Below are 57,671 nucleotides of genomic sequence, written 5' to 3'. Positions count from 1 at the left end.
TTTGCCAGCCACGGTTTTAATGATAGCCGCGGCTTTTTTGATAGATTTTTTACAGGAAAATACTCCAGGAGCTTTGAGTTTTGCGAAATTTATACAGCCCATGGCGATAGGTTTTATTATATACGCAGCCCAAAAAACCATTTTTAAAATGGTCAAAACATCCGAGGCTACTGTATTGATGATGATGGCTGCCTTTATCTCTTTCTTTTATCATTCGCCCTATGTGTTTCCTATTTTGCTTTTAGTAGGAGGGCTTACGACTTCATTGAATTATAAAAGTCATCCAAAACAAAAAGGGGATAGGGAGTTGGTGATTTCCTGGGCCAACTTTTACCTCTGGGGAGGGATTTTAGTATTGGCTGCGGTTTTGGGAGCCTTGACAAAGAACCAGTCGATTTTGCTTTTTGAAAATTTCTACAGAAACGGAAGTTTGATCTTTGGAGGTGGTCAAGTTTTGGTACCCTATCTTTTTACTGAGTTTGTAGAGTTCAAAAAATTTCTTACCTCTGAAGAGTTTCTTACTGGCTATGCCATATCTCAAGGGATGCCAGGGCCTACTTTCAGTATTAGTTCTTATGTTGGAGCCCTTTCTATGCGGGAATATGGTGTAGTGGGGTTATTGACGGGAGGTTTTATAGCTGCTGCGGGGATCTTTTTGCCCGGTACTTTTCTGATATTCTTTGTGATTAGATTTTGGGATCAATTGAAAAAATACAGGCCTGTTCGTGCTGCTTTGGAAGGGGTGAATGCGGTGAGTTGCGGGATGTTGATTGCTGCAGCATATTTGCTTTTTGAACCTTTGGATTCTAATTTGTTCAATGTGCTTGCGATTTTTGGGACTTATATTCTGCTCCAATTTACAAAGCTTTCATCTCCTTTGATTATTGTTATTGGAGTATTGGCAGGGATTGGGTATAATTGGATTTTTTGAAATTATGGATTTTGTAAGGGGTTTGTAGTAGCCTAGATATCGATTTTTCTAAGTAGGAGAGATGGTTTTTTGATTTGTGAATCATTAAATGCCAGTGATAATTGTTCTGTATGTATAAAGATTGTTCTTTAGGGATACTGAACAAGGGGCATGGGAGTTCTAGGTGGACATTTATAGCTCACCTAGAATTTCCAAGAAATTTAAAAGCGGAATGGCCGTGGAATCATTGCTGATGGGGTAACTTTCGCTTCCACTGTAAACAATGTATCTGTCAGTTGCTTTGATATCCTCGCAAGAAATTACAAATCCCTTAGAAACCTTTGGACTCATGGTCCTTTTGATTTCAATAGCGATTACCTTGGTTTTATAAGTGATGACAAGGTCGATTTCTGCTCCAGAAAATGTCCTGTAGTGCCAATACTCAGCTCCTTTTGGTAAAACGGATAGGATGTTTTCAATGATAAATCCTTCCCAGCTTAATCCCAAGATAGGATGGCTAAGGAGTTCGTCCATTTCGCCTATATTCAATAAAGCATGAACCAAGCCTGAATCTCTGATATATACTTTGGGACTTTTCACCAAGCGTTTGCCGACATTACTATACCAAGGTCTGATACTTCTCAAGAGAAGCAAGTCTTCCAGCAATTCAATGTAGCTTTTGATAGTAGGAGAGCTTAGATCCATGCTGCCACCAAGTTGACTCATGTTGAGTTGGGTTCCTTGTAGATGTGCAAGCATTGTCCAAAGTCTCCGAAGTCTATTTGCCGGGATAAATTGTGCTATTTGTGGAATATCTCTTTCCAGATAGGTAGTAATGAAATTATTCCTCCATCTCAAGCTTGCTGAATTTGATCTTGCCAAGAAGCTATCGGGGAATCCACCTCTTAGCCACAATCTTTCCAATGAATTGTCATCTTTTTGGACTTCCAAAAGATTGAGGGCGAAGAGTTCTTCATAGGCAATCCTTCCCGCCAATGATTCAGATGATTGCTTGATCAATTCAAGAGAAGCTGATCCCAAAATCAGGAATTGGCCATATCGGTATCCTTCTTTTCTCCTTTTGTCTATGACTCCTCGAAGTATTGGATAGAGCTCAGGCACTCTCTGGATTTCATCCAAAATGATCAATTTGCCTTTGTGAATGTCGAAATATTGCTCAGGTTCTGCTAGCTTACTCCTGTCACTTGGACTTTCTAAGTCTAAATAAATAGCTTCTTTGTCCAGCTTGATAGCGATTTCCTGAGCGAGCGTAGTTTTTCCTACCTGCCGTGGTCCAAGGATAGACACGGCTGGAAAGTCTTGAAGTAATTCTTCTAGTTCTAACGCTATTCTTCTATAAATCATCCTTGCAAATTTAAATATTAATTTTAAAAAATCAATGCTTACTATCCTATCCAACATTGAAAAATTAAAATACAATTTTAAATTTTCAATGTTGGATAGCTCTATAATCTATTCATTTGACTTTTAAAGGCTGTTTTTGTCTTTATCAGATTTTTCTAAGTCGATTTTCAAAATTGAGCCAATTAGCGAGGCGATTGCTGAGATCAAAAAGAAGATTAAGCTGAAGGCTACAGCGGCATTTTTGTCAATTCCGATGTATTCATGGCTATAAATAAAAACCAATTCTCTAGCACCAACACCACCAATAGTGAGTGGAAGCACGGCGACGATGGAAGAAAGAAGAAAAATAAATTGATACTCCAAGATTTTCTCGTCAATTCCCAAAGCCAATAAAATAAAATAGGCAGCTATCATTTGTGAGATTTGTCCAAGTAGGGAAAAACCATTTGCTTGAAGGAAGGAGGGAAGGAATTTTCTAAATAGATATTTTGTGATCAAATAAAATAAGGGAAGAGTAAGCAGAATCAAAATGATGGCAATCAAGGACACAGGGATCTCCTGAATAATGGTAAGATCAATATCTACTACCAACAAAAGTCCAAGTAGGAGTAGGATGATTGAAACCAATCCGCCCAATCTGTCCAATAATACTGCTTGAAGGAGTGATTTTATTGGGGTTTTGAAATGCTTGTTGAGTAAATATACCTTGTAGCCATCACCGCCAATGCCACCTGGCAGGAATAGGTTGTAAAACATTCCGATAGCATACAAGATCAGATTCTTTTTTTCGCTAATGTACAAGTCAATGTTTCTGAAATAAAGATTGAGCCTGAGTGCTGTGAATACTTTGCTTAGGACAAAAAGTAAAAATGCAGGGAATAGCCAGAGCCAACTCGCAGACTGAAGGACAAGTAAGAGCTGATCGGTATCTATTTTTCTGAAAACCAAAAAAACAGCTAACCCTGTAAGGATTAGCTTGAGTACTAATTTCAGTGTTTTCTTATTCACCCTGATAGACCGATTTGATTTTGTAAGTTTTTTTGTCCTGAGACTCAAAATAAGTCCTTATGATTATCTCAGCAATAATCCCTGTTGTGATCAATTGGATTCCAGCCAAAAGGAAAATGAATCCCAACAAAAGAATTGGTCTTCCCCAGATGTCTCCACCCATTATTTTTTCTACCAACAAATAGAAGTTGATCACAAATCCAATCAAAAGTGACAGCAAACCCAAGGTGCCGAATATATGTATTGGTCTTTGGAAATACTTTTGGAAAAATAGCATCAGGATCAAATCAGCCATTACTTTGAAAGTCCTGCTCAATCCATATTTTGATGTGCCATGAATCCTCGGGTGATGCTTCACATCTATTTCGGTCATGCTAGCACCTTCTTGCTTTGCAAGCACAGGTATGAACCTGTGCAATTCTCCGTACAGACCCATGTTTTGAGCGATATTTGCCCTATAGACTCTCAAGCTACATCCGTAGTCATTTAAATACACTTTTGTACTTTGGCGAATGATATAATTGGCGATTTTGCTAGGGAATTTTCGTAGAACGAAGCCATCTTTTCGGTTGGCTCTTCTTCCAGCTACCACGTCCCAACCTTCATCGATAGCTTTCCTTAGCATCCCGGGAATATCAGTTGGGTCGTTTTGTAGATCACCATCCATGGTTGCAATATACTCGCCTTCTGCCATGTCAATTCCGGCAGCAAGAGCAGTGGTTTGGCCATAGTTTTTATTGAAAATGATCAGCTTTGTACGATTATTCGCGTATTTTTTTACTTCAGATACTGTTTGGTCAGTAGATCCATCCTCTATCAAAATCACTTCGTAATCGATTTCTTTGAGTGCATCATAAGTTGCATCAAGGAGAGGCTTGATATTCTCTTCTTCGTTGTAAACTGTGATTACAACAGAAATTAATGGCTTGGTCATGGAAAATTAATTTCGTCAAAAATACGGTTTTAATTTAGAGACAGCAAATAATGCTTTGAATTGACGCATTTCTTTAGTTTTATTTTGACTCTTAAAGCTCAGGAAAGTCTCGCAAGCAAATTGAAAATATTATCTTTGTCGCTAAATATTGAAACTACAGGCTTTGAAAAATTTATCCATTTGGTTTGTCATGTTGGCTTTCGCCTTGTTGGTGGGGCCTTTTGCATTGAGTTTTCACATGCATTATCCGGATGAAATGTACTATTCTGATGCAGCGGTAAGGATGGTGCAGACTGGTGATATCCATACGACTTATTTGGGTAGCGAAGAGCTTAGGTTCAAAAAGCCTATTCTTACCTATTGGTTTGTGCTAGCGGGTTTTGAATTGTTTGGTGTAACACCTTTTGCTTCAAGGTTTTTCTTTTTGATAGCAGGCGCTTTGACAGTCGGTTTGGTATATTATGGCGCGAAATTGATGTTTGACGATCAAAAAATTACCAAGCTTTCCGCCTTGATTATGGCTTCTCATCCAGTTTTGATTTTGAGTTCTACTCGGTCAATTCCAGATGTATTACTAGGAATGTTTATGGCGATGAGTGCAATTGGTTTTATTGGATTTTTAAGATTTGGAAATGATGCTCCCAAGCGATTCAGTTGGTTTTTGTTTCTTGGGTTGGCTTTTGCGTTTGAAGTAAAGGGCCTTCCTGCAGCAGCTTTGGGCAGTTTAGGCTTGATGTTTTTGGTTTTGAATCCTTGGAAAAAAGTAAGGGTTCAAAAAGCATTCTACTTACCAGCAGTGTTAGTAAGTTTGTTTGTTGCATTTTATTGGTTTGTGGCAATGTATTGGATTCATGGAGCTGAATATTTGGATTCTTTTGTCGAAGATCAAGTAGGCATGAGGGTAGCATCCCGATATTTGTTGGTTTTGAAGAACCTCTTTTTGGCGATCCTTTTGATGATAGTTTTATTTGTTCCTTGGTTTCTGTTTGGGCTTAGAGGATTCAAAGAAAATTTCAAAAAATTATTTCATGAAGAGAAGGCTTTCACTGGATTTGTGGTTCTATGGGTCATTGGAATCATTTTGATGTCTGCTTTGGTTACCAAGTTTTATGAAAGATATTTACTTCCAGTTGTTCCCTTGACGACTATCTGGGTAGCTTGGCTTTTGGTGAAAAATGGCCTGTTGGAAAAAATAAAAACAATGAAGTTTGCTTTGTTTTTTTTCGTGTTTCTCAATGTAATTGTACTGTTAGTAGGATTGTTTTTCAATGCTCTCTTGCCTTCAAATATTTGGATTTGGCTTCAGGTAATCATCTTTGCTGGCTTGATAGTTTATTTGATTACTCAAAGGAAAGTTGAAGATAAATTGCCTTTTTTAATTTCCATGAGTGTGCTGCTTTTGTTTTTTGGTGCGAGTATTTCTACTTTCCAAATTTCGCTACCTGACGCAGGGCAATTGATTAAAGTGTATGCAAATGATCAGGATATAGAAAAAGGGAGTTCAATAGCATATTTGGGTCATTTGCATACTGGGAGTAAAATCAGGATTGGCCTTGGTCCAAATTACAGAATGGTGGATATTGAAGAATCTGAATTTAACACAAAGGTTGTAGATTTTGACTATGCTATAGTAGAAGAAAAATACTTGGATAAATTATCGCAAAATGACTTTGACATCCAATTGGCAGCGCTCAATTGGGACGCAAAATATATTTCAGAAATGTTTGCTGCCTTATGGAATGGAAACGCTGAGGAAGTAAAGATGAAATACGGCAAGAAGTTTTATTTTGCTAGACCTATTTAGAAAGCAAAAGTTCTTGAATACAAAGGGATTCAATTAATATTCGCTCGTTTCTATTTCTTTGATTTTATTGAGGTTTTGAAAAACAGCTATGATGTAAGTTTTGACAGTGTCTTTTCGGTAGATGGTATAGAATTTCTCTTCCAAGATAAAGCTTTCAAATCCCGATTTGACAGCATTTTGAACTTCGGATTCCCTTGTGATATAGATTCCTGCAAATCCATATTTCTCAAACTGACTGATTCCTGGCCAAAGGTCAAATTGGTTTTTTCTTCTTCCCAGATTTATATTGAACGTTTGAGGGTTTCCTTGAGAATAAAATGCCATCTCGGAAGACGTGTGGTAACTGTCACTGAATATAAATGATTTCTCTAAATTCAGGCTGTCTTTAAGGAAGTCTATTCGTTCGCCCATTTGTCTATATCCAGCAAGCCTATTCATTGGGTCCTTTGAGGGTTTTAGGATTTTCTTAAATCCGACAGCATCAAACGGCGCAGGGAAAAATAATATCATCAACACAAAGCCAGTCAAAATACTCGAACCTAAAGCGTACTTCCTCCATGTTTGCGAAGCGCTATCCAAGTAATGCGCCATGATGATTGGAAGTGTCAGCATACCAAAGGCAGGCCAGTTAACATTCACATTTTTGAAAATTGACATCACGAGAAACAAGAGCCAAACTGCCAAAGTCGGTAGAACCAGGTACAATGCTCGTGGGTCTTTTTTGAATTCTATTTTCTTTAAACTTACCCAGAGGATAGGGATGAAAAACGGTGAGAGGAAACCTAACTGACCGCCGACATATTCCCCAATGTATTTGAATGATTGGGTAATGTTGAAGCTGCTTTTTTCACCTTCTACCCCTCCCAATGTCCCTACATGTTTGAAGGTCACAAAGTCATTTTGGAAGTTCCAAATGACAATCGGAATCAAAGAAAGGAACGAAACCAACACATATACCCAAGGGCCTTTGGTGAAGAATCTTTTGCGATCTGTCAATAGAATGTAGAGTGCCAAAATCGGTAATGTCAAAACCATGATGTTTTTGGAAAGAATACCAAAAACAGTTGCAAAACCAGCGAGAATCCACCAAGATAACTTATCTGATTGCCATGCTTTCCAAACCCAAAATAAAGCTAAGATCCAGAAAAAATACAAAGATGAATCCGTCGTGTGGAAAATAGAGCCAAGGTGGAAAAAAGGCATCACAGACAACATCATACTCGCCCAAAATGCAATTTTACCTTTTCGGTACATTGTCAATGCAAATTCAAAAACCACCCAAGCTGTAAGAAAGCTAAATAATACAGCATTGAATTTGATCGCAAATTCAGTATCTCCAAAAACAGATGTGCTCATAAAGTTGTAGACAGCGATCATTAGAGGTTTGGAGTAATAATTCCAATCTAGGTGTTTTGACCAAAGCCAATACTGTGCTTCTTCGGTAAATATGCTGTGATTTGAAAAATGAAAATAGACAAGTTTGAAAATAGCGATGATCGTCAATAGACTAAGCGTCAGCTTTCGATAGAAGGAGGGATTTTTCATTTGGTCAGCTTTGGACTGCAAATATGCTAAAAAATGAAGGCCTTTCCATGTTGGAAAGGCCTTTTATGTGTTTTTGGGGGATTATTGATTTGCTAAGACGACTTTCTCTTTGAATTTCTTAATCTGTCTTCTCAATCCTTCGACAGCTTCGTCCGCGGCGGCTTCGAAGGAGTCACTTTGGTTTTTTGCAAAAAGTTGTTTTCCCGGGACATTCAGTTTTATTTCGATGATCTTATTTGCGTTTTTTTCATTCTTGTCGAGTCTCATAAAAACTTCTCCGTCAATAATGCGATCGTAGAAGGTGTCTAGCTTATCTGCTTTTCTTTGAATGAAGTCTGTCAGCTTTTGATCGGCATCGAAATGGATAGAATGCATTTGAAGTTTCATAACGGTATTTGTTTATAGTTAAACTTATATTACGCTTTCGGATGTGCTTGTTCAAACACAGCCTTGAGTTTTTCCATGGAATTGTGGGTGTAAACCTGCGTCGCAGCCAAGTTGGCATGACCTAGAAGGTCTTTGACGGCGTTTAGATCAGCCCCTTTGTTCAGCAAATGAGTTGCAAAGGTATGTCTAAGTATATGTGGGCTTCTCTTCGAAGTCTGCGCAAAAAGATCTAAATAATGTCTTACGATGCGGTATATCTTCATAGGATATGCAGGTTCTTTTGTATTTGTAACGATAAAATAATCACTCTCGTCTAGAAAAGGAAATGTTTCTTCAAATACTTTTCTGTACGAAATTATATTCTTTTTTAGGTTCAAAGTGATTGGTATAATTCTTTCCTTTTTCCTTTTCCCAATCACCTTCACATAGTCTTCATGAAGGTTGATATCTTTCCATCTGAGTTCCAAAAGTTCAGATAATCGTACTCCTGTCAAGTATAAAAATTCCATGACCATCCGGTCTCTTTGCCCGTCAAAATCAAAATCATACATGTCCTGATCCATGATTTTTTCAATGGATTCTTCCTGTACAAATTCAGGAAGTCTTTTTGGGGTTTTTAGTGCTTTGAGCTTGTATGTAGGGTCTTTTTTGATTTCTCCAGATCTTAGTAGGAATTTGTAAAATGACCTTAGTGTGGCTATTTTTCTATTGATAGAAGTTGCGCTGAGGTTTTGTTCGACAAGATCGATTACCCATGCCCTCAATTCGGCATGCTCAGCGAAGCTTATGTCATCCTTTTCGAATGAAAGACTACAGAATTCCTGAAACTGCCCCAGATCCTTTTCATAGGCGATGACAGTGTGTTTGCTTGCCCTTTTTTCGTACTCTAAGAAATTGATGAAGGATTCTATCATGTATGATGTTTCTGATATTTCAAGTTAATTATTTTAAATGAAATATGGTAGAAATAGGCTTAATAAAATATGGTATAAATAGGGTTGAAATAGATACTCTGCTAGGGGCAAGATAATTGTGGATATTGGATATTAGTTGATATTGTAATGAATCTGAATTTATTGCTTAGCCACTTGCTTTCAAGGAGTAGTTTGCAACTACACCTTAGGTATTCTGATTTAGAAGATAGGATTTCTGTGAAAGTGGAATTTTAAATTTCTGGGATAAAAAAGCTTAGATTCAATCTAAGCTTAGTTAATTTCCGACTGAGTGTAGTTTGCAACTACACCTTAGGTGTTTTTATTTAGAGATAGGATTTCTGTGCAAGTGGAATTTTGAATTTCTGGGATAAAAAAACTTAGATTCAATCTAAGCTTAGTCAGTCTCCGACTGGGAGTAGTTTGCAACTACACTTTAGGTATTCTGATTTAGAAGATAGGATTACTGTGAAAGTGGAATTATAAATTCCTAGGATAAAAAAGCTTAGATGCAATCTAAGCTTAGTCCAGATCAGGAATTATCCTTATTTTTGGAGTGCTTCTATTGAGTTGTGGATCGCGTCCATTGATACTGCAAAAAAAAAAGCGCATCCACTTTCGGTAGATGCGCCAATTGAGTGTATCTCAAAAAGATAGCAAACAATAAATAATATTATTTAGCTTCTTCAGTTTGTAACATTTGCTTGTATGCAGCTTTGATTCTCTGCTCTCTGTTTTTTACAGAAGGTTTTACAAAATGTTGTCTTGCTCTAAGTTCTCTTACAGCACCTGTTCTATCAAATTTCTTTTTGAAACGCTTAAGCGCTTTCTCGATAGATTCATTTTCTTTTACGTTGACTATGATCATATGTTTACACCTCCTTTCAGGGTTGCAAAGGTAGGGAATTTATTTTGGTTTAAAAACTATTGGTTGGATATATATGCTTTGAGTGAATTTATATTTCTTATAGACCAAAAAGCCCGGCTATTGCCAGGCTTTTTGTAATTAGAATATAATTTTTATATGCTTAAAGTACTTTTTCAGCAAGGAGAACGATATTGTTGTCTTTTACTTCTACAACGCCACCATCTACTATCATGCTTTGCTTGCTATCATTTGTGGTAAAGGAAACAGTTCCTTTTGCCAAAGCAGAGACAAGCGGTGCGTGGTTTTTCAATACCTGAAAAGCACCATTTGCTCCTGGAAAGCTTGCCTCAGAGACTTCTCCCTGAAATACTTTTTTATCTGGTGTTACTATCTCTAGTTGCATCTTTGTTTTAGTTATTGAGTGAATAGTTATTGGGTTATTAGTAATGTTTTTTGCAAAGACTGATAACTAATAACTGATTTCTAGTCACTTATTTTACTTCAGCAAGCATTTTTTCACCTTTTGCGATGGCATCATCAATGCTACCTACCAAGTTGAATGCTGCTTCTGGCAAATGATCCAATTCACCATCCATGATCATATTGAATCCTTTGATGGTATCTTTGATATCAACCAACACACCTTTTAGACCAGTAAACTGCTCTGCTACGTGGAAAGGCTGAGACAAGAATCTCTGAACTCTTCTTGCTCTGTGTACGACCAACTTATCTTCTTCAGAAAGTTCTTCCATACCCAAGATTGCGATGATATCCTGAAGTTCTTTATATCTCTGTAAAATCTCTTTTACTCTCTGAGTACATCCGTAATGCTCTTCACCCAAGATCTCTGGAGAAAGGATTCTAGAAGTAGAATCCAAAGGATCCACAGCAGGATAAATACCCAATTCTGCAATCTTTCTAGAAAGTACAGTGGTAGCATCCAAGTGAGCGAAGGTCGTCGCTGGGGCTGGATCGGTCAAATCATCCGCAGGTACATATACTGCTTGTACAGATGTAATCGAACCATTCTTAGTAGAAGTAATACGCTCCTGCATGGTACCCATTTCAGTTGCCAATGTTGGCTGGTAACCTACCGCCGATGGCATACGTCCAAGAAGTGCAGACACTTCAGAACCTGCCTGTGTAAATCTAAAGATGTTATCAATGAAGAATAGGATGTCTTTACCTGCTCCATCACCTTCGCCATCTCTATAATATTCAGCCAAAGTCAATCCTGTCAAGGCTACTCTAGCACGGGCCCCAGGAGGCTCGTTCATTTGGCCAAAGACGAATGTTGCTTTAGACTCTTCCAATTTCTTCAAATCTACTTTGGATAGATCCCATCCACCTTCAGTTTCCAAAGAGTGAACGAAGTCCTCTCCATAAGTAACGATTCCTGATTCGATCATTTCCCTCAAAAGGTCATTACCTTCACGAGTTCTTTCACCTACACCAGCAAATACAGAAAGACCTGAATAAGCTTTTGCGATGTTGTTGATCAATTCTTGGATCAATACAGTTTTACCTACACCGGCACCACCAAAAAGACCAATTTTACCACCTTTTGCATAAGGCTCGATCAAGTCAATAACTTTGATCCCTGTATAAAGGACCTCTGTCGCAGTAGAAAGATCTTCAAACTTAGGAGCAGATCTGTGAATAGGAAGTCTTTTTCCTGCAGGAAGTTGTGGAAGACCATCGATAGCTTCTCCAACTACGTTGAAAAGACGACCTTTGATACCTTCACCTGTAGGAACAGAGATAGGTGCACCTAGATCGGTTGCTACCATGCCTCTTACCATTCCTTCTGAGGAATCCATTGCAATAGTTCTTACTCTGTCTTCACCCAAGTGCTGTTGAACTTCCAAGATTACTTTTTGACCGTTTTCTTTGGTTATTTCAAGTGCATCAAGGATATTAGGTAATTTACCTCCTTCAAAAGAGATATCCACTACTGGACCAATTACCTGAGTTATTTTACCAAGATTTGCCATTTTTATGTGTTGATGTAAAAAGGGAATGACGCTTTATTAATTCGAGTGCAAAATTAATTATAAAAGCTTAATACCAAAGGATGTTTGGAAATTAAATCGGGTTTTATTACCCTTTTTATTATAAACCTTATTTTTTCATACGAATACCACCTTTTTTGAAGGTGATCTTTTAAACAACGAGTAAAATTAAGTGCTTGAACTACTTTTAGCTGTCACTTTTCGTTGATTTGTGAAATTCATTTAAAAAACCCTTCTACCGAATAGATAAGCTTTTGACCAATATTTATTATTTAGATTATCCTCTGTCACCCCCAGTGAAGTGGAAGAGTGAATAAATAAAATCTGCCCCCTGTTGTTGCCAGTGACTATCCCTGCGTGGGTGACTTGTCTTTTTCTTTTTCCAGTGGCAAAAAATACAACATCACCTTTCTCCAATTTATTTCCAGAGATTTTCTTACCAATCTTGCTTTGATCAGCGGAGGTCCTGGGCATTGTAACCCCTACACTTGCAAATGAATGGAAAATCAAGGCAGAACAATCAATGCCAGAACGGGTCGTTCCACCATACCTGTATGGTGTTCCTCTGTACGATTTTGCTGTTTCGACTACTTGATTGATATTTTGTCTTCGGATTTTTTTGGTAGAAGAGCAAGAAGTTAATTGGATAGTTGATAAAATCAGTATAAAAATGAATAGATTTTTCGTTTGGTAAAATTTTCTTGTTTTTGTATTCATTTCTGCTGAAAACTATTTAAATTCAATTATACGTACCAATCTTAATGTTTCAAAGTCTTAACGTCAAGAAAACCTATAATTATGAAATGGAATGGAAGTTTTTTTCTGGTGATGATTGCTTTTTTATTCGCTTGCGAAGGTACTACGACAATTAAGAAAAAGTCGAAGAACAATTTTATTATTCATAATGAAAGTGTTTTTCAAGCTAGAAGTCTGAAAGGAGACTCCTTGTTTACAAAAATAGATTCGGGAGCTCAGAAAAAGCAAATAAATGATCTTTTAGAGGCTGAACGAGCATATCTGAATGAATCTACCCTCGATAATCTGATATGGATAGGAAGAAGAGAGGCTTACTTGGGAAGGTATGATTTGGCGATAAGGACTTTTACCAAAGCTGTATCAGAATATCCTGAGGCTTTCGAGCCATTGAGGCATCGAGGTCATAGATATCTCTCGATCAGAATGTTTGATGAAGCGATCCGGGATTTTGAAAAAGCTGCTATACTTATGAATGGTTCTGAGATTCAAATCGAACAAGATGGAATGCCTAACAAACTCAATATTCCACTGTCGAATGTACAGTTTAATGTTTGGTATCATTTAGGACTTGCTCATTATCTCAAAGGTAATTGGAATGATGCTTTGGAAGCTTATAAGAACTGTTTGGAAGTATCTATAAATGATGATCTCAGAATAGCTACGATGGACTGGTATTACATGACTTTGAGGAAAATGGGTAGGGAAAAGGAGGCAAAAGAGCTGATAAAACCAGTAAAAAATGATATGGATATTATCGAGAATGATGCCTATTTCAAAAGGATATTGATGTATAAAGGTGAAATCAATCCTGAGAAATTGCTGAATGTAGATGAAAATGCTTCCGATCAAAAACTTCAATATGTAACCCAAGGCTATGGTTTGGGGAATTATTATCTTACAAAAGGAGATACTGCAATGGCAAAATCAATATTTCAAAATGTAATAAATACTGGATATTGGTCTGCTTTTGGGTATATTGCATCAGAAATGGAACTGGCGAAATTGTAGTATGAGTAGAGAAGATTTCAAGACACTTACTTTGCAAAAGAAAATACAGAAACTGTATCTCGATGGAACGTTTGTCGTGGCCATTAGATACTATACACACAAGGTGAACCTGTATCTTTTAGGCAATGAATATGTGGAGGTTTTCTATAACCACAAGCAAGACAAGATAGACAAAATCGATTTTTTGAATAGAGAACATACCAGAATGAAGTTTTATCTTGATCAGATCAATCTTAAAATCGAACGTTAAGTACACTTGTCAAACTCTGGTATTTTAAGTTTGGCTGAACTAAAACTCCGCACCATCTACACCTCGGTTGTAAAAATTCTATCAAAAGAATTGAGTTACAAAAAGTTGTCAGAGCTTACTTTTTACCCAATAAAAGTAGCTTGTCGTGAATCTTTAGAACCTGCGGGATCAGAAGTTTATTGTCTATGTTTTTGATAACATAATCACTCAAATGAATTTTTTCCTCTTCGGGCATCTGTTGGTCGATGATAGTATTCAATTGTTCCTCGTTTCTATGAGGATCTCTCAAAAGCACTCTGTTGACTCTAACCCGAAGTGGAGAACTTACAGTAATTATCTTGTCTAAATCTTTGTATGATCCAGTTTCAAATAGTAAAGCCGCTTCTTTTAATACATATGGGCTTTCTTGAGATTTAGCCCATAGTTCGAAATCTGATTTGACAGCAGGATGTACAAGGCTGTTGATAGTTTTTGTGTTTTCCTTATTTCCAAAAACATTAGAAGCGATAAATTCCCTGTTCAAACTGCCGTCTTCATTGTATGAATTGATTCCAAAGGCATTTTGAATTTGGTTTTTGAGAGCAGTGTCTTTAGACATAAGCCATTTTGCACGGTCATCAGCATAGTAAATTGGAATTCCAAGAATAGAAAAAATCTTGGCAACTGTTGTTTTTCCAGAACCAATTCCTCCTGTTATACCTATCAAAAACGGTTTACTATTCATATCTCAACCTGAATATTGAAGGCTCCAATCGGACATTTTCTAAGATTGAAGGTCTAGGACTAACGACAACATTGATTGTAGAGTCTTCTCTGTTTCTATTATTGTAATTCAATACCGCCTCAAATTCAAACTTTTTGAGTTCCTCGACTTTTCTTTCGTCAATCAAATAATACATCATTATATTATTTGGTTCTTGAAGTAAGCTGACATTTTCGGGAAAGTTCGATTTATTGAGTTTAAGGCGCTTATTACCTTCCAAAAATTGGACAATATCGAACTTTACATGGACGCTCTCGTCTTGTAGCTGCAGGAAGCTCTCCAATTCACTTGGTATAGAGATTGGAATGATCTTGTTGAAATTCTTATTGATTTTGTCTTCGTTCAGCTTGATCTTCAGAGAACCATCTAGTTTTTCTAGTGCAGAAGTAGGTCCTTTCAAGTCAATTGTAGAAGGATCGATACTTATATCGCCGTCGATTCTGAAGTTGTTTGCCAATGCAAATGAAGATGAGTCTATTTCAACTTTGATTTTTCTCGTGACGATTTTATCAATTTTAAAATGTATTGTATCAGAAACCATGGATACGAGTGTCGTAGGGCTGATGTTTTCAGCGAGACTTCTCCTAACTTCAGAGGTTAAGATGTAGTTTTTTGTTGAGGGATTATTGATCTCAATCAAAAATGGATTTTCGTTGATGTTGAAATATTTCCTCAGCAAATCCCATCCATTTCCATTTATTTCGATTTTTACTTTTTTCGGAAGCTGTTCGACAGCCATGAATTCTTCCGTATCAAAAATAATATCTATAGGATAATCCACAACGGTGTTGTAATTGTCCTTGTTGAGGGCATTTAAAAACCAGAAAGTGGCAGCTGCAAGAAAACACAGGGCTACCACTTTCATGTTTGCAACTTTTCTAGGGTTGGCAGAAGAAAAGTATTTTTTCAGTTTTGTCAAGGGACAATTTATTTTGTTCCGTTTGCTCTTTTGGTGAAGTCCAATGAGATTGCGGACTTTTCAACTTTTATTTTGAAACCTTTGTCAAGGTCAAGGGTGATCGTGTCGCCATCAATGGAATATATTTTTCCATGTATGCCTCCTATAGTTACTACATTATCACCTTTTTTGATTTCTTCCAAGAAATTTTTAGCGTCTTTTTGTTTTTTCTGTTGTGGTCTGATCATGAAGAAATACATGATCAAAATAATGGATCCGAATAGAAAAACCTGACCCATGATGCCACTACCAGCACCTTCTGCTTGCAATAAAATAAAATTGTTCATAATTACTTTTTGACAGGACCTAATTGTCCCGCAGCACTTGCTGTTGTTTTTGGTGTTACATTTCCTTTAAGTCTCAATCTATTTACGCTTGGGCTAGTATTAGCCTGAATAGATACTGTCGGTGCTTGTGTACCTGGTTTGCCAGTTGAATTGAACGATACTTTGATGAATCCAGATTCACCTGGTTTTACAGGTGTTTTTGAATAATCAGGAGTGGTACATCCACAAGAGGCAGTTACATTTGAAATCACCAATGGTGCTTGACCTTCGTTGACAAAGTTGAATACATGATCCACAGTCTTTCCTTCTGCTATCGTGCCGAAATCAAATTCAACATCTTCAAACTTAAATTGACCTAAAGTGGAAGGATCGGCTGCTGTCGAAGTCTGTACATTGGTTGGTACTGCAGGAGCTTTCGTCTCTATTTGAGCGATTTTTTGCTCAAGCTCAGCAATTTTCTCTGATTGATCATTATTATCACAGCTAGAAACCGTAATGGCTCCTATAATCAACAATGCTGATAAATTTAAATACTTCATGGGTAATCGATTAATTTGCTTCTTGATTAATTTGTTCAATAAGTTTATTGACATCACTAAGAAGGTTTTCTGCTTTGTTTTTTGCATCAGTGATAACTCTATTGCCCTCTGACTTTGCTTCGTTGTGAGGCATGTTCTTACCTTCTTTCAGATCTCTTACAAGTTCTTCAAGTTCCTCTTTGTATCTAGATAATTTGTAAGACAATTTATCCCTGGTGTTTTTTCCTGAATCTGGGGCAAAAAGAACCCCCAAAGCTGCGCCCATTCCGGCTCCAACTATGAATGTGATCCAATTGTTAGTATTTTTGCTCATTGCTTTATTGTTATTTGTTATCCAAAAGACCTCGTCCACTTTTCTTGATTTCACCATTCTCCATCATCTCTTTTGAGAGTACATCCAATAAGCCGTTTACGAATTGCTTGCTTTTTGGTGTGCTGTAAGTCTTGGAAATATCGATGTATTCATTGATACTTACTTTGACAGGAATGCTTGGAAATTCTTTCATCTCTGTGATTGCCATAGACATGATGATTTTGTCTGTGAATGCAATCCTTTCGATATCCCAATTTTGTGTTTTTTTGGCGATCAACTCTTTGTTGATATCCTCATTTTCGATTGTCAAGTTAAAGATATTTTGGAAGAATTCCTTGTCGTCCTCCCAGTTCATGGCAATTTCGGGAAGTAATTCCGCACCTTCTTCAAGTTGTTCAAACACATTTTTGATCACTTTACCTGCAAGACTTCTTACGACAGATTTGTTTTCTGTCCAATTCATGTCTTTTTCTGAGAAGAAATTCAAGATCACTTCATTCTTGAAGATGATTTTCTTCAATATTGACTCCAAGATATTAAAATCATCCGCTCGACTTGGTTGATCGATCTTAATGTATTCTTGATATTGCTCAGAAGGCTTGATGTATTGTCTAAACCAATCTTTGATTTCCAATTCCAAATCATCCAACAATGCGTCATGGCGAATGATGGCGGTCTCGAATTCAGGTAAAGTCTTTAACTTTTCTAGAATAACGTTCTTTGCAAAGTTAAGTTCACCACTTGTAGAGACTACTTGATCTGCAGATAATTTTCTTTTTCTTTCAGCTTCATTTTTTACATGATCACCAAATGCAATCAGCAATTGGATGGAGTTAAGATAGAGCTGGGGAATAAGTTCAGCAGAACTGATCATGTTTTTCAGCAGAAAATCATAATCCTTTTCATTTGCTTTGTGGAAAGCATTGATCGCTTTGATGGCTTCTGATTTGATTTTGACGCTGACTTCTTGCTGGGATACAAGGGCTTTGCTATTTAGGTTTTTTGAAAAAAGTGAAACACAGATTTCAGCATCTTTTTTGAGCTGTACTTTATCCTGCGTCTCCATACTGTTTAAATCAGGAAGAAATGCTTCTTTTATTTGATCTTTGGCAAGATTGAAATTAGAGGCTTTGCACAACTCATATGCATAGAGATTTTGGAAAGCCTTAACTCTGAGTATTCTTCTGTTTAACATACCTAATTTTAAAGAACGTAAATATAAATAATTTAGACTAAGGTTTTGCGATGGACTCGTCTATTGCCATCAGATATTGTATAAATCCACCTGATAGAGGCTTTATCTCTCTGATCAGGTGGAATTTTTTTATTAAATTTTTAATAAGGAAGCTTAACTTTTCCTATTGCTTCGATTCTGCTCCAAGCCATTTCTATGGCAGCTTGCTGAGAAGGGATATTCTCTACTGCTGATTTGTCCAAGATAGCGGTTGTGATATCATAAATTTTCTCAGCATGCAAATACGTAGATTCTCTGTTGTATCCTCCCATAAATTCGGCACAAACATTTATCAAACCACCAGAATTGATCAAGAAATCAGGAGCGTAAATCACACCTCTTTCCAATAGGATCTTTCCATGCCTTTCTTCATCTTTCAATTGGTTGTTGGCTCCACCGGCTACGACTTTGCATTTCAACCTATCGATGGTATCGTCATTGATCGTCGCACCTAGCGCACAAGGCGAATAGATATCCATATCAAAATCATACACCATATTTGGATCAATTGGAGTTGCTCCAGTGGCTTTGGCTACTTCGATCAATTTGTCCTCGTAGATATCAGTAATAAAAACTTCAGCATTTTCTTTTGTCAAATGTGAAACCAAATACTTTCCTACTTGACCAATTCCTTGAACAAGAATTCTTTTTCCTGTCAATGAATCCGATCCATAAGCTTTTTTGGCTGCAGCTTTCATGCCCAAGTATGTTCCGTATGCAGTTACTGGAGAAGGGTCTCCACCGCCACCACGAACTTCAGGAAGTCCAGTAACATATTTTGTTTCCATTGCGATATATTCCATATCGCTGGTTTTCATGTTTACATCTTCAGCAGTTATGTATCTTCCACCAAGACTGTTTACAAATCTCCCGAATCTTCGAAGATAAGCTTCATTTTTTAGCTTTGGGTCACCAATGATTACCGCTTTTCCTCCGCCTAAGTTCAATCCTGAGATCGCAGCTTTGAAAGTCATGCCTCTAGAAAGTCTCAAGACATCCGTAATCGCTTCTGCCTCTGATGCATAATTCCACATCCTAGTTCCTCCCAGTGCAGGGCCAAGGACAGTGTTGTGAATACCAATTATTGCCTTTAGGCCTGTTGGCTCATCATAGCAGATGACCAATTGCTCATGACCTAAGGAAGTGATCTGTCCGTAGATTGATCCTTCTCTTACTTTTTCCCCAGTATTAATCTCTACCATTTGAACTTGGAAATTTATATTGTGTTATATTTGGGATTGATGTGACGTAAAACTCCGGTGCAAAATTATATATTTTTCTCGGGCTTTACCAATGCAATTAAAAGAGTTAAATAAAACTAATCAAGAGATTTAAAAGTTTTTATTTCGTGAAACCACTTTGGCGCTTAAATAAATATTTGTTAAAATATAAGGGTTACCTCTTGTTGGGAATCTTATTTACTATCATTTCCAACATATTTGTAATTATTCCTGCCCAACTAGTCAGAATTGCAATAGATTATGTTGTTGAGAGTTTTGCTTATTATCAGGTATTTAGTGAAGGAGACTTGAGTGTTTTTGCCCGATCATCCTTCCTAAAATTCATTTTTATTTTTGGAGTGCTGATACTTGTCATGGCACTTCTTAGAGGTTTTTTCCTTTTTCTTATTCGTCAGACCATTATAATCTTTTCCAGATTGGTGGAATTTGATATGAAAAATGAAATTTTTGACCATTATCAAAAACTACCCCTCAGCTTTTACAGGAAAAATAGTACAGGTGACCTTATGGCTAGAATCACCGAGGATGTCAGTAGAGTGAGAATGTATCTTGGTCCTGCTATTATGTATGGATTGAATTTAATAGTGCTTTTCCCATTGGTGATAGGTTATATGCTTAGTGTCAATGTAGAACTTACTATATATTCTCTTTTACCACTTCCGGTGCTATCCATCAGTATTTATTTTGTCAATAATCTTATAAACGAGCGCTCCGAAAAAATACAAAGGAGTTTGTCTGGATTGAGCACTTTTGTACAAGAGTCTTTTTCAGGAATTCGGGTATTAAAGGCATTCGTGAGAGAAGATGATAGTGCGAATGATTTTAGGAAAGCAAGTGAAGATTATAAAGATAAGTCGATCCGTCTTACATTGGTGCAATCGCTTTTTTATCCATTGATTCTTGCTTTGATTGGAATTAGCACAATCCTGACTGTTTATATAGGAGGTATGCAAGTGATCGACGGGACTATAGGTTATGGTGTGATTGCTGAATTTATCCTTTATGTCAACATGCTTACTTGGCCTGTGACATCATTAGGTTGGGTGACAAGTATCATCCAGCGAGCAGCAGCTTCGCAGACCAGGATCAATGAATTCATGGACGAAAAGAATGAAATATTAAGTACCGAAAGACTGGATACTTTCATAAAAGGAGACATCAAGGTAGAAAATGTATCTTTTATCTATCCAGATTCAGGTATCAAAGCCTTGCAAAATGTTTCTTTCAGCATACAGTCAGGAGAGAGTTTAGCCATCATTGGGACAACCGGCTCAGGAAAATCAACGATCGCAAATCTTCTAATGCGCATGTATGATGTGTCTGAAGGGCAGATTAGCATCGATGATCGTAAAATCGAAACGTACGATATCGCTTCCTTAAGGAAACAAATTGGGTTTGTTCCACAGGATGTTTTTCTTTTCAGTGACACCATAGCAAACAATATTGGTTTTGGATTAGATGAAATCCCAGAAGGTATCGTAGAGAAAGCGGCGAAAGATGCAGATGTGTATGCAAACATCATTGATTTCCCCAAAGGATTTGATACCAAATTAGGCGAGCGTGGAATTACGCTGTCAGGTGGTCAAAAGCAAAGAGTGTCAATCGCAAGGGCTATTGCCAAGGAGCCAAGTATTTTGCTTTTGGATGATTGTCTATCTGCTGTGGACACCAAAACAGAGAACTCAATCCTCAATGCACTCAAGAAAATAATGGTGGATAGAACTTCCATTATTATTTCCCATAGGGTGTCCTCAGCCAAGCTTGCTGATAAAATCATCGTTCTTGATGATGGTAAGCTGGTCGAACAAGGAACCCATGATTTCTTAATGGAAAAGAAAGGTGTCTATGCAGAACTGTATGAAAAACAGACCCAAAATAATGAAATTGTTGAAGAATAAGCTTTTATAAGTTTATGGATTTACTTCAAATTCTATTATTTTTAGATATCATTTGTAAATTGGGATGAAAAATAAACAGACAAACTTATGACTGCCAAAAAGAATAGCTTTGAAGAGGTGGAAAATATTCTACAGGATATTGGTTCCAAAATAGAACAGTTGATAGAAAAAGCTGCAGAAGTAAGTGGTGATGCAAAAGTCGAAATAGAGAAAAAAATAAAAGAGCTGAAGGACAAGGAAACCACTATTTCGCAGGAATTCCAAAAGGGTAGGGAAAAAGCAGAAAAGCTGTACCAAGAAAAGAAATCTGAAATGGAGCCTAATTTGAAAAAGTCTAAGAGACACTTTATAAATGCTTTTAAACAGCTAGGAGAGGCTTTCAATACATTGTTTAGAAAGGATTGAATAAATAATTTTTAACAATCGTACTGTTTTGTGGATAATCAGAGAAAATTATTCCTACAATATTTAATTCCCCTATCTTTGCGGCATGAATTACCTATCTGTAGAAAATCTCAGCAAGTCATTTGGCGAGCGTAAACTTTTTCAAAACATATCATTTGGCCTTGATCAAGGACAAAAAGTAGCATTAGTCGGTATCAATGGTGCAGGAAAGTCCACTTTGATGAAAATCATCATGGGGATAGAAGTCCCTGATTCTGGCCAAGTCGCCATCAATCAACAAGTAAAAGTAGCTTATGTGCATCAAAACCCTGTTTTTTCGGGTGAATTGAGTATTTATCAAACTATTTTTGATGGAAGCAGCAATGAGACACTCAAAGTGATTGAGGATTATCATAAAGCGATGCTGGATTCTGAAAATGGAATGGATAATTCAGATCTGTTGCAGACTATTTTTGAAAAGATGGATCAGCTTGAAGCTTGGGACTTTGAGTATCAGGTAAAGGAAGTGTTGGGGAAATTGGGACTGCATGACACGGATATTTCTGTAGGGAATCTCAGTGGTGGACAGAGAAAACGTGTTGCATTGGCAAAAGCCATTTTGGAGAAACCAGATTTACTTCTACTTGATGAACCGACCAACCATTTGGATTTAGAGACCATTGAGTGGTTGGAAGAATATCTTTCCAAAGCCAATCTTGCTTTGTTCATGGTGACTCACGATAGGTACTTTTTGGAAAAAGTGACGAATCAGATCCTTGAATTGGACAATGGCAGTATCCATCGATATATGGGTAATTATGGCTATTTCTTAGAGAAAAAAGCAGAAAGAAGAGAAATCGAAGCTACAGAATTGGACAAAGCAAAAAGCTTGTACAAAAAAGAGTTGGACTGGATCAGAAGACAGCCAAAAGCCAGAAGTACAAAAGCAAAATATAGAGTGGATGCCTTCGAAGAAACCAAAGAGAAAGCATTCAACAAAAGAGAGGAAAGAGAGATCGAGCTTTCTGTCACTTCACAAAGATTGGGGAACAAGATCATAGAGATCGAGAAACTGAACAAATCTTATGATGACAAAAAGATTGTAGAGAATTTCAGTTACACATTTAAGAAAGGGGATAAAATCGGGATTGTAGGTCCAAATGGAGCTGGGAAGACCACATTTTTGAACATGATTACAGGTGCTTTGGAGCCTGACAGTGGAAAAGTAGGCATTGGTCAGACGACAGCTTTTGGATACTATAGGCAAGAAGAAGGCTCTTTTGATGAAGAAAAGAGAATTCTTGATATCGTAAAGGAAGTAGCAGAAGTAGTAACAGTAGCTGGTGGAGCAACGATCACAGTTGCTCAATTTTTGAATAAATTCGGTTTTCCACCAAAGCAACAGCATACCCCTGTTTCCAAACTAAGTGGTGGGGAAAGAAGGAGATTGCAGCTATTGATGATCTTGATCAAGAGTCCTAATTTCCTGATCCTCGATGAACCAACCAATGATTTGGATATCGTGACTTTGAACACACTAGAAGAATTCTTGGATAATTTCCCGGGCTGTTTGATCATCGTATCACACGATAGGTATTTTATGGACAGGTTGGTTGATCACCTTTTCGTTTTTGAAGGAGAAGGTCAGATCAAAGATTTCCCTGGGAACTATACCGATTTCAGAGAGTGGGAAAAAGAAACCAAGCTCTTGCAAAAAGACGAAAAGCCAGTAAAAGAAGAGAAAAAGGAACAGGTTTCCAGTACTTCAAATGAATCAAAGCCGAAAGCTAGTTTCAAAGAAAAGAAGGAATTTGAGGAATTGACAAAGAAAATAGAAACATTGAATTCTGAGAAAGCCAAGATCGTGGACTTGATAACTATTGGTACTGAAGATCACCAAAAATTAATGGATTGGTCCAATAGAATTCAGGAGATTGATAATGAAGTTGAATCTTTGGAGTTGAGATGGTTGGAATTGAGCGAGTTGGAGGGGATTGAATAAATTAGGGAATTGTACGTTCGGTTTTGTTTTCTAAATCATTCGGCAAGATTTCTTTTGGTCTTCTAAAGGCAATTTGAAAGGTTTTAAAGTTGAAATGTTAAATAGTTAGTTGTTTAGCAAATATAAATTTAGGCTAATTATTTCAGCTAAATAATGCATGAATAATGTAGAGCGCTGTGATATAATTAGTAAAGTGTGTCTATTCGCTTTGCGTTCTTTGCGCCTTTGCGGTAAAAATTGACCGTGGAGGTGCAGTGGGCGCAGAGATTTAGGGGTTTTCGAATTTCGATTTCTGGTAAAATCACAGTTTGAGATTTCTCCCTTTGGTCGAAATGACTAGAGCGAGAGAATCATTTTCCTGTCATCTTCTTCATACTTTTCAATAGCATAGCGAAGCATTGTACGAGGCATTTTGTCAATATATTTTAAGACAAAATCTCTTGCAGTTTCAAGATCCCTGTTGCCGATTTCCCTCAGCATCCAACCTACGGCTTTATGGATAAGGTCATGAGGATGGTTGAGAAGTATTTCTGCCAGTTGAAGAGTCGTCTGAAAATCATTCCTTTTGATAAAATAAAAAGTACTCATTATTGAAATCCTCTGATCCCAGAGATTGTTGGCATGAGCGAGCTCGAACAGTAAATCTCTGTTTTTGTCAAAAAGCCATGCACCTAAAATTTGAAAAGCAGAACTATCCACGAGATCCCAATTATTCACACCTGCTTTGTTTTTTAGGTAAAAACCGACCCACTTTTCTTTTTCAATAATGGACTTTGATTTTTCATATTTCAGCACAAGCATAAAAATACTCGTCAGTCTCACTTCGTGAAAAGGAGAATGAATCAGTTCCTGAAGTTCTGATGCATTGATATCTTTCCAATAGGTCTTGGCAATTTTTCGTTGAAAAGGGACTGTTACGCCCAAAAATAAATCACCTTCAGCATATTGTCCTTTTCCTGTTTTGAAAAAGTTAGGGAAGAATTCAGCCTTTTCAGGTAAAGCAACTTCTTTTAAGTCCGATACAATTTGTGCTGTGAGTTTCATCGAGATTTTTAAAGGTATTGTAGGTTTAGTATCACGCAGGGCCGCAAAGCCAACTCTTTTTGTCTCTTTGCTCCGAAAGTAATCAAGAAGGAATATTAACTCGTAGGTGGATATTTGACTTGATACTAGTAGCTATACATAATTCAATGTTGTTTAGTTAAGAAACCAAACCTAGCACTAGCCACTAATGTGTAAACCAAATTCAGGCAAGATCACTAGTGTAACCGTTGACTATCTTTCATTGACCATCGTCTATATCATTTCCCCTGAAAACAACGCGGATTTAAATATTTTAATAGCAATGGATAAGAGTATAATCCCAAAGATCCTTCTCAATACATCCAAACCGGTTTTTCCAAGTTTGCGCTCTAGCCATGTTGTGCTTTTCAGGACTACATAGACAATGATTAAGTTTATGACGATTCCAATTCCGATGTTGATTTGAGCAAACTCAGCTTTCAATGTCAAAATAGTCGTAAGTGTACCCGCACCCGCGATCAAAGGGAAAGCGATTGGTACAATAGACGCACCACCACTTGCGTCTGGATCAGGTTTGAAGAGTTCGATTCCAAGGATCATCTCAGCACCCAAGGCAAAAATGATCAAAGCTCCCGCTATCGCAAAGTCCTCTACCCCAATCCCGAAAAGGTTGAGGATGGATTTACCGAGAAACAGGAATAGGATCATCAATAATCCCGCGGCTAGCGTAGCTTTTTCGGACTCGATATGTCCAACCTTTTTTCTCAGATTGATCACTATGGGAATAGAACCCAAGATATCAATGACCGAAAATAGGATCAAGGTGACCGAAAGTATTTCTTTGAAATCGAACATTGCTGATTTAATATTGCTTTATAAATGAAATCAATTTTTCAAATTCCGCTTCAGTGATCGCTGGGAAGTTTGCGATTCTGAAACTGGTTGGTTTCAAAGGACCATAACCACCTCCCATTTGCATACCTTCTTTTTCAGCAGCTTTTTTGACAGAAGTGATGAACTCCTCTGATCCTGATATCGCCAAAACCGTCGAGCTTCTGCTTTCTTCATTCTCTACCAAAAGCTTCATTTTGCTCGTCATGGCAACAGTATATTCCAACTTCTGCATACGCTCTTTGGTGATTTGATCTATGTGCTGGATTTCTGGCATGTCTTTCAAAACCCTGTTCAACAAATAAATCCCCAAAACATTGGGCGTATAGTGGGTTTGGTAATTGTCCGCATTTTCCAACATAAAATTCAGGCTGTTGTATCTGCCTCTTTCACCTTTGTCTTTTGCTTTCTCAATAGCCTTCGGTGATACGATCAATACACCAAGTCCTGCTGGCAAGCCAAAGCATTTCTGAACAGATGCATACCATATATCAGCCAAGCTAAAATCCAGTTCGATTCCACCCATGGAAGAAGTTGTATCGACAGCAATCATCTTTTCGGGAAACTTCTCCACGATTGCAGCTATCGTTTCATTCTTTACTTGGGTAGCATTTGATGTTTCATTTTGGGTAATTGCAATTACATCAAAATCATTATCTATTTGCAGATTTTCCACATCGATGGTGTCATTTGCGCTGATCTTTAATGATTCTGTTTTTGCATTAATGTGCTTTGCATATTCAAACCATTTTTTTCCAAATGAACCTGAGAATATGTGATAACTCGCTCCTTGTACGATCGATTGGGTGATGATTTCCCAGTTTTCAGTGGCCGAAGAAGTGAATAGCAATTTATAATCAGCAGGAACATGAAGTTTTTCCTGCATCAATGTTTCAGTTTCTTTATATAGATTCATAAAGGCAGCACCTCTATGGCTTGCACTTAGGATTCCTGATTCATAAGCATCTTGCAGGTATTTTGGCAATGCTTCATAGACCTTAGAAGGTCCCGGTGAAAATGTAGTCGTCATGATGGTAGGTTAGGTTGTGAGAAAGTATTGCAATCCAAGTTCATATCCTCTAAGTCCAAGTCCGGAGATCATTCCTACACACTCTTTTGTGATGATACTTTTGTGTCTAAACTCCTCCCTTTTGTAGATATTGGAGATATGGACTTCCAAGACAGGAGTACTGACTCCAGCGATGGCATCAGATATAGCAACAGAAGTGTGGGTATATCCGCCGGCATTGAGTAGGATAGCATCACATTCAAAACCCACTTCATGGATTTTGTTGATGATTTCTCCTTCTACATTGCTTTGGAAATAACTCAATTCTAACTCAGGATATTTGCTTTTAAGCGTAAGGAAGTAATCCTCAAAAGATTGATTTCCATAGATTTCCGGCTCTCTTTTTCCGAGAAGATTGAGATTTGGACCGTTGATAATGATGATTTTCAAAATGGCGAATGGTTAGTGGTTTGTATTATTGGGCAAAGTTATTTGATTAATAAGAGATAACATAAATAAAGGAGAATTAAACTTTGTGAGTAGGGGGATTAGTTATTTTCGTTGGCTCTTTGGTTTTCCTTGGATTTATGTGCTGGATGTATGGATTGAATCCGTTTAAAACCAAAAAGCAAACTGAAAATAGTAAAAAGTAAAAAGCGGATTTTTACCTTCAAACGTGGCAGTAAAATTAAGAATTCGATTTTGGATAAATTCCCGAAGAGTTTCTCCTCGTTAGAAGCTACGTTTTTGAAAAAGGGAAATTAATTTTTTGAATAAAAAAAAGGTTGAAGATTGTCAAATATACCCTGTAGTTGGTATTTTTTCTTTAATGGGGAATTGGTAGGTTTGATGATTGAGAGATAACCCTATAAAATTTCAGAGTATATCATTCGCTTATTTTCCTATATTGAAGCTTGCTAAGCGAAAGTTGTATCGGGTATATTGAAGTTATAGGCAACCCTAACAGACGACAACAATGACAAAATACTTATACATATTTATATTAGTTTTTCTTGCCTCTTGCGGACAGCCAAATAGCAACTCTGACAAAAACGATGTTGTTATTTCTGACTCTATTCCTAAGACTGAAGAAAATAATTCAGTAAAGAACTTCAAACTAACAGACAAGATTGAAAAGTTTTTATGGCGTGAGGACAAATATGACGAAGAATTAAAAGACACCTTCAATACAATTGTTATAAACGAAGAACTATGTAAGACACTTACTGAACCTGAAATTGCAGTATTAGGTTACGTTGGAACTTATATTGGGAGTGAATGTAAATGGGACGGAGAATACAAAGACGACAGAAGTAATTTAAAATGTAAAATATTAACCGCATTAAATTTGGGTTATCAATGTTCAGACAGGCACTTAGGATTCTTACGAAAATGGTTTAAGAATGACAAGAAGGTTTTAGAAGAATTTGATTACAATTGCCCGACCACCCCATACACAGCAAGTAGCCAAAATACATTTGACGAAATAACATTGATAGTTAAGGGAAATAATATCTCTGTTTGGTTTAGTGCAAGTGGTATTAATATGCCAATGGGTGAAAGTTGGAATTGGACAGAAACTGACCACTTTAAACTTGACAACGACTATATAAGACTAATTAAGAAAGATAAATCAAAAGTAAAACGTGAACATTTTGACACGGGAGAATAAAAACAGAAGAAGGGCAGCTCATAACATTTAGCCCACTAGAGAAAAGCCCTTTGAAAAAAGCCCTGATAGGAAAAAAAATCTATCAGGGCTTTTGCTAGTGGCTGTTGACTGACAACTGGAGGGTGAAGTGTTTGCTAGGTGTATTAGTACTCTTTTTATGGTTTTAATTATTTTTCATTAGTTACGATTTCTACTATTATTTGACCAATCCCTATGGAAAAGGCATAAAAGCCCCTACCCAAAATTGGGGTATTCTGCTTTAGAGATGTCTTGGACCCAACCATTGTTTTCTTAGATCCTGAATACATGTCAGGAAGGGGCTGGATTTGGTTTGAAAGGTTTTTGTTTTTTATATTAATATTGAAAATTGGTTCAACCTTAGGTAAATTAGAATCTAAGCGTATTAAAAGCATAATAAGCCCTTGATGCATCGGAGCTGGCAGTGTGAGGCGACAGTCTCACGCATAGCTTTTCTCGATTTTCGGGAGTTTAGTGAGAAGGTGAGGTGGAATTCCCATGCTTGACCCTATTAGCAGTAAGCAGTGAGCGACACTTCAACAGAGAGAAATCTGTATGTAACAAGACCGTTTTCATTATCAATTTTTTACCTTTGACGAAATGGATATTGAACAATCAAAATATACTGACTTAATAAGCCAAATTGGTGGACTTCTTCAAAAAGGGAGAGAGCAAGTTGCCAAATCTATAAATATAATTTTAGTTCAAACTTATTGGTATATAGGCAGGCACATCGTTGAATTTGAGCAGGGTGGTAAAGAAAAAGCTGAGTATGGGACTTTTCTCTTTGAACAACTTTCCAAAGACTTGACACGGCTTTACGGAAAGGGGTTTAGCAGGTCTAACCTATTGTATATGAGGAAGCTGTATTTGAACTTCCCAAAGAGGGAGACACTGTCTAACGTATTGAGTTGGAGCCATTATTTTGAGATTTTGCGTTCCGACAATGAACTTGAAATCAACTTCTACGTCAAACAAGCCGAGAAAGAAAACTGGAGTGTAAGAGAACTTAAACGCCAAATAAAAAGTATGCTGTTTCATCGCTTGGCATTGAGTAAAGACAAGAAAGGAGTATTGGAACTTTCAGAACAGGGACAAGAAATTCAAAAGGCAGACGATATTCTTAAAGACCCTTACGTTTTGGAGTTCTTGAATATCCCAGAAAGCCATCAATTTTTAGAAAGTGAGTTGGAAGAAAAACTGATTTCAAATCTTCAACACTTCTTATTGGAACTTGGTAAAGGTTTTACGTTTGAAAAAAGACAATACCGAATTTCAATCAGTGGAAAGCACTTTTTTGTTGACTTGGTTTTCTATCACCGTATATTAAAATGCTTTGTGCTGATTGACTTGAAACGTGGAGAAGTAACACATCAAGACGTCGGACAGATGAACTTGTATCTGAATTATTTCAAGAAAGAAGTTAGCACCGAGGGTGATAACGAACCAATCGGAATAGTTTTAGGAGCAGCTAAAGACCATGTTTTGGTAGAGTATGCGACCGAGAGTATAAGTAACCAACTTTTTATAAGCAAATATCAACTTTATTTGCCAGACAAAAAACAACTTGAGAACGAACTAAACAAACTCTTAGACGAAGATGATAGTCCTAGTAGCCGCTAACATTTAGCCTACTAGCCAAAAGCTTTTCGTACCGATCCCTATAGGTAAGCCATGATTGATGTGAAAATCTACCGTGGGTCCGAAATTCTTCGAATTAAGTGGCTGTGCCGCGGCGTACATCCGCAGGGTGAAGGGTTTGCTAGGTGGAATAGTATGCTGATTGGTGGGTTTTGAGAAGTGTTTTTTAGTTTTTGATCTTTATCTAGTTTACTTGGTCTGGAAATGAATCCGAGCAAGTCAAGATCAGGTTTATCAATGAAGGCATCAATAATCCTTATTGAGTTTTCCGTATCTATCAATTCATCCAAACTCGAAAAAGTTAGTTGGAGTCGGTCTATTCCCTGAATATGGTTCATGGAAATAATTTGAGGGTCAAAAAACTATTACAACTAAATTCCCTAATTTTAGAGGGATTTCCGCCATCCGGCGGGCCAGGTATAAATGATTTGAACTAAAATTAGTAGGGGCTTTTTCATAATCTGTACAGCTTAACGAGAGTTTGCCGTTTTGTTTAAATTTGAAAAAATGAAAAGACTAGTAATCATATCGACATTAATCGTTTTGACTTTTTGTGGTCAATCTGATAAAACTGACAATACAAAACAGGCTGACAAGCAAACAAAGACAACTACTGAAATTGAGACTGCCAAGAAAGACCATAAAACTGAGGAAGTGAACTGCACCGGCATTTACTTCAATTCAGCAAAACAACAAGCAGACTCGATATTTGCATTTATGGAAAAAGCTAAAGATTCGAGTTCATCAAATCGAATTTTGTGGGAACAAAAGTTTTTTTGTTCCTTTCCGGACTCGTTCAAAGGAATGGAGGCTGTTTTTGGTCACGACGATGAAAATGGAGCAGCACCTTTATATGATTTTCCAAAAGGAGAAAATGTGATTCAGTATTTCAGTAAGTTGGAATCCATTCCAGACTCAACTTACTATGACAAATACGTTAGAATAAACATTGGGGGAATGTGGGAAGCCGACAATATTAGAGAAGCTTTTGATTTTGCAAACAGACTTATACAAGACACCGAAAATGCTTGTAAAGTACTTTCAACATTCTCTGACAAAGAGATTAAAAGTGTCTTCCGATTCATGTTCGATGGACCACACCCAAAGAACGAATACAACAAAAAACTATAAAAGAACCTTAAATCTGAAATTGACAGTCATAACGAACGATTAAGTATACTGTTGACCGAATCCTATGAAAAATTAATGGCTGAAGATGACGGACATGGACATTGAAGGAAAGAGAAAAACTTGGCACAGTAGAGTTATCACTTATGGTGGGGATAGTGGTAATTCATTTAAGTAAGTGTGGTGCAAGCAGACAAGAAAGAGCTTCGAAAACCACCATAAATCATATACGCAAAACTTAAAAACATAACTATGAAAAGAATTAAATTCGACAACCTACAGTTTAATTGGTTTTTTATTTCAACTATAATAGTTTCCTTGTTGTGTTTACTTTTCGGTTTTTTTGAAATAATTGAATTTGAAAAGAAGAATTAGTGCACTAGGATTTTTGTTGATGACCATTTATTTTTCAAGAATGTTTTGGTTCAAAAATTATGTCCAATGGAATAAAAAGGGAGTTGTAATCAGAATAAAACCTTTCCGGGGAAAATCACTTTCATTTAAAGACATTAAAAGTTCGAAATTGGAAGGCAATATGCTGACAATTTATAAGTATGATGGAATTACTTATGATTTTGACTTGAAAGGTATTGATGAAAATGATTCAAAAAGACTTAATGATATAATTAATAAATATCGTCGCTGAAATCAACTTGTAAAAGGGAGGGCAGTGCTAAACTTAATCATTTGTGTAAGTTGACAGATTTATGCTTATTTACCTGTCCAATAAATAATCAAACTCAAACATGTCCACCTGGACTTCCTATCTCAAGCAATTTCAGCATTATCTCAAACTCGAAAGGTCTTTGAGCAAAAACTCCATTTTGGCATATCAACAGGATATGGAGAAGTTGATCCGTTATATGGAAAATAACTTTCCCTTGGTGAATCCGCTCCATGTGCAGCTAGAGCATCTTCGCTATTTTGTCAATGGACTTGCTGAGCTTGAAATTTCCGAATATACCCAAGCAAGAATCATCTCTGGAATCAAAGCGTTTTATAAATTTTTGATGTATGAAGATTTGATTCACGAAGATCCGGCGCAATTGCTCGAGGCGCCAAAGCTTGGGAGAAAATTGCCAGATACGTTGAGTTATCATGAAATCAGTCAGATATTGGATGGGATAGAGTTGGGGCTACCAGAAGGGCATAGGAATAGAGCCATGTTGGAGATTTTGTATTGCAGTGGTTTACGAGTTTCCGAATTGACAGATCTTAAGATTGGAAATGTGTATGCCGATATTGGTTTTTTGCGGGTAATTGGAAAAGGAAACAAAGAGCGGCTGGTTCCTGTAGGCAGGGATGCCTTGAAGTACTTGAAAATTTATTTGGAGCAGTTTCGTGTTCACCAATCCATCGCCAAAGGACATGAAGAATTTGTATTTCTGAATCGAAGAGGTAAGAAATTGACCAGAGTGATGATTTTTTTGATCATCAAAAAACAAGTGGAGGCTATAGGTTTGAAGAAAAATGTAAGTCCGCACACTTTTCGTCACAGCTTTGCAACGCATCTGATAGAAGGCGGCGCCGATCTAAGGGCTGTGCAGGAAATGTTGGGACATGAAAGTATCACCACCACAGAAATCTATACCCATCTTGACCGTGATTATTTGAGGCAAGTGCTGAATGAATTTCATCCAAGAAAATAGACTAAAACTCAAATTTCACCCCAATACTTGGTTGGATCAATTGGAAAGCGGTGTTTCTTGGACTTAAAGTTACATTTCCTTGATCATTGTAGCTAGCGTCATTTTTTGTCAGGATATTCATATTTCCAGTTTGGACATAATTTACTTTCAATTCAATAAACGTATCATTTCCTTTTCCTAAAGGAATCATCAGCCCACCTCCAAGCTGATAGATTGTTGCCCAATCATAAACTTCAGTCCCTGAAGAAATGGGTTCCGATATTCTGTTTTCTCTAACTCTGGATCTTGTGTAAGTATGAATCCCTCCAAATTGACCTTCTACAAAGGGCCTTACCAAGAAACTTGTCTCAGGCATTACTCTCACTACTCCAGTAAGATTGACGGCATTGTTATTTCTTCTGATCCGGAAACTTTGTTCTGTACCATTGATGATATTGCTGCTTCGGGTCATTTCTGTCCCATATCTTCCATAGCCAAATTCACCACCGACATAAATTGGAGTTTTAGGAATTTTATATAGACCATTTATACTTATTGAGGGAAAAACAATATTGGCAACCTCAGAATTAAAATCACCAGTTGGAATGCCAGCGTTGAAATTTATTCCTCCGAAGCCTTCCTGAGAAAATGCAGTGAGTGATGTAGTGAGTAAAAGTATTATTCCACAGAGTAAATTCTTCATGCTTATGGTATTTAGAGATGGAAAGTTTTACTTTTTTACGGTAAATAATAAGAGAAGGTTAGTTCGTTTGCTATTAATTTACATACCATTTCTTACCACAAGCCATGATGAATACGTCTAGAATGAAATCTTTCCAATCTGTTGGCCATTGACGGTGGACAGTCGACGATTATCCGCTTGAACCAGTATTTTTATATAGTTCCAAGTGCCATAGCGGATAATCATATTAATTTATATGTATATCCGCTTTTACACCAGTAGCCACTTAAAATAATCTAAAATAGTATATTTGAAGCGCTGTGGGCCGTTAGCTGTCGACAGTTGACAATTATCCGCAAGATTATTTGTGATAAAATCACATACTGGTGTCATAGCGGATAATCACATTAATTTATATGGAATTTAACATTTGCTTCGCAAAAGATTTTTAAAAACTGTAATTTAGCGGCAGCAATAATCTTCGAGCAGTGTACAAATCCCTTATAAAACCGATTCTTTTTCAGAAAAAGCCTGAATCAGCGCATCATTTCACCTTTTCTTTGATCAAAAGCACTTTCAATTTGCCAATTGTTAAGCAGTTTGTCAAAGAGCAATTTTCCTTCGAAGCTCCAAATTTGGAAAGGGAGGTTTTTGGATTGAAATTCAAAAATCCAGTCGGTTTGGCAGCTGGCTTTGATAAGGATGCCAAGTTGATAGATGAAATGGCCATGTTAGGTTTTGGGTTTATAGAAATCGGCACTTTGACCCCAAAGCCTCAAGAGGGTAATCCACAACCAAGGCTGTTCAGGCTTCCGGAGGATGAAGCTTTGATCAATAGAATGGGCTTCAATAATGGCGGAGTAAAGGAAGCTGTGGAGCGCTTGAAGAAAAGAAAATCTGATGTGATAATAGGTGGCAACATTGGAAAAAATAAGCTGACGCCAAACGAAAATGCTGTAGATGATTATTTGATCTGTTTGGAAGCATTGCATCCTTATGTGGATTATTTTGTGGTGAATGTAAGTTCTCCAAACACTCCTAATCTGAGGGATTTGCAAGAAAAGGAGCCTTTAAAAAAATTATTGCTTGCTGTAAAAGAAGCCAATGACAAAAAAGACTTTCCAAAACCAATCTTGCTAAAAATCGCCCCTGATCTTACAGATGGACAATTGGACGATATTGTAGAGATTGTGCAAGAGACAAAGATAGCTGGCGTCATAGCCACAAATACCACCATAGATAGGAGTAAATTGAAGACAGATCCTTCATTAGTAGCATCCATAGGCGCAGGTGGAGTTAGTGGCAAAGTTTTGGCTAAGAGGAGTACTGAAGTTATCAGATATTTGTCCCAAAAGTCAAACAAGTCTTTTCCAATAATTGGAGTTGGTGGCATAGTCACAGCTGCGGATGCGATCGAAAAACTTGAAGCAGGAGCAAGTTTGGTTCAGGTATATTCGGGGATGATTTATGAAGGTCCAAGTATGATCAAGAAAATCAAAAAGGGACTTTCGTCACATTTCCGAGATCAATAAATTAGAATTCTGTATATTTCGATTTAATCATTTTCATTAATAGATTGACAAGTTCAAAATATGGCGTCATCGACCCCCAAAACAAATACTTTTAGAAAGAAAAATGAAGCTAGGGAAAAAGCTGGAGCAAAGCCTGCCAAAAACTTTTCCTTTGAATTCATGAAAGATAAAAAGATTCCCATCACTATCGGTATAGTGATGATAGTCTTTGGTTTGGTAATGTTTTTTGCTTTTACAAGCTATTTGTTTACCGGAGAAGCCGATCAGAGCACGCTTACTGAGTTGGACGCTGGTGTTAGGGAAAATGCCACCCAAACAAAAAATTGGCAGGGTTATTTTGGTGCATATCTTGCCGAATTGTTTATCAAGAGATGGTTTGGTATAGCAGCATTTCTATTACCACCTTTTTTGATATTACTCGGAGTAAGGTTGACATTTAAGTACACAATTTTTTCACTTACACGCTACAGTATTTTTGCATTGTTTTTCACCTTTTGGATAGGTTTGCTAACTGGATATATCGTGCAGTTGACCGAAGGATATTCTGCTTTGAATAACCTTAGTGGAGGTTTCGGCTATGAATTGGGTAAGTTGGGAAATGATTTTCTTGGTTGGGGCACCATTGCCTTGGTGGCAGGTGCATTGCTGATCTTTGTCGTTTTCTTTTTTAATATAGATCAGCTAAACTGGTTTTCGAATGGACAGGCTAGTTCTGAGGATAGTGATACAAGTGATAATGATGCAATCAAAAATGCCAAACATAGCATTGATGCCGATGAAGAAGAATTTATTGATGATCTTGATGAAGATTTGATTTCTCAAGAGGAAGAAACAGACATCAATGATAAGTTCAAGGCGATGTATGGATCAGCGGACTTGACGGCAGAAGATGAACCGTTAGAAGATGAAGTTGTCGATGATGGGAGTTCTTGGACAATCAATAAAGATGTAAAAGAAGATAAGAAAATATCGCCAGAGCTTGACTTCAAGATTGAGGGTGCAGAAGATTTGCCAGACGAGTCAGAACTCGAATTGGATGAACCTATGGAGAAGCGATTTTCCGTTGCTACTGCTGGGGAGGAAAAAACAGCAGAAGAAGTCTCAAATTTAGATCCTTATGATCCAACTTTGGATTTGCCATCCTACCAATACCCGACACTCGATCTTTTGAATGAATACGATGTCAAAAAAGTCACTGTATCTCGTCAAGAACTTGAGGAAAACAAAAACAAGATTGTAGAAACGCTTGTGAATTTCAAAATTGGAATCCAAGAAATCAAAGCTACAATAGGGCCTACGGTAACTTTGTATGAAATCGTTCCTGATCCTGGAGTGAAAATTTCGAAGATCAAAAATCTTGAGGATGATATAGCATTGAGTTTGGCGGCTTTGGGAATTAGGATAATAGCCCCGATTCCTGGTAAAGGGACTATCGGGATTGAAGTTCCGAATAAAAACAGAGAGTTGGTTCCAGCTAGGGCAGTGTTGGGTACAGAGAAGTTTATGCATAGCGACAAAGACTTACCTGTTGCCCTTGGAAAGACGATTTCCAATGAAGTATTTGTGATGGATTTGGCTAAAATGCCTCACTTACTAATGGCGGGAGCAACAGGACAAGGAAAGTCCGTAGGTTTAAATATGATTTTGGCCTCTTTGGTTTATAAAAAGCACCCGTCACAACTCAAATTTGTTTTGGTGGATCCGAAAAAAGTTGAGTTAACACTATTCAACAAAATTGAGAGACATTTCTTGGCGAAGCTTCCAGGAGCAGAGGAGGCGATTATCACAGATACCAAGAAAGTAATTTATACCTTAAATTCACTTTGTATTGAAATGGACAATCGCTATGATTTGTTGAAAGATGCAGGTTGTAGAAATTTGAAAGAGTATAATGCGAAATTTGTAGCCAGAAAGCTTAATCCTGAGAAAGGTCATAAATTCATGCCTTATATCGTCTTGGTTATAGATGAATTGGCCGATTTGATGATGACTGCTGGGAAGGAAATTGAAGCGCCTATTGCAAGATTAGCGCAATTGGCAAGGGCTATTGGGATTCACTTGGTAGTAGCAACACAAAGACCTTCGGTAAATGTAATTACAGGTATCATCAAGGCAAACTTTCCAGCAAGGCTTTCATTCAGGGTTACATCCAAAATTGACAGTAGGACAATCCTCGATGCAGGAGGGGCAGATCAGTTGATCGGTATGGGAGATATGCTGCTTTCCACTGGTTCAGAAATGACCAGGTTACAGTGTGCATTTTTGGATACCCCAGAAGTAGATGCGATTTGTGATTGGATTGGAGAGCAAAAAGGTTACCCAGATGCATATTTACTTCCAGAGTTTGTTGGTGAAGAAGGTGACGGAAGTAATTTGGATGTTGACTTAGCAGATAGAGATCCACTTTTCGACGATGCGGCAAGGTTGATCGTGATGCATCAGCAAGGAAGTACATCCTTGATTCAGAGGAAATTAAAGCTTGGGTATAATAGAGCAGGTAGGATTATCGATCAATTGGAAGCTGCAGGAGTTGTTGGGGCTTTTGAAGGGAGTAAAGCGAGAGAAGTTCTAATCCAGGACGAGGCAAGTTTGGAACGGTTGTTGAGTAGCTTATAAAACCTAAAGATTAGGTTCAAATAAGAGAATAAGACAATATCATGTTAAGAAAAATTATAGTAGTTATACTGTTGGTTGCCGGGATTTCTGGAACATCATCAGCACAAAAAGATTCAAACGCCAAAGCGATACTCGACGCAGTCAGTGAGAAGTATCTTGCGCTAGAGGGGCTGAAGGCTACATTTGAGTATTCTTTTGGAATGGAAGGGGAGTCATCTCCACAAAGCCAAAAAGGAGAAATAGCAATTAAAGGAGATAAATATCACCTTGTGTTACCTGATCAAGGCCAAGAGATCTTCAACAATGGCAAAACGATTTGGACTTTTATCAATTCTGGAAATTATAAAGAGGTCACTATCAATTCTGCCGGTGAAATGGATGATGAACTGAAGCCTTCTTCCGTTTACACCATATATAAAAAAGGTTATAACTACAAATTGCTTGGCGAGAAGACTGTCAATGGACAAGTAGTCCAAGAAGTTGAGTTGAAAGCAGAAAAACCAGGACAACCTTTCAAAAAAGTGACTCTTTTTGTTGATAAAAATAAAAAAGATCTAGTAGGTTGGGAAATACTTGATGATCAAGGAGGTAAATTGAAATATCAATTTAAATCCGTGGACACGAAAGTAAAGTTAGCTGATAGTTACTTTGTGTTTGATCCACAGAAACATGGAAAAATAGAAATAATTGACTTGCGCTAAGAAATACACTTAGCGCATTTTTTATTTTTTTCTGTTCAAAAATCCCTATTTTTGCCCAAACCCAGCAAAGGCATGAACAAGGCAGAATTATTTCAACAAATTAAACGTAAATCATCTTTTTTATGTGTCGGATTGGACGCTGACCTCTCCAAAATACCCAGTAGCCTTCTAAAACTTGAGGATCCGATTTTTGAATTCAACAAGCAGATTATTGATGCGACAGCAGATTTTGCAGTAGCCTATAAACCAAACATTGCATTTTATGAAGCACTTGGCCCAAAAGGCTGGGAAAGTTTGCAAAAGACTCTTGAATATATTCCAAGCGATGTTTTTACAATTGCAGATGCAAAAAGAGGGGATATAGGAAATACTTCTGGATTGTATGCAAAGGCATTTTTTGAAACCATGGATTTTGACTCTATTACCGTAGCACCATACATGGGGATAGATAGTGTGCAGCCGTTTTTGGAATTCAAAAACAAGTGGGTAATCCTGTTGGCATTGACCTCAAATGGTGGGAGTTCAGATTTTCAACTTATAGAATCAAAGTCAGGAAAGCCATTATTTCATGAAGTTTTGGAAAAAAGCCAAGTTTGGGGAAATACAGATAATATGATGTATGTAGTTGGCGCTACAAGAGGAGAGCTGATAGCAGAAGTCAGGAAGATTGTTCCTGATCATTTTTTCTTAGTACCTGGAGTAGGTGCACAAGGAGGAAGTCTGAAAGAAGTCGCTAAGTATGGAATGAATGCCTCCTGTGGACTTTTGGTCAATTCATCAAGAGGGATAATTTACGCAGGGAAAGGTGAGGATTTTGCAGAAAAGGCAAGACAAGAAGCTGAAAAACTCCAAAAAGAGATGGCTGACTTGCTTGAGGAGTATTGTGGATAGAAATTTTCAAAAGAGAATTTTTTAGCTTATTTTTAATCAGTTTTAGTGACTGGAATTATTGTTTTATATAAAATTTTTAAAGATGGATTTTCAGGAAAACTTTCTGCAGACGGTATGGAAATACCAATATTTTGATAAAAATAATTTAAATACGACAGACGGAAGCGCTCTGTCAATTCTTAAAATTGGCTATCATAATTTTCATGAAGGCCCTGATTTTTTGGAAGCACAGATTCAAATAGGTGAGATGAAATACTTTGGTCATGTGGAGGTGCATCGCAAGTCTTCCGACTGGAAAAACCACGAACATGATGTCGATCCTAGGTACAACAGTGTGATTCTTCATGTGGTTTGGGAAGATGATAGACCGATATTGAGAAATGATGGTACAGTTATTCCTACTTTGGTTTTGAAGGGAAAAATTTTACTTGATGTCGTCCGGAATTATGAACGTTTGGTGAGTGGCAAAGGGGCTTTGATTTGTGCTTCGGGATTGGGAGAGATTCCAGATATCATTCGTTTTTCTTCCTTGGAAAAATCATTGGTAGAGCGACTAGAAGGTAAAGCAAGACTGATTTTCAAATTACTAGATGATACCAACAAGGATTGGGAAGAAACCTGCTTCCGTTGGCTGATGTCAGCATTTGGTTTCAAGACAAATAGTGATGCTATGCTCAGGCTTTCAACCAAAATTCCATTTAAAATCCTAAAAAAGCATAGTGGAAATACGATCATTATCCAAGCGTTGTTGTTAGGCCAAGCAGGAATGATTCCTAATCAGCAAAGAGATGATTATGGAGATGTGCTCTTTAGGGAATATGATTTTTATCAGAAAAAGTACGGTTTACTGCTTCCTGTTAATTTTTCGGAGTGGAAATTTATGGGTGTAAGGCCAGGGAATTTTCCTTCGCTGCGGCTTGTGCAACTTGCTGAGATAATTTCCAAAAATCCTAGTCTTTTGTCCACGGTTCTGAATGATGCAAGGAATTTTGGTGAGTTCAAAAAAGTATTTGACATCAAAGTGCCTGAGTATTGGCAGCATCATTATCAAATTAATAAACCAACCAATAAAAGGCTTTCTAGATCACTGAGCGCACAGACCCTTAATTTGTTGATGATCAATTTTGTAGTTCCTCTATGGTTTGCATATGGAAAATACATTCAAGATAGTAGCTGGCAGGAAAGGTGCTTTGACCTTTTACAGGAAATTGATTCTGAAGAGAATTTTATCATCAGAAAATTTAGAGATTGCGATTGGAAAGCAAACAATGCCTTCGAATCCCAAGGGATGATAGGGCAGTTTCAGAATTATTGTAGTCAGAAAAAGTGCTTAGAGTGCAAAGTTGGACAAAATCTTCTAAAGCCTGGCAGAAAATGATTTTTGCTAAAAACCTCAATTAGCCGTACTTTTGCAATCCAAACGTAAAAGCATAATGGAAAAACCTGTAATAATTTTAGGAGCAAAAGGGATAGCGCACCCTGCATTGGAAATTTTCAATAGCAATAAAGTGGTTGTCTATGGGTTTTTGGATGAGGATGAAAAATTGCATGGTCAAGAAATCAATGTAGTTCCTATATTGGGAAATCCTGAGGATGAAGGCTTCTTGAAGTTGATTGGGAAAAAGTGTGAAGCATTTGTAGCAGTTGATGACAATAAATACAGACAGTTTTTGGTTAAAATGCTCAATGATAACCGAAAAGTCCAGCCAGTGAATGCCATACACAACACTGCGTATATATCTACAGATGCGGCCATAGGTCATGGTAATTTCTTCAATGCGAAAGTAAATGTCGGGACAGGTGCTACTATTGGCAGTCACTGTATTTTGCATTCTGGAGCGATTGTGGATCATGGTTCTAAACTAGCTGATTTCGTCCAACTTGGAGCTGGAGCAATCCTTAACTCCAACGTGACTGTTGAGGAAGGGGCATTCATAGGTTCTGGAGTAGTGGTAGTATCTGGGATTACTATTGGGAAAAATGCAAGAATCGGAGCAGGTTCGGTAGTGATTTCTGATGTGAAAGCAAATGATACAGTATTTGGAAATCCAGCTGCACCTATCAAAAAGTGAGTTTGAGTAATTTGAAGAGGCTTTGATCGAACAAGTTAATATTTGGGATGACAAGCGATAAATGTTAAACGTTAATCATTAAAATCCCAAAAAAACAATTTAGTCATTACGTGTTTTGATTATTGATGACAAGATCAAATTACCTTTAATACAAGTATTCCCTTTCTTGCCAGTAGCCAAACAATATAATTTATTACCAATCAATACGTGTACTGATAACAAATCGACTGATAACGAAAAACGATCACCCGAATGATTCTATGTGAAAATTCACTAACAGCTGTCATTTCGGATAATCATAATAATTAATTTCTTACTTAAAAACCAAAACACCTTGTCGGAAACAAGGCTCTAGTTATGGAAAACAAAGACTATAGTATTTTGCTTTATTACTGCTATGCTGATATCGAGGATACAGAAGCATACAGAGAAGAACATCATTTGTTCTGTATTGAAAACAATATCCGAGGAAGGATAATTATTTCTTCCGAAGGCTTGAATGGAACTGTCTCAGGGCTCAAGGAAGACTGCAAAAAGTACATGGATTACATTCACAGTGATGCCCGATTTGCCAAAACTGAGTTTAAGGTAGAGGATCATGATAATCATGCATTTACCAAAATTCATGTGAGGGTAAAGCCTGAGATAGTTCACAGTAGCTTGAGGCATATTGATCCGAAAGTGAAAACAGGGAAACATCTGGCACCTGAGGAATTCAAAGCTTTAAAAGATCAAGAAGATGTGGTCATTTTGGATGTAAGGTCTAATTACGAACATGAACTTGGTAGATTCAAGAATGCCATTACACTGGATATTGATAATTTCAGGGATTTCCCGGAAAAAGTCAAAGAGTTGGAACATCTCAAAGGAAAGAAAGTCTTGACCTATTGTACAGGAGGGATCAAATGTGAAAAAGCTTCAGCCTTTTTGCTGGATCAAGGTTTTGAAGATGTATATCAACTTCATGGAGGGATCATCAAGTACGGGATGGAAGCTGGAGGTGAAGATTTTGAGGGGAAATGTTACGTCTTTGATAACAGAATAGCTGTAGATATAAACAAGGTAAATCCTACTGTTGTATCAGAGTGTCATGTTTGCGGCGAGAAGTGTGATCGAATGGTGAACTGTGCCAATCCAAAATGCAATGAGCATTTGCCGATCTGTGAAAAATGCGGTTGGGAGCTAGACGGGGCTTGCTCTACCGAATGTAAGGAGCATCCAGAGAAGCGTCCTTATGATGGGACTGGATATTATCAAAAAAACACCAATGGATACAATCCTTACAAAGGACTAATTCGTAAAGATAAAAAGGATAAAACTAAATTAGAGATACATGACTAAGCGCATTCCTGAATCTGAATTGATCATCAATGCCGATGGGAGTATATATCACCTTAATTTGAAGCCAGAACATCTGGCTTCAACTGTTATAGCTGTAGGTGACCCAGATCGGGTAGAGAAAGTTTCCCAATATTTTGACCAAGTAGAGTTCAAAACCTCCAAAAGAGAGTTTGTAACCCATACTGGTACTTATAAAGGCAAAAGGATTACGGCTATTAGTACAGGAATGGGTACTGACAACATTGAGATATTCATGACAGAACTTGATGCGCTGGTGAATGTTGACTTGAAAACCCGATTTCCTAAAGAAAAGCACACAAGCCTTGATATTATCAGAGTCGGGACATCAGGAAGTATGCAAAGTGATATCCTGGCAGGTTCACTTTTAGCCTCTGCCTATGGAATTGGTTTAGATACTTTGATGGCTTTTTATAATGCTGAGTATTCTGATTTGGAGAAAAAAGTGGCACAAACTGTTCAAAAGACTTTGAATTTACCATTTGTTCCTTATTGTATTGAAGGTTCAAAAGTGCTATTGGAAAAGATTGGAGCAGAATTGATCAAAGGTAATACAGCAACTTGCCCAGGGTTTTTTGGACCACAGGGAAGAGAAGTTAGAGTGAAGCCAGCTATTCCCGATATTATTGAAAAATTATCATCGATTGATTTGGAAGGTTTCAAGATCACCAACTTCGAAATGGAAACCTCAGGTTATTATGCAATGGGAAGATTGCTTGGTCATGAAGTGTTAAGCCTCAATGCCATTGTGGCAAACAGGATTACACATGAGTTTGCTTCAAACTCTTATGATATTGTAGATGATTTGATTAGGCATACATTAAATAAGATAGCTGGTCATTGATTGGCTATCTTAAATTAACAATGTTTTGTGGATATTCGATTTTTCACCAGTATTCAAGCTGGGTGATATATTTTAACTTAACTGATCCTAAGCAAAACAATCGGTTAGTAACTATTATCAGCATGATTTTTATTGGAGGATTCAATTACTGCCTCCTTTTTGAACAATTACTAAATGTTTTTTTTGCTGAAATGCAATACTAGAAGTTTACTGCAAAATGATAAAAGTTAAAATCATAATTATTAAGCTAGCATTCTTGATGAGAAGATCTCGCTACTGATTTTAAATTGATCCCAATCTTTATACTCAATACTTTTTATAAGGTTTATCAATTTTTCAGCACACTCTTGTTTGCAAATGTAAATCCCAAATATCTCTTCTTTTTTGTTTATCAAAAAAATTCTATTACTTCCAAAAACACTGCAAAGACTTTTCCATTTGGAAATAATCAATAACTCATCTTTATTTTTCACAGTTTGAACAACCTTGAAAGTTCCAAAAGCACATGTGATTTCCATAACAATTTAATTAAGTACTCTTCAAAGGTAGATTTAAATTCACCTCGTTTCAATACGTAATAACACCTATATTTTGTTTTTTGAATCGTAAAAAATGCTCTATAGTATCATTGTGTATTATTTCATAAGTAGGGAATATGCTTGTTTAGAATATGATACCTTTGTTGTTTTGAGCCCAGATCAATAGTGAGTTGTGTTTTTTGTCTAGATTCAATTTGTATATGATATTACTTCTATGTTTGTCGACAGTTCTCTCGGCTATAAAAAGTTTATTGGCAATTTCTTTTGATGATAGACCATCCGCAATAAGTTTCAATATCTTAACCTCGGAAGGTGTAAGTTTTTCATTCATTTTTGAATCTAATTGGTTACGCTCTTCTGGAAAAAGTTTTCCACTAAAATAGTCTTCTCCTTTGTTTATTTTATTTATACAATTGATTAGTTCTTCGATTGCGAAGTCCTTTAATAAGTATCCTGAAATGTTTAGAGTTTTGGCTTGTTGATAAATGTAGATTTCTTTGTGAAGGGTAAGCAGAATGATTTTTGATTGAATTTTACGTAATTTACATTCAGCTGCTACCTCTAAGCCTGTCATTTCTGGCATTTCCAAATCTAAGATAGCTATTGAGGGCTTGTGTTTTTCAATTAGTTCTAAAGCACTTCTCCCATTATTTGCTTGGGCTATGATGTTGAAATTGTTTTCCTCCAAAAAGTCCCTAAGTCCTTTTAGGAGTAAAGGATGATCATCTGCAATAATTAAATCAATTTTCATTTTATGTAAATATTAAAAAAGTGAAGGTTGTTCCTTTATTTAACTCAGACTCTACTTTCATAGTACCTCCCAAGGTAGCTGTTCTTTCTTTAAGAGTTTTCAAACCTAGACTTTTAAAATCATTAAATTTTTCCGAAAAGTCGAAACCAATTCCATTATCTTGAATTGATAAAGAGATTTTTCGGTTGGATTTAAACATTGATACCTTCACAGCCGACGATTGAGCGTGCTTTATAATGTTGTTAAATGATTCTTGAACTATGCGATAAACATGAAGTTGTTGATCTTTATCAAGTAGATCATCAATATCGTCTAATTCAGATGAGACAAATATATCTGTTTCCGAATCGATTTGATCTAATAAGTTTTGAATAGCTCCAGTCACTCCAAGTTCTTCCAATTGGAAAGGGTGCAGGGATCTTGAGATCCCTCTTAGTTCTTCAATGGCATGGTTGAGCAGTTCGGATGTGGCAGTGTCACGGTTCAATACCACTTTGTTTTTTATCAATAGGAGGCTTTGTCCAAGTCCATCATGAAGATCCTTAGATATTCTTTTGCGTTCGATTTCCTGACTTAGGAGCAAGTCTTGGCTGAATTTTTCTTGCAATTTTTTTGCCTTATTGGCATCTCTCAGATTCTTAATCAAAAACCATAATAACATAATGGTCATGATAAAAATGGATATTGTGATGATATATCTAGTTTTTGTACGATTTTTTTCATTGATATCTGAGATTTCTTGGGTCTTTAAGAGTAGATCCCTTTCTTTTTTCTCAGTTTCATAGAGAGTTTGATAATAACTAAATGTATTGGCTTGGTTTGACTGAAATATAGAGTCTTTGAAGTTTTGATATTTTGAAAGAGCCATGAAAGCATTCTTATAATCCCCACGTTTTTCTGAAATTCTAGATTCTATCAAATATGCATCTATAATTTGATCCATATTGGCTGCAGATACTGCCATCTCCCTATATTCTCTAATTAGTTGGGAGGCTTGGTCTATTTCTTTTTGACTTTCCAAAATTAAAACTCTTGACTTTAAATAGGGCAGTTTTATAAAGCTTGAACCTTGCAGTTCTTCTTCAATGATTGATTTTGCTTCTAAAAAATATTTGTTCTGCATTTTAAAATCTTCTTTTTGTGAAAAGAAATTTGACAATGAGAGGCCAATAATTGCCCTTATCTCAGGGTCTATTGTGGGATCATTATTTATTTTGTCAAACACTTTAGTTAGAGTGATAGAATGCTCTTCTAGCTTGTTTTGCTTTAGATAATCCCGTGACTGATTATACATCGTGACGGCCCATTCATAAGTTTTGTCTTGCTGAAGATAGGATTTTGCGAGGTCAAGTCTGATTTTTTCGGCCTCTTCAAAAATATTGTACTTGCTATATAATACAGCCATACCATTGTTGACAAATTCTACATAGTCACTATCATGCAAGTTTTCATAGTACAATCTTGCTTTTTGATAGTCAGTCATTGCACCTATCAGTTCACCTTTATAATCTCTTGCCTGTGCTCGAAAGAATAGCGCGTCAGCTATGAAAATTGAGTCGTTCTCGGAAAATTCCTGCTCGGCATTTGAGTATTGTTCAATTGCTTCCGAAAAGTCCGTTTTATCATAATAGGCTGCCGCAAGTTTTAGAAAAACATTTCCTTTAATTCGGGTGTCGTTGATTTTATCTACGTGTTTTTTTGCCTTCAGCATAAGCACTAGGGCTTCCTCCTCATTGCCAGACTCCAATCTGTAAATCTCAAAGAGTTCATTTGACCATTTGCCTAACTCCATGAAATTCTCTGTTTGCTCAGCGAAATAGATGCCTAACTTGTAATACGAAATGACTAGCTGACGGTCATATTTTCTATCAAATAGCGGGATGAGCTTATTTAATATTTGAAATTTTTCTTGGGGGTTTTGCTCTTTCTCTAAAACGATCATGAGTGAATCAACTGTTTGATTCTGAGCGTTTATTGTGTGAGATCTGAGTAAGATTACACAAATTATGCAGATTTGGTAGAATTTCAAATGTAGGTGATAGGTAGGCATGGGGACTAAAGTGCTGATTATTAGATTCAAAAATAACACTTTGTTTACCTAAAATATCACTTTTTGTCTAATCTTTTGGTAGAAAATAGATCAAATGACCATTTGTGAATACGCATTAATTTATTGATAAATACAGAGTGTGTTACGATTTTTTTATATTATTACACCAGCGCTTAAAATTCCTTAAATGAATCAGTCCGCTACTTTGATTGAAAATCCTCGTCATTGGTCTGATAAAATTCAAACTGATTTACATAAACAGAGTTCTCGTTTCTCCATTCCTGGATTCTATCTTTGAGGAAAAGTTGTCCATACTTTCATTAAAATCCAATAGCAAATAATCCCAAACTTAATGCCCATCTTCACCGACCAACTCAAAAGAAAAGTAACTATCTCCGAAAGTCCGAAGAGAATTATTTCATTGGTTCCTTCACAGACTGAGCTTTTGGTGGATCTTGGTTTAGGGGATAGGATAGTAGGGGTAACCAAGTTTTGTGTTCATCCTGAAGGATTCAAAGAGAAAAAGCAAATCATTGGGGGAACAAAGAATTTTCATTTTGATAAAATTGATCAGCTCAAGCCTGACTTGATTATTGGCAACAAGGAAGAGAATTATCAGGAGGGAATAGAGAAGCTTGCGGAAAAGTATCCGGTTTGGATGAGTGATATCTTCGATCTAAGCGATGCAATGGAGATGATGCTTGGGATTGGGGAAATCACAGGAAGGTCTGAAGCAGCACAGCAATTGGTTGATATGATTCAAAAGGATATGGATTATGTTCCCAAGAAAAAGGGGACATCAGTATACCTAATTTGGAAAGATCCAATCATGGTAGCAGGTAAGAATACTTTTATAGACGATATGCTTGATCGAGCAGGTTACGAGAATTTGGTAAGTGCAAGCAGATATCCAGAGCTTTCGTTGAAAGAACTCACCGAAATGAACGCGGATTTTTTGCTTCTAAGTTCAGAACCATACCCATTCAAGCAAAAACATCTGGATGAATTTTCGGCAATCCTGCCAGATTCTACCATCCAGTTGGTTGACGGAGAGATTTTTAGCTGGTATGGGAGTAGGTTGAAATATTTCAAAAATTATATATCTAAAATATAATGTGACCTGATTATTGTTCTATCATTTCCAAGAGGTCTTTAGCAGGATTGAGCATTACTTATTTCGGTTTTAATAACGAGAATAAGTTATATTTAAAGACCTCTTTGGTAGGGTAAAGTATTTTTGATTAGCCATTTTGAATTTTGCTTTTTGATATTGAATTAATATAAACTATCTTAATCGGTCAGAGGTTTTTCTTTCAACTTTTGAAAGCTTATTGAATATGAGATACTTTAATTATTTACTTATTCTCCTTTTGTTTGCTTGTGGAAAACCTGTTCAACAAATAGTGCAACAGATCCATGTCAACTCTATGCTTCCACCTCTTGATAGAGGGGAGATTATTTTGGTCAATTTACCAGCAGGTTTTTCCCAAAAGGATTATAGGACATTTCTGGAAACCCTTCCTCAAGAATTGAAAAGCTATGGCTTTAGAGAGGTTTGGGACACTGATTATCACGAAATCGAATTAAAATCAGTAGGGATAAGTGATTTTACAACTGAAAGAAATAGAGAAAAGTTGTATGCGGATTTAGGGGTGAGGTATCTACTTGATTTGGAAATTGTAAATAAGAAATATGCTCGATTAAGTAAGCTAGGGGCAACAATGCTTTATAATGAATCCAATCAAAACAGTTCTGTGGTAGGATCCTCATTATGGACTTACCCTGATTATTGGATTCATACGAACTACATACTTTATGATCTTGCTGAAAAAGATGTTTTGGTCGAACTAGATGTTCGGACTACTCATTTGGACAATAATACAGTTTATCCCAAATCAATTAAAAAAGATATTCAAACACTCTTCATGTATATTTATTCAGAAGGATTGTAAAGATTTGACATGACCGATTCCGAACAGTATACTGAAAATAGATGTCCATATTCGGTCAAAAATTAAAAAAGTAAGATTTGTTCGATTTAAATATTGGTAATGTTATCACCAGATATTAACTTTCAAGTCCTTTTAAAACAGATTTTAGGCTAAATAAAATTTATTCTTTCCGCTCAAACAATTTATCGAGTATGGTTATTGTATCTAAAGCAATCACAAATTAATTATTAACTATATATTATATGAGAAAATCCGCTTTGTTATCACTTTTCGGTGTGTGCTTCGTGTTTTCGGTTTTTGGTCAAAACAAAATCGAATTCAAAGAATTCACATTGGATAATGGGTTGCATGTTATCCTTCATCAGGATAATACAACACCTATTGTAGCTACATCAGTGTTATATCATGTAGGTTCCAAAAATGAAAACCCAGAAAGAACTGGTTTCGCACATTTCTTCGAGCATTTGATGTTTGAAGGCTCTGAAAACATTCCAAGGGGGAAGTTTTTCGAAATCGTAGAGTCTGCTGGAGGTACTCTAAACGCAGGTACTAGCCAAGATTATACAATTTATTACGAAATCCTTCCATCTAATCAATTAGAGCTCTCACTTTATCTAGAGTCTGAAAGAATGCTTCAAGCTAAAGTAGATCAGGTTGGTGTCGATACCCAAAGAGAGGTTATCAAGCAGGAGATGAAAGAGGTAATGGAAGAGAGGCCATATGGTTCTTTTCAAAAAGAAATTCCAGTTAGATTATATCCAAACCATCCCTACAAATCCCCAATCATTGGTTCCGCTGAACATTTGGAAGCGTCCAAACTGGAGGAATTCATGGAGTTTTATGCGACTTATTACAAGCCAAACAATGCCACACTTTCTATAGCTGGTGACATTGATTATGCAGAAACTGAGAGATTGGTAAGAGCATATTTCGAAGAAATCCCAAAAGGAACAATCGAACCTTACAGACCTAATATTGAGATTCAGAAGTTAAGCAACGAGATCGAAGATGTAGTGTATGACAACATTCAGTTGCCGGCGATTTTCCAAGGCTACCTAATGCCTAAAAAAGATCATCCTGATACCTATGCTTTGGACTTACTTAGTACTTACTTGTTGTCAGGAAAGAGTTCTTTGATGTACAAAGAATTGGTGGACAAAAGCCAAAAAGCGATTCAAGCAGTTGCTTTCCCAAATGATTTGGAAGACGGGGGTATGTTTCTTGTACTTGCTATCGCAAATATGGGAGTAGATGTGGATGATTTGAATGTCGCTATCGACGAAGTGTTGGATCAAGTCAAAACCAACGGTATCGATAAAAACGACTTGCAGAAATTGATAAATATCAAAGAAAATCAAATTATCAATGGCTTTGGATCTGTAGCAAACATTTCACAGTCATTAGCTCAAGGTCACGTGTTTTATGGCAATGCCGATTATGTCAATACCCAACTGGATTTATTCAGAAAAGTAACAGCGGAGGATGTCAAAAGAGTTGCTCAAAAGTATCTTGATAAAGACAGCAGAGTAGTGTTGAAATATCTTCCTAAACCAACAGATACAACTGAATAAGTTCAAAACTTAATTGTGATAAACATGAAAAAACTATTTATATATTTTATTTTCTCCATTTTTTCTACTGTTGCAATAGCTCAGATAGATAGATCGAAACTTCCCGAACCAGGTCCGGCACCAGAAATTCGATTTGGAGACGCAGAATCATTTACTTTGAAAAATGGACTTAAGGTTTTTGTTATTCAAAACAACAAACTTCCAAGAGTGACTTATTCATTGATCTTGGACAGAGATCCAATTCTTGAAGGTGATAAAGCCGGAATGTTGGGTTTTGTAGGTGAGATGATGACTGCAGGTACTAAAAACAGATCAAAAGATAAGTTCAATGAGGAAATCGATTTTCTTGGAGCTAGGATTTCTGCTTCTTCCACTTCTTTGACAGCCTCGACTTTGACCAAACATCAGGAGAAAGTTTTGGAATTGATGGCAGATGTGCTTTACAATCCATTATTCCCTGAAGATGAACTAGCAAAATTGAAAACTCAGTCTAAATCAGGTTTGGCTTTGGCTAAAAATGATCCTAGTAGTATTTCAAGTGTGTTGTCTGGAAAATTAGTCTATGGCTCTACTCATCCTTATGGAGAAACTGAGACAGAAGCTACAATTGAAAATATTACGGTAGAAGATATTAAAAGCTACTACAATACGTTCTTCAAACCAAATATTGCTTATTTGGCAATTGTGGGAGATGTAAGTTTATCAGAAGCAAAAAAAATGGTGGAGAAGCACTTTTCCTCGTGGAAAAAAGCAGATGTGCCTACTTTTAAGTATGCCATTCCTGAAGCACCATCTGAAAATGTAGTTGCTCTGGTAGATAGATCCGCATCTCAACAATCAGTAATTAGTATTACTTACCCAGTACAAAACCATTTGCCAAGTGAAGATTTTTTGGCTAGTAGAGTTTTAGGACAAGTACTTGGAGGTGGAGGTTCTGGAAGATTATTCATGAACCTACGTGAAGACAAAGGTTTCACTTATGGGGCGTACGCAGGAATAGGCTCTGATAGACTTGTTGCAAGTTTCTCTGCTGATGCAAGTGTGAGGGGGTCAGCTACTGATTCAGCGGTATATGAAATCATTTACGAAATCAGAAACATGAGAGATAATGGTATCACGCAAGCTGAATTGGATGCGGCAAAATCAAACATTAGTGGCTCTTTCGGAAGGTCTTTAGAAAGTCCAAGTACGGTAGCAAATTTTGCAATCAATACGGAACGTTATGGATTGCCAAAAGATTTTTATGCAACATACCTACAGCGCTTGAATGCCCTTACGGTAGAGGATGTCAATGCCGCTGCCAAAAAATTCTTACAGCCAGATAATATGTACATCACTGTGGTAGGAAATGGAGCACAAGTGAAGGAAAGCTTGATGGCATTTGGTGAAGTAAAAATGTTTACAAATATGGGAGAGCCTGAGAGATTGGTTGCAATGGATGCGAATGTCACTGCTGATGGTGTGATTAATAATTACCTTACATCAATTGGCGGAGTAGATAATGTAAAAGCTATTAAAACTTCTATTGTCAAATCTTCGGCTGAAATTCAAGGGATGAAACTTGATTTTGACTACTATTATGACGAGCAAAACCAAGCTTTTTCCAATAAAGTAAGTATGGGTGGCAATGTTATGTCTAATACACTCTTAAAAGAAGGAAAAGGAGTGGTGCAGGCAAATGGTGGATCGCAAACTCTAACGGACGAACAGTTTGAAGCAGCAAAAATGAGTATGTTTATTTTTCCAGAGTTGCATTTTGAATCATTGGGATATACATTGGATGTAGATGGTATCAAAGACGTAGACGGGGAAGATGCTTACAAGGTCCTTGTTTCTAACCCAATGGGCTCTACCACTATCAATTATTATAGTGTAGAAACAGGTTTAAAAATAAAGTCAGAAAGTGAAGAAACTGGAGAAGTGTTTTACACAGATTACAAAGCTGTGGATGGAGTGATGTATCCAATGAAAATGATCATTAAATCCCCAATGATTCCTGTTCCTTTAGATGCAATTGTAAGTGAGGTTATGTTTAACAGCAAAATTGACGCCTCTGAATTTAATTGATAATATTTAGCTAGGCTGCTTTTAGCCTAGCTTTTTTTTACATTTTAACCACAGCAAAATCAAAAAATATGAAATTTAAATTACTTATAATTCCAGTTTTGGCCTTAGGGATTTACCAGGGCTCAGTTGCCAGTTCCCTTGTTTCTTTTAAATATGAGAATACTGAATTCTTAGCTTTAGAAAACGATCCGCAGACTGTCATTGCAAATTATATCAATGCAATAGGTGGACAAGAAAATGTAGATAAAATCAGAAATGTATACATGATGGCTGAAGCAGACTTTCAAGGTGCGAAAATCGAAATGCTAACCATATCTGATTCAGAAAATGTTAGAATGAAGCAGCAGGTGTCAGCTATGGGGAATGTGCAGCAAAAAACTATCTTGGTAGATGGTAAGTGTACGATGACTGTTATGGGACAAGAACAACCTGTTCCAGAAGAAATGATCAGTTCTTTAGTGCTTCAAGTATATATTTTTCCTGAAACAAGATATGAAGAGTTGGGTATAGAACTTGAATTAAGGGGGACTGAAGAAGTCAATGGTGAAGAAGCTCATGTTTTAGTAGTGAATTTGCCGAATGGCATGAAGACACTGGAGTATTTCAGCGTTAAATCTGGCTTGAAACTAAAAACAAGTTCTGATGCAGCGGGAGATATTACATACACAGATTATCAAGAAATCGAAGGTGTATTGATTCCTCAAACCGCTACTATTCAGAGCCCAATGCTTCCTTTTGCACTCGAAACTAAATTCACCACCATCGAATTCAATCGAGAATTGACTGACGAAGATTTTAAATAAAAAGTGTTATGATTTTCCGCAATGACACTAGTAGGTAAATATTTTACATATTTCTATGCGAAATAATTGATACTGTCTGAAGTCATCAATCTACAGCTGATTGAATTGTACTCCATACAATATTATAAATGGCTACAGGAAAGAAAGTGGATTATTATAAACAACATAAAATAAAGGGGAGGTTTGCAGAAACCTCCTCTTTTTTGTTTCAGCGACCTTTCCCAACCCAAAATTCGGTCAGCTTATTGGTTTCTTTTATTTTTGAAGTGAGTTTGGGATATACATTGAGCTTTTCGGATTCAAGCTGTACATCAATTTTTCTTCCATATCTTTCTACTACTAAAAGAAGTCCCTTTTCTGGATTTTCAAGTGACATGGTCATGTCGCTCGTCCCAATCTGCAGTATCCTGTCTTCAAGCATTAGTTTCTGGTATGCATCGCTTATTGGATGAATTAGCTTTACTTTGCCTTCCACCATTTTTATCCCAAAATCATGGAGTAAAGGGTCGTTTTTATCAAAGGTCTCTGTTATTTCAACTCCAAATTCCATCAAAAGTGCTTTGAGCAGTGGGAGCAAATCTTCAGTACCGAAAACAAACTGATTGAAGAAGTTTTTGAATTTCATTTCATTGTCAAGTTTGTTGCTGACCAGTCTTTCAAAATCTGCTAATTCATATCCAATCCCTGTTTTCCCATACTCCAGCCACATTTCTCTCATAACATATGACAAGGAAGAGCCGTTTTTGATCAGCATTAAATCCAAACAAAGTGAAATCAATGCCCCACGGTTATAAATACTTACTTTCTTATCTGGAATGCCAATTTTGTATCCGTCCAGCCACAAATCCAGACTAGATGCTACAATACTTTGATTTTGCCAACCAAAACTGTTAAACTCTTTTTGCAGAAGTTTGTCGAGAATTTCACCACAATATTCCTCCAAGCTAAAGTATCCAGACTGCATCAAAACCAAGTCTCCCATATATGTGGTTACTCCCTCAAGCACAATGCCCGAATCCAGATAGACTTCTTTTGCCAAGTTGTAAGGTGTTAGGCCTTTTGGACGGATCCTACAGACATTCCAAAAGTGATACAATTCATGCGAGCTTACTCCAATCAATTCTTTCATTTGACTTTCCTCTCCCAATGTCAATGCTGGCCCAAAAGTGATAACCGTTGAAAATTGATGCTCCACCCCATGATAATGCCAATAGGGCAAAAGTTGAAAAATGAAATGATAATCTTCAGCAGGGAAATCACCAAATGCTTCTATTTGTATTTTTGTGAATGATTTGAACACGCTGATCAAGCGGTCCACATCAAAATGTATTTCACCATTGAACCAAAGATGGAAATTGGAACTTAGGGTTTTGTAAGAAAAATGTGTTAAATCTTTACTTCCTAAAAATGGACTGTCTATTAGATGCTGGTATGATTCTGCTTTCCATTTTTTTTCTGAATGGAAAAAAAGTGGCGTAGCAATCTTATAATCTTGTGGCAGATCTATTTCCAAAATGATCTCTTCTGACTCACGACCGGAGACTTCAAAAATAAAATTTGTAAAATTCAAGTATAGCTGCCTATCGTCTGACCAACTCCCTCCTGCATCCATTTGAGAAGCGTGAAATTCATAAGTAATCTCATAAATGCCATTTTCACTTGCTATAAACTGCCAAAGATCTTTGGTGATTTTAGAAAAATGGATTTTTTCTCCCTTAAGCACCACTTCAAAAGCACGGATTTTTTGAGAATAATTCGCCAACTCATAGCGACCGGGTCTCCAAGCTGCTAGTTGAAGATGGATATTTTCCGTACTTTTGCACTGAATCTTTAAGGTGATTTGTATGAATTGAGAAGTTTTTGAATTTCGGGATATTGAATATTGCATGTATCTTTGTCAAAAGGATTTAAACAAAAGTAATCGACTGATTTGTAAATAAAAAAAACCTATCTATCTTTGCAGTCCTTTTTAGGGTGAAGCTTAGAAGGAAGTCATAGGAAAGCACAAAAAATATTAAATCATAGCGTCATGAAAAGAACATTTCAGCCTTCTCGTAGAAAAAGAAGAAATAAGCACGGATTCAGAGAGAGAATGTCTACTGCAAACGGTAGAAGAGTAATCAGATCAAGAAGAGCAAAAGGTAGACACAAGCTTACAGTTTCTTCTGAAAAAACACTTAAGAAATAATTCTCAGCATTGATTTCGTATGTTGAGTACGTAAATAAAAATGCAATGAATTACACACTTTCCAAGAATGAACGATTACATTCTAAAAAGTCAATAAAGGAACTTTTTGATAAAGGTTCCTCTTTTTTTTTATACCCCTTCAAAGTCCTCTATTTTGAGAGCCCTCAAAATTCAATTGAAACTAATCAGATACTTTTTTCTGTTTCAAAAAAGAAAATAAAAAAAGCTGTTGACCGAAACCATGTCAAAAGAAGAATCAAGGAAGCTTATAGGCTTAACAAGCACTTGTTGACAGGTAAAAATAAAAGCATAAAAAATATTGCCTTTATTTACGTTTCTTCTGACATTTCTACGTTCAAGAGCATAGAACCTGTTATTCAAAAAATTCTCAAAAAGCTGGATCACCTTTCCAGTGAAAGCTAATTATTTATGATCAATAAATTCAAAAACAAATCATTTATTGGACTTGTCCTTGCCATCTTGATGGGAGGTATCCTTTTTTCTTTCACTTTGAAAAATGACAAGTTATTTACCATAGCCAAAAACCTTGACATTTTTGCCTCATTAGTTCGAGAATTGGACTCATATTATGTTGATGAAATTGACGCAGAGCATTTGGTGACAGTTGGTATCAATGCAATGCTTGAAGAACTTGATCCATATACTGAATATATTCCTGAAGAAAATGCGGATGATTTCAGGTTATTGACTACTGGAGAATATGCTGGCGTTGGCGCTTTGATTGGAAATAGGACAGGGAAAAATATGGTTTTGATGCCATATAAAGGCTTCCCAGCTCAAGAAGCAGGGCTGAGGATTGGGGATGAATTTTTGAAGGTAGATACTGTAGATGTCCGTGAAAAAGAAACAGCAGATATATCTGCCTTGCTAAAGGGACCTGCAAATACATCCATCAACGTTCAAGTCAAGAGGGGAGACGATACCATTTCTGTGGATTTGGTAAGAAAGAAGATTGTCATCAGTAATGTGCCTTACTATGGGAAAGTCGATGATAAGACAGGCTATATAAAACTTACTGATTTTACTACCAACGCAGCATCTGATGTGAGAAAAGCCTTGGTGGATTTGAAATCACAAGGTATCTCTAGGCTGATTCTCGATGTAAGGGATAACCCAGGAGGGATTTTGAAAGAAGCTGTTGAAATAGTAAACCTATTTATACCGAAAGGAAAAGAAGTTGTAAGTACCATTGGAAAGTTAGAAAGTGTGAATGTTGTATATAAAACAACAAAATCACCTTTAGATAAGGATATTCCTTTAGTAGTATTGATAAATGAAAGAAGTGCCTCTGCATCTGAGATTGTAGCGGGTGCATTGCAAGACTATGACAGAGCAATTTTGATCGGTAAAAAAACCTTTGGAAAAGGTCTTGTTCAAACTTCTATTCCGCTTTCTTACAATTCACAAGTAAAAGTGACCACTGCAAAATACTACATTCCAAGCGGAAGATGTATCCAAGCAATAGATTATAGTAAAAAGGATGGTTCAGGTAAAGTAAGCTCAATTCCAGATTCATTGAGAAATGAATTTAAAACGAAAAATGGAAGGCTTGTGCTAGATGGAGCTGGGATCGAACCAGATGCAGAAACAGAATCCACTACTTACGCTCCGATTACTTACAGTCTTGTAGCCAGAAATCATGTTTTCGATTTTGGGAATAAGTTTTTTATAGAAAACAAGGAGATTCCATCCCCTAGAGAGTTTGAAGTTTCAGACCAAGTTTACGATGATTTTGTAGCATGGCTAGAAGGTAAGGAATATGATTATACGACTTATGTAGAAAAATCAATCGATGATTTGGAGAAATATGCAGAGAAGGAAAAATATTATGACGATATCAAAACGCAAATAGAAGCTCTAAAGAAAAAAGTGACTCATAGCAAGGAGCAAGATCTGATCACTTTCAAGTCTGAAATTAAAGATGCTTTGTCAGATGAATTGATTTCAAGATATTATTATCAAGAAGGTGTGATAGAGGCTTCTTTGAAAAGTGATGTGGACATAAAGGAAGCTGTAAAGATTCTTTCTGAGCCTGTCAAAATTTCAAATATCCTTTCTGCTTCAAGTAAGAAAAAGTAATTTATCATTTATGGCTTTGATTCTTTCCATAGAGACAGCAACGCAGGTCTGTTCTGTATCCGCTCATAAAGATGGTTTGCTTTTAGGGGTGAATGAAGTTCATCTGAACAATGTGCACTCCCAAAAACTTATGGGTGTCATTTCTAACCTAATGAATCAGCTAGATTTAGCTAGTAAAGATTTAGATGCAGTAGCTGTCTCTTGTGGCCCTGGTTCTTATACAGGTTTGAGAATTGGAGTGTCAATTGCCAAGGGGTTTTCTTTTGCGCTGGATATTCCTTTGATCGCTGTAGGTACGTTGGAGTCATTGGCAGCCCAAGCAGTTCCCTTATGTTTGAAAGGCGATTTTGTGATCCCGATGATTGATGCGAGGAGGATGGAAGTTTACGCAAGTGTAATTGATTTTGAGGGCAAGGTTGTTAAAACAGCAGAGCCTGTAGTTCTAGAGTCAAATCCTTTTGAAGAGTATCTAAGCAAAGGGAATGTTTATTTCCTTGGAGATGGAATGTCTAAGGCCAAAGAGATCCTAAATCATCCCAATGCTC

At 36.9% G+C, this 57,671-nt stretch carries 55 protein-coding genes (2 of these 55 running past the window's edge); 29 read left to right on the top strand and 26 right to left on the bottom strand.

Annotated features, from left to right (window positions below; translation table 11 throughout):
• Window positions 1-931, top strand: the 3' portion of a protein-coding gene (gene chrA / locus MM213_RS07510; RefSeq protein WP_241410978.1) for a chromate efflux transporter. The gene continues 266 nt to the left of window position 1, outside the view; the window shows 931 of its 1,197 coding nt (coding positions 267-1,197); its start codon lies beyond the left edge, outside the window; it ends in the stop codon at window positions 929-931.
• 171 nt (window positions 932-1,102) lie between these two features.
• Here the strand turns inward: chrA and MM213_RS07505 are convergent, their stop codons facing one another.
• The 3 genes from MM213_RS07505 to MM213_RS07495 all read right to left on the bottom strand — a co-directional run bounded on the left by MM213_RS07505 (window position 1,103) and on the right by MM213_RS07495 (window position 4,217).
• The gene (locus tag MM213_RS07505) at window positions 1,103-2,275 is read right to left on the bottom strand and encodes an ATP-binding protein (RefSeq protein ID WP_241410976.1); all 1,173 of its coding nucleotides are present in this window, start codon (window positions 2,273-2,275) and stop codon (window positions 1,103-1,105) included.
• Between the two features lie 123 nt (window positions 2,276-2,398).
• On the bottom strand, window positions 2,399-3,283 hold the full coding sequence (locus MM213_RS07500; protein ID WP_241410974.1) for a lysylphosphatidylglycerol synthase transmembrane domain-containing protein: 885 nt from the start codon (window positions 3,281-3,283) through the stop codon (window positions 2,399-2,401).
• Window positions 3,276-4,217, bottom strand: coding sequence for a glycosyltransferase family 2 protein (locus MM213_RS07495; protein WP_241410973.1), 942 nt, complete (start codon window positions 4,215-4,217; stop codon window positions 3,276-3,278). The genes MM213_RS07500 and MM213_RS07495 overlap by 8 nt, the downstream gene beginning before the upstream one ends.
• Before the next feature lie 163 nt (window positions 4,218-4,380).
• Between MM213_RS07495 and MM213_RS07490 the strand changes: the two genes are divergently transcribed.
• On the top strand, window positions 4,381-6,021 hold the full coding sequence (locus tag MM213_RS07490) for an ArnT family glycosyltransferase (RefSeq protein WP_241410971.1): 1,641 nt from the start codon (window positions 4,381-4,383) through the stop codon (window positions 6,019-6,021).
• 33 nt (window positions 6,022-6,054) lie between these two features.
• Here the strand turns inward: MM213_RS07490 and MM213_RS07485 are convergent, their stop codons facing one another.
• The 7 genes from MM213_RS07485 to MM213_RS07455 form a co-directional block, all read right to left on the bottom strand.
• Entirely contained in the window at window positions 6,055-7,566 is a 1,512-nt protein-coding gene (locus MM213_RS07485; protein WP_241410969.1) for an ArnT family glycosyltransferase, read from the bottom strand.
• 81 nt (window positions 7,567-7,647) lie between these two features.
• Window positions 7,648-7,953: a ribosome hibernation-promoting factor, HPF/YfiA family gene (gene hpf, locus MM213_RS07480; RefSeq protein WP_241274043.1), complete on the bottom strand. Its 306-nt coding sequence runs from the start codon at window positions 7,951-7,953 to the stop codon at window positions 7,648-7,650.
• A 29-nt stretch (window positions 7,954-7,982) separates the two neighbouring features.
• Window positions 7,983-8,867 (bottom strand): tyrosine-type recombinase/integrase, encoded by an 885-nt coding sequence (locus tag MM213_RS07475; RefSeq protein ID WP_241410967.1) that lies wholly within the window; start codon window positions 8,865-8,867, stop codon window positions 7,983-7,985.
• 691 nt (window positions 8,868-9,558) lie between these two features.
• The gene (gene rpsU / locus MM213_RS07470; protein ID WP_241274045.1) at window positions 9,559-9,753 is read right to left on the bottom strand and encodes a 30S ribosomal protein S21; all 195 of its coding nucleotides are present in this window, start codon (window positions 9,751-9,753) and stop codon (window positions 9,559-9,561) included.
• 160 nt (window positions 9,754-9,913) lie between these two features.
• Window positions 9,914-10,156: an ATP synthase F1 subunit epsilon gene (gene atpC / locus MM213_RS07465; protein WP_241410965.1), complete on the bottom strand. Its 243-nt coding sequence runs from the start codon at window positions 10,154-10,156 to the stop codon at window positions 9,914-9,916.
• A gap of 88 nt (window positions 10,157-10,244) precedes the next feature.
• A complete protein-coding gene (gene atpD / locus MM213_RS07460) occupies window positions 10,245-11,747 on the bottom strand; it encodes a F0F1 ATP synthase subunit beta (RefSeq protein WP_241410963.1) in 1,503 nt (500 codons plus the stop codon).
• 240 nt (window positions 11,748-11,987) lie between these two features.
• Window positions 11,988-12,482: a C40 family peptidase gene (locus MM213_RS07455; RefSeq protein ID WP_241410961.1), complete on the bottom strand. Its 495-nt coding sequence runs from the start codon at window positions 12,480-12,482 to the stop codon at window positions 11,988-11,990.
• Window positions 12,483-12,563: 81 nt separating this feature from the next.
• Here MM213_RS07455 and MM213_RS07450 point away from each other — a divergent pair, with 81 nt between their 5' ends.
• The gene (locus tag MM213_RS07450; RefSeq protein ID WP_241410959.1) at window positions 12,564-13,529 is read left to right on the top strand and encodes a tetratricopeptide repeat protein; all 966 of its coding nucleotides are present in this window, start codon (window positions 12,564-12,566) and stop codon (window positions 13,527-13,529) included.
• 1 nt (window position 13,530) lies between these two features.
• Window positions 13,531-13,779, top strand: a complete 249-nt coding sequence (locus tag MM213_RS07445; RefSeq protein WP_241410957.1) for a hypothetical protein — start codon at window positions 13,531-13,533, stop codon at window positions 13,777-13,779.
• A gap of 115 nt (window positions 13,780-13,894) precedes the next feature.
• Here the strand turns inward: MM213_RS07445 and coaE are convergent, their stop codons facing one another.
• From coaE to MM213_RS07410, 7 genes are all read right to left on the bottom strand, one after another.
• On the bottom strand, window positions 13,895-14,503 hold the full coding sequence (gene coaE / locus MM213_RS07440) for a dephospho-CoA kinase (RefSeq protein ID WP_241410955.1): 609 nt from the start codon (window positions 14,501-14,503) through the stop codon (window positions 13,895-13,897).
• Window positions 14,496-15,461: a YbbR-like domain-containing protein gene (locus MM213_RS07435; RefSeq protein WP_241410953.1), complete on the bottom strand. Its 966-nt coding sequence runs from the start codon at window positions 15,459-15,461 to the stop codon at window positions 14,496-14,498. Before MM213_RS07435 ends, coaE begins: the two co-directional genes overlap by 8 nt.
• An 8-nt stretch (window positions 15,462-15,469) precedes the next feature.
• Window positions 15,470-15,787: a preprotein translocase subunit YajC gene (yajC, locus tag MM213_RS07430; protein WP_241410951.1), complete on the bottom strand. Its 318-nt coding sequence runs from the start codon at window positions 15,785-15,787 to the stop codon at window positions 15,470-15,472.
• Between the two features lie 2 nt (window positions 15,788-15,789).
• Window positions 15,790-16,326, bottom strand: a complete 537-nt coding sequence (locus tag MM213_RS07425; protein ID WP_241410949.1) for a DUF1573 domain-containing protein — start codon at window positions 16,324-16,326, stop codon at window positions 15,790-15,792.
• Between the two features lie 10 nt (window positions 16,327-16,336).
• Window positions 16,337-16,639, bottom strand: coding sequence for a YtxH domain-containing protein (locus MM213_RS07420; protein WP_241410947.1), 303 nt, complete (start codon window positions 16,637-16,639; stop codon window positions 16,337-16,339).
• Between the two features lie 10 nt (window positions 16,640-16,649).
• A complete protein-coding gene (nusB, locus tag MM213_RS07415) occupies window positions 16,650-17,834 on the bottom strand; it encodes a transcription antitermination factor NusB (protein WP_241410945.1) in 1,185 nt (394 codons plus the stop codon).
• 140 nt (window positions 17,835-17,974) lie between these two features.
• Window positions 17,975-19,075, bottom strand: a complete 1,101-nt coding sequence (locus tag MM213_RS07410; RefSeq protein ID WP_241410943.1) for a Glu/Leu/Phe/Val family dehydrogenase — start codon at window positions 19,073-19,075, stop codon at window positions 17,975-17,977.
• A 146-nt stretch (window positions 19,076-19,221) separates the two neighbouring features.
• Here MM213_RS07410 and MM213_RS07405 point away from each other — a divergent pair, with 146 nt between their 5' ends.
• The 3 genes from MM213_RS07405 (at window position 19,222) to MM213_RS07395 (ending at window position 23,398) form a co-directional block, all read left to right on the top strand.
• Window positions 19,222-21,012, top strand: coding sequence for an ABC transporter ATP-binding protein (locus MM213_RS07405; protein ID WP_241410942.1), 1,791 nt, complete (start codon window positions 19,222-19,224; stop codon window positions 21,010-21,012).
• A gap of 87 nt (window positions 21,013-21,099) precedes the next feature.
• Window positions 21,100-21,417 (top strand): hypothetical protein, encoded by a 318-nt coding sequence (locus tag MM213_RS07400; RefSeq protein WP_241410941.1) that lies wholly within the window; start codon window positions 21,100-21,102, stop codon window positions 21,415-21,417.
• A gap of 85 nt (window positions 21,418-21,502) precedes the next feature.
• Window positions 21,503-23,398 carry an ABC-F family ATP-binding cassette domain-containing protein gene (locus tag MM213_RS07395; protein WP_241410939.1) on the top strand — a complete coding sequence of 632 codons (1,896 nt, stop codon included), beginning with the start codon at window positions 21,503-21,505 and terminating at the stop codon, window positions 23,396-23,398.
• Window positions 23,399-23,734: 336 nt separating this feature from the next.
• Here MM213_RS07395 and MM213_RS07390 read toward each other — a convergent pair whose 3' ends face one another.
• The 4 genes from MM213_RS07390 to aroQ all read right to left on the bottom strand — a co-directional run bounded on the left by MM213_RS07390 (window position 23,735) and on the right by aroQ (window position 26,771).
• Complete coding sequence (locus tag MM213_RS07390; protein ID WP_241410937.1) at window positions 23,735-24,442, bottom strand: DNA alkylation repair protein; 708 nt, start codon at window positions 24,440-24,442, stop codon at window positions 23,735-23,737.
• A 252-nt stretch (window positions 24,443-24,694) separates the two neighbouring features.
• A complete protein-coding gene (locus MM213_RS07385) occupies window positions 24,695-25,276 on the bottom strand; it encodes a MarC family protein (RefSeq protein WP_241274060.1) in 582 nt (193 codons plus the stop codon).
• A gap of 7 nt (window positions 25,277-25,283) precedes the next feature.
• Window positions 25,284-26,342 carry an aminotransferase class V-fold PLP-dependent enzyme gene (locus MM213_RS07380; RefSeq protein WP_241410935.1) on the bottom strand — a complete coding sequence of 353 codons (1,059 nt, stop codon included), beginning with the start codon at window positions 26,340-26,342 and terminating at the stop codon, window positions 25,284-25,286.
• 9 nt (window positions 26,343-26,351) lie between these two features.
• On the bottom strand, window positions 26,352-26,771 hold the full coding sequence (gene aroQ / locus MM213_RS07375; RefSeq protein ID WP_241410933.1) for a type II 3-dehydroquinate dehydratase: 420 nt from the start codon (window positions 26,769-26,771) through the stop codon (window positions 26,352-26,354).
• Window positions 26,772-27,297: 526 nt separating this feature from the next.
• Here aroQ and MM213_RS07370 point away from each other — a divergent pair.
• From MM213_RS07370 to xerD, 5 genes are all read left to right on the top strand, one after another.
• Window positions 27,298-27,993: a hypothetical protein gene (locus MM213_RS07370; protein WP_241410931.1), complete on the top strand. Its 696-nt coding sequence runs from the start codon at window positions 27,298-27,300 to the stop codon at window positions 27,991-27,993.
• A 618-nt stretch (window positions 27,994-28,611) separates the two neighbouring features.
• Entirely contained in the window at window positions 28,612-29,634 is a 1,023-nt protein-coding gene (locus tag MM213_RS07365) for a PDDEXK nuclease domain-containing protein (RefSeq protein WP_241410929.1), read from the top strand.
• Window positions 29,635-30,159: 525 nt separating this feature from the next.
• Window positions 30,160-30,783 (top strand): hypothetical protein, encoded by a 624-nt coding sequence (locus MM213_RS07360; RefSeq protein WP_241410927.1) that lies wholly within the window; start codon window positions 30,160-30,162, stop codon window positions 30,781-30,783.
• Between the two features lie 355 nt (window positions 30,784-31,138).
• Window positions 31,139-31,426, top strand: a complete 288-nt coding sequence (locus MM213_RS07355) for a hypothetical protein (RefSeq protein ID WP_241410925.1) — start codon at window positions 31,139-31,141, stop codon at window positions 31,424-31,426.
• Between the two features lie 100 nt (window positions 31,427-31,526).
• Window positions 31,527-32,429 carry a site-specific tyrosine recombinase XerD gene (gene xerD / locus MM213_RS07350; protein ID WP_241410923.1) on the top strand — a complete coding sequence of 301 codons (903 nt, stop codon included), beginning with the start codon at window positions 31,527-31,529 and terminating at the stop codon, window positions 32,427-32,429.
• 1 nt (window position 32,430) lies between these two features.
• Here the strand turns inward: xerD and MM213_RS07345 are convergent, their stop codons facing one another.
• Window positions 32,431-33,111 carry a hypothetical protein gene (locus tag MM213_RS07345; RefSeq protein ID WP_241410921.1) on the bottom strand — a complete coding sequence of 227 codons (681 nt, stop codon included), beginning with the start codon at window positions 33,109-33,111 and terminating at the stop codon, window positions 32,431-32,433.
• A gap of 467 nt (window positions 33,112-33,578) precedes the next feature.
• On the opposite strand from MM213_RS07345, the gene MM213_RS07340 reads away from it, so the two are divergent.
• From MM213_RS07340 to MM213_RS07305, 8 genes are all read left to right on the top strand, one after another.
• The gene (locus tag MM213_RS07340) at window positions 33,579-34,622 is read left to right on the top strand and encodes a quinone-dependent dihydroorotate dehydrogenase (protein WP_241410919.1); all 1,044 of its coding nucleotides are present in this window, start codon (window positions 33,579-33,581) and stop codon (window positions 34,620-34,622) included.
• 60 nt (window positions 34,623-34,682) lie between these two features.
• Window positions 34,683-37,238, top strand: coding sequence for an FtsK/SpoIIIE family DNA translocase (locus tag MM213_RS07335; protein WP_241410917.1), 2,556 nt, complete (start codon window positions 34,683-34,685; stop codon window positions 37,236-37,238).
• 41 nt (window positions 37,239-37,279) lie between these two features.
• The gene (gene lolA1 / locus MM213_RS07330) at window positions 37,280-37,939 is read left to right on the top strand and encodes an outer membrane lipoprotein periplasmic chaperone LolA1 (protein WP_241410915.1); all 660 of its coding nucleotides are present in this window, start codon (window positions 37,280-37,282) and stop codon (window positions 37,937-37,939) included.
• Window positions 37,940-38,011: 72 nt separating this feature from the next.
• Complete coding sequence (gene pyrF, locus MM213_RS07325) at window positions 38,012-38,830, top strand: orotidine-5'-phosphate decarboxylase (RefSeq protein ID WP_241410913.1); 819 nt, start codon at window positions 38,012-38,014, stop codon at window positions 38,828-38,830.
• 82 nt (window positions 38,831-38,912) lie between these two features.
• A complete protein-coding gene (locus MM213_RS07320; protein ID WP_241410911.1) occupies window positions 38,913-40,208 on the top strand; it encodes a DUF2851 family protein in 1,296 nt (431 codons plus the stop codon).
• Window positions 40,209-40,263: 55 nt separating this feature from the next.
• The gene (locus MM213_RS07315) at window positions 40,264-40,902 is read left to right on the top strand and encodes an acetyltransferase (RefSeq protein WP_241274081.1); all 639 of its coding nucleotides are present in this window, start codon (window positions 40,264-40,266) and stop codon (window positions 40,900-40,902) included.
• Window positions 40,903-41,259: 357 nt separating this feature from the next.
• Complete coding sequence (gene trhO, locus MM213_RS07310) at window positions 41,260-42,243, top strand: oxygen-dependent tRNA uridine(34) hydroxylase TrhO (protein ID WP_241410909.1); 984 nt, start codon at window positions 41,260-41,262, stop codon at window positions 42,241-42,243.
• A complete protein-coding gene (locus MM213_RS07305) occupies window positions 42,236-43,105 on the top strand; it encodes a nucleoside phosphorylase (RefSeq protein WP_241410907.1) in 870 nt (289 codons plus the stop codon). The genes trhO and MM213_RS07305 overlap by 8 nt, the downstream gene beginning before the upstream one ends.
• 242 nt (window positions 43,106-43,347) lie before the next feature.
• Here MM213_RS07305 and MM213_RS07300 read toward each other — a convergent pair whose 3' ends face one another.
• From MM213_RS07300 to MM213_RS07290, 3 genes are all read right to left on the bottom strand, one after another.
• On the bottom strand, window positions 43,348-43,623 hold the full coding sequence (locus MM213_RS07300; protein WP_241410905.1) for a hypothetical protein: 276 nt from the start codon (window positions 43,621-43,623) through the stop codon (window positions 43,348-43,350).
• Between the two features lie 145 nt (window positions 43,624-43,768).
• Complete coding sequence (locus MM213_RS07295) at window positions 43,769-44,395, bottom strand: response regulator (RefSeq protein ID WP_241410903.1); 627 nt, start codon at window positions 44,393-44,395, stop codon at window positions 43,769-43,771.
• 1 nt (window position 44,396) lies between these two features.
• On the bottom strand, window positions 44,397-46,337 hold the full coding sequence (locus MM213_RS07290; RefSeq protein WP_241410901.1) for a sensor histidine kinase: 1,941 nt from the start codon (window positions 46,335-46,337) through the stop codon (window positions 44,397-44,399).
• Window positions 46,338-46,797: 460 nt separating this feature from the next.
• Here MM213_RS07290 and MM213_RS07285 point away from each other — a divergent pair, with 460 nt between their 5' ends.
• The 5 genes from MM213_RS07285 (at window position 46,798) to MM213_RS07265 (ending at window position 52,838) form a co-directional block, all read left to right on the top strand.
• Window positions 46,798-47,559: an ABC transporter substrate-binding protein gene (locus MM213_RS07285; protein ID WP_241410899.1), complete on the top strand. Its 762-nt coding sequence runs from the start codon at window positions 46,798-46,800 to the stop codon at window positions 47,557-47,559.
• Window positions 47,560-47,782: 223 nt separating this feature from the next.
• Window positions 47,783-48,397, top strand: coding sequence for a hypothetical protein (locus tag MM213_RS07280; RefSeq protein ID WP_241410897.1), 615 nt, complete (start codon window positions 47,783-47,785; stop codon window positions 48,395-48,397).
• A 242-nt stretch (window positions 48,398-48,639) separates the two neighbouring features.
• Window positions 48,640-49,968, top strand: a complete 1,329-nt coding sequence (locus tag MM213_RS07275) for a M16 family metallopeptidase (RefSeq protein ID WP_241410896.1) — start codon at window positions 48,640-48,642, stop codon at window positions 49,966-49,968.
• Between the two features lie 24 nt (window positions 49,969-49,992).
• Complete coding sequence (locus tag MM213_RS07270; protein ID WP_241410894.1) at window positions 49,993-52,035, top strand: M16 family metallopeptidase; 2,043 nt, start codon at window positions 49,993-49,995, stop codon at window positions 52,033-52,035.
• Window positions 52,036-52,103: 68 nt separating this feature from the next.
• The gene (locus MM213_RS07265; RefSeq protein ID WP_241410892.1) at window positions 52,104-52,838 is read left to right on the top strand and encodes a LolA-like protein; all 735 of its coding nucleotides are present in this window, start codon (window positions 52,104-52,106) and stop codon (window positions 52,836-52,838) included.
• A gap of 208 nt (window positions 52,839-53,046) precedes the next feature.
• On the opposite strand, the gene MM213_RS07260 is transcribed toward MM213_RS07265, so the two are convergent.
• On the bottom strand, window positions 53,047-54,726 hold the full coding sequence (locus MM213_RS07260; protein ID WP_241410890.1) for a M61 family metallopeptidase: 1,680 nt from the start codon (window positions 54,724-54,726) through the stop codon (window positions 53,047-53,049).
• Between the two features lie 141 nt (window positions 54,727-54,867).
• On the opposite strand from MM213_RS07260, the gene rpmH reads away from it, so the two are divergent.
• The 4 genes in view from rpmH to tsaB are tightly spaced (at most 45 nt apart) and all read left to right on the top strand, a layout consistent with a single transcriptional unit that may run on beyond the window.
• Window positions 54,868-55,026 (top strand): 50S ribosomal protein L34, encoded by a 159-nt coding sequence (gene rpmH / locus MM213_RS07255; protein ID WP_014772384.1) that lies wholly within the window; start codon window positions 54,868-54,870, stop codon window positions 55,024-55,026.
• A gap of 45 nt (window positions 55,027-55,071) precedes the next feature.
• Window positions 55,072-55,449: a ribonuclease P protein component gene (gene rnpA / locus MM213_RS07250; protein ID WP_241410888.1), complete on the top strand. Its 378-nt coding sequence runs from the start codon at window positions 55,072-55,074 to the stop codon at window positions 55,447-55,449.
• 6 nt (window positions 55,450-55,455) lie between these two features.
• Complete coding sequence (locus MM213_RS07245; RefSeq protein ID WP_241410886.1) at window positions 55,456-57,126, top strand: S41 family peptidase; 1,671 nt, start codon at window positions 55,456-55,458, stop codon at window positions 57,124-57,126.
• A 10-nt stretch (window positions 57,127-57,136) separates the two neighbouring features.
• Window positions 57,137-57,671: the 5' portion of a tRNA (adenosine(37)-N6)-threonylcarbamoyltransferase complex dimerization subunit type 1 TsaB gene (gene tsaB, locus MM213_RS07240; protein WP_241410884.1), read on the top strand. It continues 155 nt past the right edge of the window; 535 of the gene's 690 nt are visible here — the first part of the coding sequence; its start codon is at window positions 57,137-57,139; its stop codon lies beyond the right edge, outside the window.

Source organism: Belliella alkalica, assembly GCF_022549785.1.
GTDB classification, from domain to species: Bacteria; Bacteroidota; Bacteroidia; order Cytophagales; family Cyclobacteriaceae; genus Belliella; species Belliella alkalica.
The sequence above is the reverse complement of the archived record's forward strand: the minus strand, read 5'-3'. Positions and strand labels throughout refer to the sequence as shown.

Coding starts and splice junctions, on each gene's coding strand:
- MM213_RS07335 (WP_241410917.1), top strand. CDS start 34,683: ATGGCGTCATCGACCCCCAAAACAAATACTTTTAGAAAGAAAAATGAA.
- lolA1 (WP_241410915.1), top strand. CDS start 37,280: ATGTTAAGAAAAATTATAGTAGTTATACTGTTGGTTGCCGGGATTTCT.
- MM213_RS07365 (WP_241410929.1), top strand. CDS start 28,612: ATGGATATTGAACAATCAAAATATACTGACTTAATAAGCCAAATTGGT.
- MM213_RS07305 (WP_241410907.1), top strand. CDS start 42,236: ATGACTAAGCGCATTCCTGAATCTGAATTGATCATCAATGCCGATGGG.
- MM213_RS07390 (WP_241410937.1), bottom strand. CDS start 24,442: ATGAAACTCACAGCACAAATTGTATCGGACTTAAAAGAAGTTGCTTTA.
- MM213_RS07275 (WP_241410896.1), top strand. CDS start 48,640: ATGAGAAAATCCGCTTTGTTATCACTTTTCGGTGTGTGCTTCGTGTTT.
- yajC (WP_241410951.1), bottom strand. CDS start 15,787: ATGAACAATTTTATTTTATTGCAAGCAGAAGGTGCTGGTAGTGGCATC.
- pyrF (WP_241410913.1), top strand. CDS start 38,012: ATGAACAAGGCAGAATTATTTCAACAAATTAAACGTAAATCATCTTTT.
- MM213_RS07505 (WP_241410976.1), bottom strand. CDS start 2,275: ATGATTTATAGAAGAATAGCGTTAGAACTAGAAGAATTACTTCAAGAC.
- MM213_RS07400 (WP_241410941.1), top strand. CDS start 21,100: ATGACTGCCAAAAAGAATAGCTTTGAAGAGGTGGAAAATATTCTACAG.
- MM213_RS07420 (WP_241410947.1), bottom strand. CDS start 16,639: ATGAGCAAAAATACTAACAATTGGATCACATTCATAGTTGGAGCCGGA.
- MM213_RS07445 (WP_241410957.1), top strand. CDS start 13,531: ATGAGTAGAGAAGATTTCAAGACACTTACTTTGCAAAAGAAAATACAG.
- MM213_RS07320 (WP_241410911.1), top strand. CDS start 38,913: ATGGATTTTCAGGAAAACTTTCTGCAGACGGTATGGAAATACCAATAT.
- MM213_RS07345 (WP_241410921.1), bottom strand. CDS start 33,111: ATGAAGAATTTACTCTGTGGAATAATACTTTTACTCACTACATCACTC.
- rnpA (WP_241410888.1), top strand. CDS start 55,072: ATGAATTACACACTTTCCAAGAATGAACGATTACATTCTAAAAAGTCA.
- MM213_RS07245 (WP_241410886.1), top strand. CDS start 55,456: ATGATCAATAAATTCAAAAACAAATCATTTATTGGACTTGTCCTTGCC.
- MM213_RS07295 (WP_241410903.1), bottom strand. CDS start 44,395: ATGAAAATTGATTTAATTATTGCAGATGATCATCCTTTACTCCTAAAA.
- MM213_RS07380 (WP_241410935.1), bottom strand. CDS start 26,342: ATGACGACTACATTTTCACCGGGACCTTCTAAGGTCTATGAAGCATTG.
- MM213_RS07395 (WP_241410939.1), top strand. CDS start 21,503: ATGAATTACCTATCTGTAGAAAATCTCAGCAAGTCATTTGGCGAGCGT.
- MM213_RS07425 (WP_241410949.1), bottom strand. CDS start 16,326: ATGAAGTATTTAAATTTATCAGCATTGTTGATTATAGGAGCCATTACG.
- coaE (WP_241410955.1), bottom strand. CDS start 14,503: ATGAATAGTAAACCGTTTTTGATAGGTATAACAGGAGGAATTGGTTCT.
- MM213_RS07455 (WP_241410961.1), bottom strand. CDS start 12,482: ATGAATACAAAAACAAGAAAATTTTACCAAACGAAAAATCTATTCATT.
- trhO (WP_241410909.1), top strand. CDS start 41,260: ATGGAAAACAAAGACTATAGTATTTTGCTTTATTACTGCTATGCTGAT.
- MM213_RS07285 (WP_241410899.1), top strand. CDS start 46,798: ATGCCCATCTTCACCGACCAACTCAAAAGAAAAGTAACTATCTCCGAA.
- MM213_RS07450 (WP_241410959.1), top strand. CDS start 12,564: ATGAAATGGAATGGAAGTTTTTTTCTGGTGATGATTGCTTTTTTATTC.
- MM213_RS07270 (WP_241410894.1), top strand. CDS start 49,993: ATGAAAAAACTATTTATATATTTTATTTTCTCCATTTTTTCTACTGTT.
- MM213_RS07385 (WP_241274060.1), bottom strand. CDS start 25,276: ATGTTCGATTTCAAAGAAATACTTTCGGTCACCTTGATCCTATTTTCG.
- MM213_RS07280 (WP_241410897.1), top strand. CDS start 47,783: ATGAGATACTTTAATTATTTACTTATTCTCCTTTTGTTTGCTTGTGGA.
- nusB (WP_241410945.1), bottom strand. CDS start 17,834: ATGTTAAACAGAAGAATACTCAGAGTTAAGGCTTTCCAAAATCTCTAT.
- hpf (WP_241274043.1), bottom strand. CDS start 7,953: ATGAAACTTCAAATGCATTCTATCCATTTCGATGCCGATCAAAAGCTG.
- MM213_RS07260 (WP_241410890.1), bottom strand. CDS start 54,726: ATGCAATATTCAATATCCCGAAATTCAAAAACTTCTCAATTCATACAA.
- MM213_RS07485 (WP_241410969.1), bottom strand. CDS start 7,566: ATGAAAAATCCCTCCTTCTATCGAAAGCTGACGCTTAGTCTATTGACG.
- MM213_RS07290 (WP_241410901.1), bottom strand. CDS start 46,337: ATGATCGTTTTAGAGAAAGAGCAAAACCCCCAAGAAAAATTTCAAATA.
- MM213_RS07475 (WP_241410967.1), bottom strand. CDS start 8,867: ATGATAGAATCCTTCATCAATTTCTTAGAGTACGAAAAAAGGGCAAGC.
- MM213_RS07410 (WP_241410943.1), bottom strand. CDS start 19,075: ATGGTAGAGATTAATACTGGGGAAAAAGTAAGAGAAGGATCAATCTAC.
- xerD (WP_241410923.1), top strand. CDS start 31,527: ATGTCCACCTGGACTTCCTATCTCAAGCAATTTCAGCATTATCTCAAA.
- MM213_RS07360 (WP_241410927.1), top strand. CDS start 30,160: ATGAAAAGACTAGTAATCATATCGACATTAATCGTTTTGACTTTTTGT.
- atpD (WP_241410963.1), bottom strand. CDS start 11,747: ATGGCAAATCTTGGTAAAATAACTCAGGTAATTGGTCCAGTAGTGGAT.
- MM213_RS07495 (WP_241410973.1), bottom strand. CDS start 4,217: ATGACCAAGCCATTAATTTCTGTTGTAATCACAGTTTACAACGAAGAA.
- atpC (WP_241410965.1), bottom strand. CDS start 10,156: ATGCAACTAGAGATAGTAACACCAGATAAAAAAGTATTTCAGGGAGAA.
- MM213_RS07370 (WP_241410931.1), top strand. CDS start 27,298: ATGACAAAATACTTATACATATTTATATTAGTTTTTCTTGCCTCTTGC.
- MM213_RS07315 (WP_241274081.1), top strand. CDS start 40,264: ATGGAAAAACCTGTAATAATTTTAGGAGCAAAAGGGATAGCGCACCCT.
- MM213_RS07265 (WP_241410892.1), top strand. CDS start 52,104: ATGAAATTTAAATTACTTATAATTCCAGTTTTGGCCTTAGGGATTTAC.
- rpmH (WP_014772384.1), top strand. CDS start 54,868: ATGAAAAGAACATTTCAGCCTTCTCGTAGAAAAAGAAGAAATAAGCAC.
- MM213_RS07300 (WP_241410905.1), bottom strand. CDS start 43,623: ATGGAAATCACATGTGCTTTTGGAACTTTCAAGGTTGTTCAAACTGTG.
- rpsU (WP_241274045.1), bottom strand. CDS start 9,753: ATGATCATAGTCAACGTAAAAGAAAATGAATCTATCGAGAAAGCGCTT.